We start from the raw sequence: 43,174 nt of genomic DNA on the forward strand, positions 1-43,174 counted from the left end.
GGGGGGCGGCCCCCCCCCCCGCCCCCCCCCGCCGCCGCGCCGCGGGGGGGGGCCGCGCGCGGGGGGGGGGGTGGGCCCGCCGCCGTCGGTTCAGTAGCCGATGGTGAAGCGGCGCTGGACGAAACGGGGCAGTTCCGCCTCGTCGACAAGGGCGACGGCGGCGTCCTCCATCGAGACGCGGCTGCGCCTGTCCGCGTCGAGTACGGGCTGATCGCCGCCGATCCGGAACCGGCCCGTACGCTCCCCCGGCGCTATGTCCTCCGCGGGGCTGAAGTAGGTCCACAGCCGATTGGAGGTGCGCAGAACATTCAGGGCGTCCCGGTGGCCGCGCACCGCGGCGGTGTACTCCCTCGGCAGGCCGATCGCGTCGAGGGTTTCGTGCAATAGCTCGTCGGAGTCGGCCCGCACGAGTCCGGGCTCGATCTCCAGACTGCCGGCGCCGCCGATGACGATGAGCCGGGTCCGGGGATGGCTCTCCAGCGCCTTCAGGAGTGCTCGCGCTGCGGTGGCGTACACCGTGGGATCGGCGATCGAGCGGGCCACCGTGTCGGCGATGTCCTTGGCGGCATTTCCGGGCTGGAACCCGCTGATCAAGACGTCGAGGCCGGGTATGACGGCGGCGATGGCCTCGGCATCGAGGACGTCGACGCTCTGCCAGACGACGTTCTTCCGGTCCTCTCCGATCCGCGTGGCGTCGCGGCTGAAGGCCGTCACGTGGTGCCCCCGGCCGAGTGCTTCGGTGACGACGCGGCTACCGATGCCGCCCGTGGCCCCGATGACTCCGATGTGCATGGCTCTCCCCTGGTTGCTCATGCGTCAGTTGCCCATGCCGTCGCCTAACCTTCACGGCACGCAGTGACTATACGGCGTGAAGTATCAATACGGCACTCAGTATTGTGACGCTGTAGAGTGAGTGATCGTGGGAAGCGTGGGAAGCATCAAAGGGCGCCGCGAGCGGTTGCGGGCCGAGACGACCGCCGAGATCAAGAAGGTCGCGCTGGAGCTGATGGCCTCGGGAGGACCCAACGCCATCACGCTGCGGGCCATCGCTCGCGAGATGGGCATGACGGCCAACGCCATCTACGGCTACTTCGCCACCCGTGACGACTTGGTCACCGTGCTGATCAACAACGTCTACACCTCGCTGGCCGACACGGTGGACGCCGCCTGGCACGCCGCCCCCGCCGAGAACCCGGCCGCCCGGATCCAGGCATGGGCCCTCGCCTTCAGGAACTGGGCGCTGGCCAACCCCGAGGGCTTCCGCCTCATCTACGGTGATCCCGTGCCCGGCTACCGGCCCCCCGAGGGCGGCGCCGCCCCAGACGCCGCCCACCGTGTCTGTACCGGCATCACCGCGCTGGCCGCCGCCGCCTGGCCGCACGCCGAACACCGCTACGCGGACGGCGACTTCGAGTGGTCCGACTTCGACGCCGGTCTCCTCGACAAGGTCCGCCCGGCCTTCCCTGACCTGCCTCCGGCCGCCGTGGCCCTCGCCCTGCGCATCTGGAGTCACCTGCACGGCCTGGTGTCACTTGAGATCTACGGCCACCTGCAGACCCAGGCCCTTAGCCCGGAAAAGCTCTTTCGTGAAGAACTGGCCCAGCTGATCCGGTCCTTGAGCATCACCCCGCAGGGGTAACGGCCCCGGCACAAGGGGCGCACCTGCGAGCTGAGCCGACTGTGGGGCCGCCACCTTGTCACCCCCAGCGCGCAACCAACGCTGGGGCAGCGATCCCGGCAACCTGCGCACCACACCGAGAGACGCCCTCCTGGCTGGATCGAGATCCCCATCCGGCGGCACACGCCGGCCAGATGCTCCGACACCTACACCTTGCTGCGGTCCACCACCAGGGTCTCCGGCACCAGCGGCGGCGAAGCCTCGACATCGGCGCCTGCCGCCGGTTCGCGGTGGCGGACGCGGGCGCAGAAGGCCGGGCTTCTCAACTGCTGGGAAACGAAACCTCCGTGAGGTCTTCGGAGACCTGCCAGATGCGCTGGGCGTCCTCGACGCCGCTCAGGCGCGAGTAGAGCTTCTGCTCTCCGGGAGGGCCGCCCAGGTGCCCGAGTCCGCGCGGCCCGTAGAACCCGCCACGCTGAGCGTCGGGGCAGGTGGCGGCGTAGAGCGCGGGAAGTTGCGCGGTGTGAACCGTCCCGACGAGGATGCCGCGGGCGGACAGAGCCCGGATCACACGCACGTTTCTGGTGTCCTGGTCGCGTCCGACCTCGGGGCGAGCGGCGAGCAGGCTCGTGGGAGCGACCCCGGGATGGGAGAGGTTGCTCGTGACGCCCCACCCGTTGGCCTGGCTGAGCCGGTCGAGTTCGAGACCGAAGAGCCCGAGCGCGATCTTCGACTGGCTGTAGGCTTTCATGCCGTCGTAGGAGCGTTCCCAGTTCAGGTCCTCCCAGTTGATGGCGCCCCGGTTCGCCGCGACGCTCACCTGTGAGGTCACGCGTGCGCGGCCGGCGCGCAGCAGCGGCAGCAGATGGGCCACCAGGGCGAAGTGGCCGAGGTGGTTGGTGCCCAACTGCAGCTCGAACCCTTCCGGCGTCGTCTGCCGGTCGGGCGGGGTCATGACGCCGGCGTTGTTGATGAGTATGTGGATCGGCCGACCCTCCTCTCGCAGGGTCTCGCCGAGGGCTGCGACGGAGGCGAGTGAGGACAGGTCGAGCTCGCGGAGCGAGACGTTCGCGTGAGGGATTGTCTGACGGATCGTGGTGACGGCGGCCTGGCCCTTGCGGGGATTGCGAACGGGCAGGATCACTTCGGCCCCGGCCGCGGCAAGCCTCGTGGCGAGGCCGAGCCCGATGCCGTCACTTGCTCCGGTGACGACGGCGCGCCTGCCGGACAGGGCGGGAACGGTGATGTCGATGGGTATACGCGGCATGTGCCCGCTCCTCGTGTGTTCGTTGCCGCCACCGTCGGGTAGGAGGTCGGCGTTGTTCAGGGCTGCTCGATCCACTGATCAGGAAGTTCGGGTTCCGGCCTGGTGCGCACCGTTGGGTGCGTGAGCCTGGCCAGTGCTGCGGGATCGCTTCGCCGACGGCGTCGGCCCTGCCGATCCAGCTCGTCGAGCCCGAGACCACCGCGGCCTTCCCGCTGATCAGTCATGCCCTTGTTCCCTTCGAACGTGGGCACGTCGCTGAGCCTGGGTTGCCGCCTGTACCGGCGGCAACCCGTGAAGGGGGGATTGACGATCCGTGGATGCCGAGATGTACAGGCGGTAGAAATGAGCATCCACGGAGAGGGATGCACGGTGACGCAGACGCGCACGTTGATCGACCGGGCCGGACTGGCGGAGTTCCTCCGGCGCCGCCGGGAGTCGCTGCAACCCGAGGACGTCGGTCTCCCGCGGGGGCGGCGCCGCAGGACCAGCGGGCTGCGGCGGGAAGAAGTGGCCTCGCTGTGCCACATGTCGACTGACTACTACGCGCGGCTTGAGCGGGAGCGCGGGCCTCAGCCCTCCGGGCAGATGCTCGCCTCCATCGCGCAAGGGCTTCACCTCTCCCTCGATGAGCGCGACCACCTGTTCCGGCTCGCCGGACAGGCCCCGCCCCCACGGGGCGCGGACAGCGAGCACATCAGTCCCGGTCTGCTGCGCATTCTGGACCGGCTGCATGACACTCCTGCGGAGATCGTCACCGAGCTCGCCGAGACGCTGCGGCAGACCCCTCTCGGCGTCGCGCTCACCGGCGACCTGACCGTCTACAGCGGCCCGGCCCGCAGCCTCGGCTACCGATGGTTCACCGACTCCGCCACGCGACAGCTGTACGCCCCCGAGGACCATCCGTTCCTCACTCGCATGTTCGTCTCGGGCCTGCGCGGGGTGGTCACGCTGCGAGGTCCCGGTTCCCGCGCGGCACACTACGCCGACCTGCTGCTCGCACAGAGCGAGGAGTTCCGTCAGGTCTGGAACGACCACGAGATCGGCGTCCGCCCCCAAGAAGTGAAACATTTCATCCACCCCGAGCTCGGCGCACTGGAGTTGACCTGCCAGACGCTCCTCGATCCGAACCAGTCACATCTCCTGATGGTTTACACGGCGGTTCCCGGCAGTGAGAGCTACGAGAAACTGCAGCTGCTGTCCGTCATAGGAGCGCAGGCGCTGCACTAGCCTGGAGGCCGTCCGCCGAGGTCTGCCTGACGGACGCCGGCGTCCTCTTCGCCTCCCTGGGCATACAGGTTCGGAAGGTTGACCCGATCGCCGCAAGTCCGCGGTGGGTGAGCTGCGCAGAGCCGAGGCTGGCCTGTTCGTCGTCAACGACCACGGGCTGAACGTCTGCACGGGCACCTTCGTCCGCCCAGGTGGCCCTGGCCGCCTGGCCGCTGTCGTACCTGAGTACCGGCCGCGACACCGACGCCAGACCCTCAAACTCCCACTCCCCCAACGCCAACTGCGGCACACGCGCCACCGCGCGCTCGCTGCCCGCCCCACACACGTCCCGGTTCGAGTTGCCGGAGGAGGCGTGGGAGGTGCTGGCGCAGGCGGGCGGCCTGCCGGGTCTCCCGCTCAGCCCGCGCCCGTTCCGGGCGACGTCGACCACCGCTTCGAGGTGACGGCGGCGGTGCCGGAATCCGGCGACGCGGTGTCGGTGCACGACACCGGTCGCCGCCTCGACAGGCTGACCGCTCGGCGCCATCACGCCGATCCGAGTCCTGCCCCATGAGCCGGGAGTATGCCGCTCTGTATGTCCTGGCAGGAGGATCAGCCGAACAGACGCCGCTGGATCTCCCGCCGGTAGTCCTCCAGGGTCCGGTCCAGGTGTGCGGCCGTGGCCTCGGCCGCCTCGTCGGGGTGGCCGTCGCGGATGGCTCGGTAGATGGCCTCATGCTCCTCGACCGCGGCCGGGGTGCCCTCGCCGAGGGTGCTGTGGATGCCGATCGCGCTGGACTGGCGCTGCAGCCGTCGGGCGTCGCGCACCGCGCTGCCGAGAAAGGTGTTGTGCGAGGCCGCGGCCACCGCGGCGTGGAAGTCGTCGTCGCCCTGGTTGAAGACCTCGACCTCACCATGGACGTACCCGTGCCGGCACTGCTGCATCGCGACCTCGATGCTGCGCAGTTCGGCCGGCGTGGCGCGGGTGGCCGCGAGTCTGGCGGCGGCCATTTCCTGGACCCGGCGGAACTCGAACAGCATGAGGACGTGGTCGAGGTCCACGGGCCTGAAGAAGCCTCCCCAGCGACTGGTGATCAGCATGCCTTCGTCGTCCGCGACGAACAGCCCGCGTCCCTTGTGTGCCCGCACCCGGCCGAGCGCCGAGAGGATCTTCACGGCTTCCCGGACCACGGCCCGGCTGGTGTCCAGCCGCTGGGCCAGGTCGTTCTCCGTGGGCATCCGATCGCCGGACACCAGGCGCTCTTCGGCGATGAACTCAAGGATCCGCTCCGCCACGATCTCGTATCCGGGCCGGTAGTCGCGCCGCTCGTCCGCGCCGTTCACCACTGCTGGCACGGCGGGCGTGTCGTTCATGTGTCCTGCCTCCGGGTGACTGCGGCGAAGGTGACCGATCTGGTTTGACGCCGCGCTCATCGTACCCCAGCCAAGCATAAGTCGTACTCATTTCCCCTGAACTTGATCATGTATTCCTGTGCAACTTGCCCCTGATCTACCTAATTGCAGGTTTATGACCCTCAGTAGAGCAGCCTCATGCACTCACTGGGCTCCGAAAAAGGCCGTACACACCCCTTGACGACTCCTTCGATATGGCGGCTAATTTCTTCCGCGGCGGTAATGACAGAGCCGTCAGCCACACGCAAACCGAGTGGAGTCGCACATGTCCGTCTACAAGCCTTCGCTCACCCAGGAGACAGGGACCAGCAGGAGACGAGCCGCGCTGCTGGCCGGCTGTGCCGCCACCGTGCTGCTCACCGTGACCGCCTGTGGCGGGGGTAGCGGTTCGACCGGCACGACCAAGGACGGATTCGCCCAGGCCGCCCAGGACAAGGGGGCGTTGACCGTCTGGGTGGACGCGACCCGCATGGCCGCCGCGAAGCAGTACCAGGCGTCACACCCGGGCGTGAAGCTGCACATCGTCAGCTACGACGGTGACGCCAACGGCTCCAACTACCTCCAGACGAAGGTCCAGTTGTTCAACCGGACCGGCAAGGGCTGGCCGGACGTCGTCTTCAGCTCCCAGAACAACGAGGCGAGCTGGGCCGTTCAGGCGGGCTTCGCGGCGCCGCTGAACAAAGGCCTGATCCCCAACGCGACCCTCGGCGGGTTCGCCAAGGGCGCCAACGACGTCTGCACCGTTGACGGGACGCTGTACTGCCTGCGCAACGACCTCTCCCAGGCGGTGCTGTGGTACAACGCGCCGCTGCTGAAGAAGTTCGGCTACACGGTGCCCACGACCTGGGAGGAGTACCAGGCGCTCGGCGAGAAGGTCGCCAAGGAGCACCCCGGCTACCTCGTGGGCGACGCGGGTGACACCTTCGCCCCCGAGATCTACCTGTGGGCGAGCAAGTGCGGCGCCAACCACATCACCGGCCCCAAGGCCGTCTCGGTCAACACCACCAGCGAGGCCTGCACCAAGATGGCCAAACTGATGGACGTACTGATCAAGAACAAGTCGATGTCGATCAGCGGCGTCTTCAGCACCGACTTCGGCAAGAACAAGGCCGGCAAGGTCCTGCTCATGCCTGGCCCGGCCTGGTACGGCGGCGCGGTCTTCGAGGGCACCTTCAAGACCCCGGCCAAGCAGATCGCGGCGGCGCCCATCCCGCAGTGGCAGGGCGACACCTCACCCTCCACCGGCAACGTCGGCGGCGGCACCTGGCTGCTGTCCAAGCACTCCGCCCACATCAAGGCGGCCACCGACTTCCTGAAGTGGGTCACCACCGACAACGCCTACCAGGGCGCGAAGGCCCCCGGCTTCCCGGCCTACGCGCCCGCCGCCGACAACTGGCTCAAGGCGCAGGCCGCCTCCGGTTACTTCGCCGGTGACCTCACCGCCCTCAAGGACGCCTCCTCCCAGGTGTGGTCCGACTGGGGCTCGGGCCAGTTCAGCCAGGAGGCGATCTGGGCCGCCACCGTCAAGCCCGGCCTGACCCAGGGCAAGACCATCGAGTCGCTGCTGCCCGCCTGGCAGGACTCGATCGTCAAGTACGCCCAGGCCGACGGATACAAGGTCTCCCAGTGACCCTCACGCACTCCTCGGCCGGCTCTGCCCGGGGGCGCCCTCGCGGCACCTCCCGGCAGAGCCGGGCCGGCGTGGCATTCGTCGCCGGCTACGTACTGCTGCTGATCGCCTTCGGCGTCCTTCCGACCTGCTACGCGATCTACTTCGCGTTCACCAACGCCTCAGGCTCCTTCACCGGCATCTCCAACTTCGTCACCACGGCACAGGACTTCCGCTTCGCCGACTCCCTGAGCCACGTGGCCCTCTACCTGGTCTTCTGGCTCCTGGCGCTCGTGGTGTTCGTGGTGGTCCTGGCACTGCTCCTGCACCGGCTGTCCTCCGGGCCGCTCAGCCAGGCGCTGCGCTTCCTCTACTACATCCCCGGGGCCCTGGCCGGTGCCGCGAGCGTCCTGGTGTGGCTGTTCATGCTGGACCCGACAGTCAGTCCGGTCAGCTCCCTGCTGGAGACACTGGGCTTCCACACCTTCGGCGAGGTCATCGCACCCGGCAACCTCGCACTGCTGTTCACGATCATCGCGTTCTGGACCGGCGCGGGCGGCTGGATCGTCGTCATGTACGGGGCACTGAACAACATCCCCAAGGACATCATGGAGGCCGCCCGTATCGACGGCGCGAACGGCTGGCAGACCGCCTGGCGGGTCCAGATCCCCATGCTCCGCAAGTGGATCGTGTACATGGTGATCCTGGCCTTCGCGGGCGGCGCCCAGCTCTTCGTCGAGCCGCAGCTGCTCTCCCTCGCCAGCAACGGCGTGGCCGGCCGCGACTACTCGCTCAACCAGCTGACGTACGACTTCGCCTTCCAGATGAACAACATCAACGGCGCCGCCGCGGTCTCGGTGGAACTCCTGGTCGTCAGCGTGTCGGTCGCCGGTGTCTTCGTCGCCCGATCGGGGTTCTTCGATGCCGACTGACACACGACCCACTCCCCTTGCCAACGCCCCACGCACGGAACGGGATGGGAGTGTCATGATCCGCACCCGACACGGAGAAGCACGGCGGCGCCGACGGGCACCGCAGCACATGACCTCCCGGCTGCTGGCGGGCGCCGTGCTCACCGTGTTCGTAGTGTTCTTCGTGCTGCCGGTGCTCTGGCTGCTGCTCGCGGCGACCAAGACCGACCAGCAACTGGTCAACGACAACCCGTTGTCCTTCGGATCCTGGCACGCGCTGACGGCCAACTGGCACGCGCTGACCGCCTTCCAGGACGACGCCATCCTGCAGTGGCTGCGCAACTCCGCCGTGTACGCCGCCATCTCGCTGGTCATCACCCTCTGCCTGGCCATTCCGGCCGGATACGCCCTGGCGATGACCGAGTTCCGCGGTCGGCACACGTTGCTGATCGCGACCCTCGTCGTGATGCTGATGCCGAACGCCACGCTGGTGGTACCGCTGTTCCTGGAGATCAACGCGGTACACCTGATCGGCACCATGTGGTCGATCATCCTGCCGTACTCGTTCTACCCCTTCGGTGTGTACCTGACGTACATCTACTTCACCACCGCCGTGCCCAAGGACCTCCTGGCCGCGGCGCGGATGGACGGCTGCTCCGAATTCGGTGTGTTCCGCCATGTGGCCCTGCCGCTGGCGACGCCCGTCATCGCGCTGGTCGGGTTCTTCAGCTTCGTCGCCAACTGGACGAACTACTTCCTGCCGTACGTGATGCTCCCCGAGAGCAACCAGATGCCGATCCAGGTGGGTGTCGGCAGTCTCCTCAGCAATGTGCCCTCGTTCAACCCGACCGTCGGCGACCTCGCGATCCAACGCCCGCAACTGGCACTGGCGACGCTGGTCGCCATCACCCCCGTCCTCGTCGTGTTCCTGTTCGCCCAGCGCTTCCTGGTCAGCGGAATGCTCGCCGGCGCCACCAAGGAGTGACCGCTTTCATGCCCTTGAGCCAACACCCCGACGCCTCCGGCGACTCGATACCCGACGTCCAAGCCACCGTCCCCTTGCTCGAAGCCCCCGGCTGGGCCGTCGCACAGCGCGCCCTGTTCGACCTGCTCGACCACGCCTGGCGCCACTTCGAGGACGCCTTCACCGGCCCCGACGGACGACTGAACTACAACAACCAGCTGACCACCCGCGACGGCGTGGACGACTTCTACGAGGTCTTCTTCAACTGGCCCCAGCTGTACCTCCTCGGCGGCGCCGACGACCTGCTGCCCGCCAGTGAGAAGCACTGGGAGGGCGTGACCCGTCAGCTGACCGAACTGAACATGCTGCGCGACGAGTACGAACGCGGCTACGACTGGTTCCACCAGGGCGAGAGCCTCCTCCTGCTCTACTTCCTGTGCATGGCCGCCCCTGACCGCTGGCGTGAGCGCGCCCTGCGCTTCGCCGAGTTGTACGTCGACCCCGCCAAGGGCAACTACGACCCCGAACACCGCATCATCACCCGCCCCCACAACGGCAGCGACCCCGACCGCACCGGCCTCTTCGACGGCGACGTCTACCCCTGGCTGCTCAAGGAAGCGGAGACCTACGGCTACCCGCTCGAATGGCTCCCCGAGGCCCAGGACGGCCCGTACCCGCTCTCGGCGGACCCGCGCCTCGGCGACCAGATGCGCGACCGTATGGGCGTCGGCGACACCGCGCTCAACCTCGCCGCGGCCGGACTGGTCCTCAACGCCTGGATCCTGTCCGGCGAGGAGCGCTACCGGGACTGGATCGTCGAGTACGTGGGCGCCTGGCGCGAGCGCACCCAGGAGAACGGCGGCCTGATCCCGGACAACGTCGGCCCCGACGGAGTCGTAGGCAGCCTCCTGGAGGGCCGCTGGTACGGCGGCCACTACGGCTGGTCCTGGCCGCACGGCTGGCACAGCCTCGGTCACGCGGCCTGTGTGGCAGCGCTCGCGGCGGCGACCGTCAGCGGGGACGACGACTACCTCTCCATGATCGCGACCTCGCTCGACACCCTCATCGACCACGCCAAGGTCATGCCCCACACGGAGGCCGACTCCAGCCTGCCCTCGAAGTGGGCGGTCGAACTCGGTCCGGCCCGTGACACGCCCACCCTCCATCTGCCCTTCCGCCACAACGACTCCGGCTGGTTCGACTACAACCCGGCCACACACCCCGTGCCAGTGGCCCTGTGGCACCACACCTTCTCCGAGTCCGACCGCGCCCGGCTGGAACGGCTGCGCGAGGCCGACGGCATCGACTGGCGTACCGTGCGGCCCTTCCGCGCGAAGGAGGAGTCCGGGCACGAGAAGGCGTGGTTCGCATTCCTCGCCGGCGACGACCCCGACTACCCGGAGCGGATCCTCGCCACCGCCCAGGCCCAGATCAGGCACCGACTGCGGCGCATCGACCGCTACCGCGACCTGGACGTGCCCGAGGCCGACATCCACGTCTGGCAGCAGTGCAACCCGGTGGCCACCGAGGCTCTGGTGCAGCTGACCTGGGGCGGCCCGCAGGTGGTGTACCAAGGCGGTCTGCAACAGGCCCGGCTGCGCTACCACGACGCCGACGCCCGCCGCGCGGGTCTGCCCGCCGATGTCGCCGCCCTCGTCACCTCCATCGACCCCGAGGCCACCACGGTCGAGCTGGTCAACCTCTCCCCCGGCACCGACCACACGGTCATCGTCCAGGCGGGCGCGTTCGCCGAGCACACCATCACCGGCGTCCGCCACACGACCTGCACGGACGACAGCTGGATCGGGGACATGTACGACTACGGCCACACCGAGCCGGTGGTCTCGGAGACCGAAGCGCCGTGCGAGAGTCCGTACCTGACGGTCCGTCTTCCGGCCTCCACACGCATCCAGCTCACCCTGCGGCTCGGACTGCGCACTCGCACACCCAGCTACCGCACGCCGTTCGACACAGCGGCCGACGGGTCCAACTCCACTGACACATCAGGGGAATCGGCATGAAGCGCATCGCCCAGACCATCAGACTCCGCCCCGAACACCGCGAGGAGTACCTCCGGCTCCACTCCGCCGTCTGGCCGGGCGTCGAAGCCGCCCTGCTGCGGGCGAACATCCGCAACTACAGCATCTACCTCCACGGTGACGTGCTGTTCGCCTACATGGAGTACCACGGCGACGACTTCGAGGCGGACATGGCGTCCATCGAGGCGGACCCCGAGACCCAGCGCTGGTGGAAGCTCACCGACCCGTGCCAGGAACCCTTCCCCGACCGGGGCGAGGGCCGCCAGTGGAGCGAGCTCCCCGAGATCTGGCACCTGAGTCCGCCCGGCGAGGACACCACCGTCTGACCCGGCCCGCATCAGCCCGACCCGACTTGGATCACCCCGTGAACACATCCGTGCTCGTCGACGCCCACCACCACCTGTGGGACCTCGCCCAGCGCCCGCAACCCTGGCTCGACGACCCCGACGTGGCATCGATCCGCCGCACCTTCACCCCTGACGACCTGCGCTCCACCGCCACCCACCCCATCGCGGGCCGGCGGCTGGGCGGCTCGGTGGTCGTCCAGTGCGTCGCGGAGGTCGCCGAGACCGCGGACCTGCTCGCGCTCGCCGAACAGGAGCCGCTGATCCAGGCCGTGGTCGGCTGGGCCGACCTGACGTCACCGGCCATCGGTGACGTACTCGACCAGCTGCAAACCGGTCCGGGCGGCGGGTACCTGCGCTCCCTGCGCCACCTCGTCCAGAGCGAGACGGACCCGAACTGGCTCCAATGCCCCGACGTGGAACGCGGGTTGCGGGCGGGCCAGGACCGCGGACTGCGCTACGACGTACTTGTGCGCGCCCACCAGCTCGACCAGGCGATTCGGCTCGCGGAACACTTCCCCGACCTGCCTCAGGTACTCGACCACGCGGGCAAGCCGGACCTCGCCCGACAGGACATCGCGGACTGGGAACGCGGGATCCGACAGCTGGCCACACACCCGCACGTGGTCTGCAAGGTCTCCGGGCTGATCACCGAGGCCGACCACACGCACTGGACCACCGCCGACATCCGCCCCGCCTGGGACGTACTGGTCTCCGCCTTCGGCCCCCAGCGGCTCATGTTCGGCTCCGACTGGCCCGTCGCCAACCTCGCCGGCGGCTGGAACCGGTGGGCCGCCACCGTGGACGAGCTGCTCACCGGCTGGAGCGAGAGCGACGTCGACGCGCTCCTGGCCGGTGTCGCCACCACGTTCTACGGCCTTGCGCCCGTCGCCGGAGAGGGAGACGCCACGGCCCGAACGAGCTGAACACCCCCCACCGAACATCGCGCCGAACCCGCGCAGAACACGTCACCACGGATGCCGAGCTCCTGGCATCCACCTCCGGTCTGCGCCGAAGGGACCCTGCCCCGTGACACTCGCAACCCGTTACCTGTCCGCCCGCACCCTCGACACCGCACCGGTCCCCAGCACACCCCCCGGCCCCGGCGAGGTGGAACTGGCCCCCGCCTACGTCGGCATCTGCGGCACCGACCTGCACATCTTCCACGGCGACATGGACGCCCGGGTCGCCGTGCCCGCCGTCCTCGGACACGAGATGGCAGGCCGTGTCGTCCGAGTGGGTCCCGGCGTCGAGGACTGGGCACCCGGTAACGCGGTCACCGTGATGCCGCTGCGCTGGGACGACACCTGCCCGGCCTGCCGCGCCGGCCACCAGCACATCTGCCAGCACCTGGACTTCATCGGCATCGACTCCCCCGGCGCCATGCAGCAGCGCTGGACCGTGCCCGCCTCCACGCTCATACGGCTGCCCGCCACCCTCCCGCTGGACCGGGCCGCCCTCGTCGAACCGACCGCGGTCGCGGTGCACGACGTCGGCCGGGCCGCGATACGCGAGGGCGAGCGGGTCGTCGTGGTCGGCGGTGGTCCGGTCGGCGTCCTGATCGCGCTGGTCGCCCAGGCCGCAGGCGCGGACGTCCGAGTGGTGGAGCTGAACGCCCATCGGCGGCTGCTCGCCGAGGAGTTGCGGCTGACCGTGTGGGACCCGGCCGCCGAGGACCTGGCCGAGCTGGTCCGGCAGTGGACCGGCGACGCGGGAGCGGACGTCGCCTTCGAGGTCTCCGGAGCCGCGGGCGGTGTGGACACCGCCGTCGACGTCCTCGGCGTGCGCGGCCGGCTGTGCCTGGTCGCCATCCACCCACAGCCCCGCCAGATCAACCTGCACCGCTTCTTCTGGCGCGAACTCACCCTCATCGGTGCCCGGTTGTACGACCGCTCCGACTTCGAGAAGGCCGTCACCCTGGTCGCCGACGGCACCATTCCCGCCGACCGGCTGATCAGCAAGGTCGTCCCGCTCACCCAGGCACCGGCCGCCTTCGAGGCGCTGGAGAGCGGCGGAAACGTGATGAAGATCCTGGTGGACTGCACCGACGACACCCCGGGAGCCGCGGTATGAACGCCTTCGACCTCACCGGACGGCTCGCTGTCGTCACCGGGGCCCGGCGAGGCATCGGGCGGGCCATGGCCCGCGCGCTCGCTGCGGCCGGCGCGGACGTCATCGGGGTGAGCGCCTCGCTGGAGGAGTCCGGCAGCGCGGTGGAGAAGGACGTGACCGCCACCGGGCGCAGCTTCGAGGCGAAACGCGCCGACTTCGCCGATCCCGAGGCGGTCCGGGCGCTGGGCGCGGATCTCGCGAGCCGGGAACGTCCGGTGGACATCCTGGTCAACAACGCGGGCACGATCCGCCGGGCTCCCGCAGCCGAACACACCGATGCGGACTGGGATCTGGTTCTCCAGGTGAATCTGAGTGCCCAGTTCGCGCTGGCCCGGGCGGTCGGCGCGTCGATGGTGGCACGCGGCCGAGGGAAGGTCATCTTCACAGCCTCCCTCCTGAGCTTCCAGGGCGGCATCACCGTCCCCGGCTACACCGCCGCCAAGCACGGCATCGCCGGTCTCACCAAGGCGCTGGCCAATGAATGGGCGCCGCACGGTGTCAATGTCAATGCCATCGCGCCGGGGTACATCGCCACCGACAACACCCAGGCCCTCCAGGACGACCCGGCCCGCAGCAAGGCGATCCTGGACCGGATTCCGGCCGCCCGCTGGGGCAGCGCGGACGACCTGGCGGGTGCCACCGTCTTCCTCGCCTCGGACGCGGCCGCGTATGTCCATGGCACCGTCCTTCCGGTCGACGGCGGATGGCTGGGCAGATGACCACCGACCTCACCGACCTGCTCGCCGAGGCGCGGCTCGTGCCGGTCCTTACCGTGCCCAACCCCGCCACGGCCGCCCCGCTGGCCCGTGCCCTGGCCGCGGGAGGTGCGCGCTGCGCGGAGGTCACCTTCCGCACCCCCGACGCCGAACAGGTCGTGAAGGCGATGGCCGCCCAGGGCGATCTGGTCGTCGGCGCCGGAACGGTGCTGACCGCCGAGCAGGCCGAGCGGGCCGTGGCGGCGGGGGCCCGCTTCGTCGTCTCGCCCGGCGTGGACCACGAAGTCATCTCCCGGTGCCGGGAGTTGGGGGTTCCTGTGCTCCCCGGCGTGGCCACCGCGACCGAGGTGATGAGCGCCCTGCGGGCCGGCCTCGACACGGTCAAGCTGTTTCCCGCCGAGCCGCTCGGCGGTACGGCGATGCTCCGGGCACTCGCGGCACCCTTCCCCGGGACTCGGTTCGTGCCGACCGGCGGGATCGACGCCGCCGCCCTGCGCGGCTACCTCGCCGAACCCGCCGTACTGGCCGTCGGCGGAAGCTGGATGGCCACCCCCGCCCTCCTGGCGAACGGCGACTACGCGGAGATCCGCCGACTGACCGCCGAAGCGGTGGAACGGAGCACGCCATGGCCGACGTGATCGCCCTCGGCGAGGTCATGCTGCGCTTCGACCCCGGAGAGGGCCGCATCCGCACAGCGCGCAGCTTCCAGGTGTGGGAGGGCGGCGGCGAGTACAACGTCGTACGCGGACTGCGCCGCTGCTTCGGACTGCGCACCGCCGTCGTCACCGCCCTGGCGGACAACGCGGTCGGACGCCTGGTGGAGGACCTGATCCTCCAGGGCGGCGTCGACACCTCACACATCCGCTGGGCCGCGGCGGACGGCATGGGCCGCACCGCCCGCAACGGTCTCAACTTCGTCGAACGGGGCTTCGGCATCCGCGGCGCCCTCGGCGTCAGCGACCGCGCCCACACCGCCGTCTCCCAGCTGCGCACGGGGGACGTCGACTGGGACACGGTGTTCTCTGCCGGAGTGCGCTGGTTCCACACCGGCGGCATCTTCGCCGGCCTGTCCGACACCACCGCCGACGTCGCCGACGAGGCCATGGCCGCCGCCCGCCGACACGGCGTCACCGTCTCCTACGACCCCAACTACCGCCCCAGCCTCTGGGCCGACCGGGGCGGACCGGAACGCGCCCGGGAGACCGACTTGCGCCTGGCCCGGCACGCCGACGTCGTCGTGGGCGCCCTGGGCCTGGCGGGCGAGCATCCGGGCGCCGTGCGGTTCGGGGCGACCGAGGTGCCGGACGCCCTCGCCGCCGTGGCCGACCTGCTGCCGGACGCGAGAGTCCTCGCGACGACCCTGCGCGAGGTGCCCTCGGCGGGAGTCAACGACTGGACCTCGGCAGCCTGGTCCGCCGACACCGGCTACGTCACCGGCCCCGTCATGCCCGGTCTGCACGTCCTGGACCGCATCGGCTCCGGCGACGGCTTCGCCGCCGGACTCATCCACGGCCTGCTCACCGGCCACTCCCTGGAACGCGCCCTCGCCTACGGCACCGCGCACGGCGCCCTGGTCATGACGACTCCCGGCGACGTCTCCATGGCCACCCTCACCGAGGTCGAAGCCCTCATCGCAGGCGCCACGCCACACGTCCGACGCTGAACCACCCTCTCAGGAGCACATCTTGCACCGCCGGAAGATCCCTCACACCCCCGTCCAGGTCACCGAGCTCGGCTTCGGGGCCTCCGGCATCGGCAACCTCTACCGCACCACCAGCGCCGAGGACGCGGCGGCCGCCGTCGACGCCGCCTGGGACGCGGGCATCCGCTACTACGACACCGCCCCGCACTACGGCCTCGGCCTCTCCGAACACCGCCTCGGCGCCGCCCTGCACGACCGGCCCCGCGACCAGTACGTCATCTCCTCCAAGGCAGGCCGCCTCCTCGTCCCCAACAACCACCCGACAGGCGTCGACACCGAAGGGTTCGTCGTCCGCGACGATCTGCGCCGGCAGTGGGACTTCAGCCGCGACGGCGTGCTGCGCTCCCTCGAGGACACGCTGGAGCGCACCGGCCTGGACCGCCTCGACATCGTCTACCTCCACGACCCCGACGACCACTGGCAACAAGCCGCCGACCACGCCATGCCCGCCCTCGCCGAACTGCGCGCGCAGGGCGTGATCGGGGCGATCGGCGCGGGCATGAACCAGTCCGCCCTGCTCACCCGCTTCCTGCGCGAAACCGCCGCCGACCTGGTCATGCTCGCCGGCCGCTACACCCTCCTCGACCAGTCCGCCCTCGACGACGTCCTGCCCACCGCACAAGAACACGGCAAAACCGTCGTCGCCGCCGGCGTCTTCAACTCCGGCCTCCTCTCCCAGAACCGGCCCACCGAAGGCATGAAATACGACTACCAATCCGCCCCACCCGAACTCGTCGACCGCGCCCGCGCCATCGCCGATGTCTGCGAGCGGTACGGCACCACCCTGCCCGCCGCCGCCATCGCCTTCCCCCGCACACACCCCGCCGTCATCAACGTCACCCTCGGCATGCGCACCGCAGAACAAGTCAGGCGCAACGTCGAACTGCACGCCCGGCACGTCCCCAACGGGCTCTGGGACGAACTACGCGCGCAGGACCTCATCAGGGCCGACGTGCCCATCGCAGACGAGGAGCGGCGCCCCCGCCGTTCCTGACCGGCACGGCGGCACCGCAGCCGTCGTCCGGACACACCTTCTGGAACCGCCCATGTTCACGTTCCCGAATGCCCGCACCCCGAAGAGGGGCAGACACCCAGCCGCACGCGGCCTGCGCCTCATCCCGGCAGCGGAACGCGCTGCCGTCGAAGCTGTAGGAGAACCTGCTGACGCCGTTGACGTCCCACGTGGTAAGCAACCACACGGCGTGCTGTGTGACGGCCGGCTGTCGGTGAGGGTGCCGCCGACGTTGTGCGCGATCGTCGTGGTGGTCCTGGTGCGCCGCACGCCCAGGCCTGCCGTAACGCTGTAGGTCCCGTAGCATCCGGCCGAGTTGATCGTCTTCGACGCCATCTGGGCACGCTTGCCGTTGACGCAGAGCGCGCGGAGCTTGTCGTCCCGGTTGAGGGTGGCCTTCCAGATGTTCCCGCTGTGCTGTGTCCAGCCGGTCACCGGCACGCCGCCGTCCAGCACCGGCTTCTCGTTCTGGTAGGCGGCGTACACGACATGGTGGCCGTTCGTTCCGGAATCGGCCGACGTGAAGTCGATGGTGCTGCCCACCGGGTATGTATCGCCCCGGAGAAAGACGTTGATGTCCCCGGTCATGTCGCTGTCGACCGTGCGCACGACGTCCCGCGCGTGTTGCAGGGTCTTGAACGGCGCTGTGATCGTGCCCGCTCGGCCGCGACCCAGGCCACCTACTACGTCTCCCCCAGCGGTGACAACTCGGACGCGAGGCGGGTGTCGATGTGGTGATGGAGGCCAGCCCGGTGGCCAAGAGCGCCATGTGTTTGGCAGGACGTACCAGCTCACCTGGGGCGGCTGCCGCGGCGACCGGATCGGCATGTAGACCCACAACCCGAACAACACCGGCTACGTCGATGTGGGCTCCGTGCCTTACACGATCGCGCCCACCCACTCGTGCCTACCGGGGCGTCAGCGTGCGCAGCGGCAAGGTCGCCGGGCGTCTCCGGAGCCTCCGCTGCTGACGGTGCCGCGCTGATCCAGTACACCGACCGGGGCAGCACCAACCAGCAGTGGACGTTCTCCCGCGTCACCAGCCGGCTCGTGGCGGCGGGGCCGGAAAGCCATGGCTTTCCGCCCCCGCCGTCTTCTGACCCTTAACGCGTCATGCCGTCACTGGATCGTCCAGGCCTGGTTCGACTGGTTCAGTGCCATCCACTGGTCGATGGCGGCACCGTTGGCCGTCGAGGCGGCGCTGACCTCCAGGACCTGTTTGGTCTCGAAGTTGCGGATGAGGTATCCGCCGCTGGTCGGCTCGAAGTACCAGAGCTGGTTGTTGCCGCCGTTGTAGGTGTACTGCTCCAGATTGGTCCCTCTGTAGTGAGTTGAGCCGCTGATGTCGAGGGCCTTGCCGCTGTTCCTGTTGACGATCTTGTAGAGCTGGCCGCTGACCTGCACGATGTTCCACTGCTGGTTGGTGCCGCTGTTGGCCGGCCACTGGACGACGCTCCCGCCGTCGGCGGTGGAGGCCTGGTAGACGTCCGCCAGCTGGCCGCTGTTGACGTTCTTGATGGTGTAGTACGTCGACGGGTTGACGTTCGGTGTGCCGGTCGCGTCCTCCAGCGCGCCGCCGGCCTGCTGCACGCTGAAGTCGGAGAAGAAGAAGTAGGCGCCGTCGGTCTTGGCGACCCGCACGTAGCGGAACTTCTGGCGGACGTCGATGTTCCCCGTCAGCGTGGATGCCATCGGCAGCGTCGTGGCGCCCTGGCGTCCCAGCACGGTGTAGGTGGCGAACGACGGGTCGTTCGAGGCACGGATCTCGAAGTTGCCGCGCGTCTCGGGCTGGTCGATGTCCTGGCGCATCGTCAGGGAGTACTGGCCGAGCTGGTGGGCCTGGCCGAGGTCGACCTGCCACCAGGCCGAGGTGTCGGTCCCGGTCGGCGACCACCCGGTGGAGCTGTCGTTGTCGTTGCCCTTGGACGCCACGTTGCCGGCGCCGTACACCGAGGAGGCAGAGGTCGGCTTGTTGTAGGCGAGGTTGATCCTCGCCGCCAGGGACTGGTATGCGGGCTCCAGCCCAGAGGCCTGGATCACGGAGGTGCCTGAGGTCGCGTTGCCGGACAGCGTCACGTTGCTGCCGTTGACGTTCTGGTTGATGAAACCGTCCGTGTGCGACAGCACGTTGTTGGAGACGGTCATGTTGTTGGAGCCCTCGTCCAGGTAGACGCCCGCCACCGCGGAACCGCAGGCGGCCGGACTCCGGACCACGTCGTGCACGTAGTTACCGTTGATGACGGTGCCCGGGTCGTTGGAGAGGTGGTAGATGCCGGCGGTGTCGCACAGCCGGTTCAGCACATTGCCGATCCGGTTGTAGCTGATGCTGTTGTTGCCCTCCGCGTTGGCCGCGGACTGCCAGCCCCAGCCCAGCGAGATGCCGGCCCACGGGGCGTCGCTGATGTCGTTGTGGTTGATGGTGGTGCTGTTGACGAAGCCCGCGTTGATGCCGGCGGTGCCCAGGTAGTCCTCGCCGATCCGTGTGATCAGGTTGTCGTTGACGGTGACGTTCTTGACGACTTCGCGGGCGTCCTCACCCGCCGGGGACGTAGGTGGGTTGTAGATGGTGTGGTACTCGACCGTGGGGTCGGAGAACTTGCCCACCATGATGCCGTTGCCCGCGATGTCGTAGACGACGTTGCCGGTCACGCTGCTGTCGTGGACGCCGTGGTGCAGATCGAGGGCGGTGGCCCCCATCTGCGTGAAGGTGTTCCCGGTGAAGGAGACGCGGTCGGCGTCCGCGACGTGCACCCCGGCCGGCGGACGGTCGGCGTACTGGTGGTTCGAGGAGTCGGCCGACACGTTGAAGAGGCCGCCCTGGCCGTTGAGCAGACCGTTGTTGGTCGCTTCCATCCAGGTGGTCTGGGCGAAGGTGATGCCGGAGAAGCGCAGGTCGTGGACAGGGGCGTCGAGGCTGGTGCCCTTGACCTCCACGAGCGTGGGCAGGGTGGGTGCCTGCACAGTGGCGGTGGACATGTCCTCGCCGGAGCGCGGCTTGTAGTAGACCGTCTGCGCGGCCGTGTCGACGTAGAACTCACCCGGCTCGTTGAGGAACTCGTGGGCGTTCTCGAAGTGCAGCGGGGAGCCGTTGGACAGGACCGGGAAGGGCCGCTGGAAGAGGATGCCGGCCTCGTGGTCCTGGATGGAGACGTTGGCGGTGCCGCCCGCGGTGGTGAACGACTTCAGCCGTAGGTAGTTCTCCGCCCACTGCAACTCCAGGACCATCTCGGTCTGGCTGAGGTTGCTCCAGTTGGAGATCTGCGAACTGAGCACCTGCAGCAGCTTGTTGGTCTTGTCGCTGCCCTGGAGCTGGAAGTCCGAGCCCAGGTCGGGGTACCGGGAGCGGGTGGCGCGCACTCCGTTGACGTACAGCTGACGGAAGTTGAGGCTGCCCACCGACGCCTTGTACTCGCCGTTCGAGGCGGTGGTCCATCCGGTGATCGACCGGCCGCTGCTGATCACGGGGGTCTCGCCGTTGTAGGCCTGGTAGACGACCGTGTGGCCGTTCGTGCCGGAGTCGCTCGTACCCAGGGTGATCGGGCTGGTGAGGTTGTAGGTGCCGCCGCGCAGGTTCACGACGATGTCGTCCGACATGTTGGTGTTCACGGCGCGGACGGCGGCCTGGGCCGCCTGGATGGTCTTGAAGGCAGCGGTGGTGCTGGTTCCGGAGTTGCTGTCGTTACCGCCGGTGGGGTCGACGTAGAAGTTCGTCGTGGCCGCTTGCGCCGACTGGACCGGCACCAGGGTTGCGAAGACTACGACTCCGGCCGCGAGTGCCTTGGCCAGTCCGGAGCCTATGCGTAGGGGTCTCATGCGGGTGTCCTCTCCGAGCAACGCTGCTCATAAGTTGCATTTATCGGGGCGGCTCATAGCTCGCGTCAAGACGATAGGCAGGCACATTTTCCGCTGACATGGCACCAGTCCCTGCAACACACCAGGCAGACGCGATTGACATCCCGATCAACCCGACGAGACCGCTAGCATTTGTCAGCACGTATAGGGCATCTATAAGTAGTACTCATTTTGTCTGGCGTGGGCATCGGTTGAGCCGGACGCGCCAGGGCGAGATGCTGGACGCACCGCTCGTGACGTGTGGTAACGGCGGGTCCGGCGTCATGGCAGGAAACGAGAGTGGGTCGTCCCATGGACAACCAGTCCGCCGTCTCCGGTGCGGTACAGGGCACCGGAGTACCCGAGGACTTCGCGGTGGTCATCGATGCCGAACTGAACGTCATGGCGTGGAGCGCCGGCGCCCGGGCACTGCTGGGGCACACGCCGGACGACGTCGTGGGCCGTCCGGCCGCCGACCTGCTCGCCACGGACCTGCCCCACTCCGCCGGCCGGCACCTGTCCGCAGGAGAGCCCTGGACGAGCGACGTGGCACTGCGCCACCGCGACGGCGACCGGGTCGTCGCACGGCTGCGCGGCACCCCGCTGCCGACCGGTGCGAACCGCCCGCTCTGGCTTGTCACAGGCGCCGCGGTGACGTACGCCTCCGGCCCGAGCACGGCCGACGCCGCCGAACTGTGGGACCTGACGCTCGCGCAGCTCCCGCTGTCCGTCGCCGTCTACGACCGTGAGGCCCGGTTCGTGGCATGCAACCAGGTGATGAGCCAGGCCATGGGCCTGACCAGCGACGAGATGAAAGGCCTGACCCTCACCGAGATCCAGGCGAGCCACGAGCCGATGGACCTTCTCCAGCGGCAGGTCATGCGCACCGGGGACGCGATCCACAGCGAGCAGGAGCCCAGCCGGGCCCCCGGCGAGGTCCAGGACCACGCCTGGTCCGTCTATCTCACCCCGCTCAAGGACCCGGGCGGCTCGGTGCGGGGTCTGTCGGCGCTCGTGATCGACACCACCGAGCAGTACTGGGCCAGACGCCGCCTGGAGGTGCTCAACGAAGCAAGTGCGCGCATCGGCAGCACCCTCGACGTGAAGCGGACCGCGGAGGAGCTCGCCGAGGTTGCCGTCTCGGGATTCGCCGACTTCGTCGTCGTCGACCTTCTGGAGTCGGTCGTCCGCGGAGACGAGCCGGAGCCGGTCCCGCCCACCGGACCGGTCGTCCTGTCCCGCTGCGCCCACGCCTCGGTGCTCCCCGGGTGCCCCGAGGCCGCGGTACAGGTGGGCGAGACGGCCACCCGCCCCTCGCACTCCCCGACGGCCCGGGCGCTGCGCACCGGCCGCGGCACCCGGCACCGCATGAGGGACCCGGTGCTCCGCGAGTGGCTGGCGGAGTCCCCGGCTCGCGGGGTGTCGGTCCGCCGGTACGGGATGCACTCGGTACTCCTGGTGCCGCTGCGCGCCCGTGGCGTCACCCTGGGCCTGGTGTACCTGGTGCGGCACCGCACGCCGGAACCCTTCGGTGACGACGACCTGCTGCTGGCCGAGGAGATCGCCGCCAGGGCGGCCGTGAGCATCGACAACGCCCGGCGCTACACCCAGGAACGCCGCACCGCGCTCGCCCTTCAGCGCAGCCTGCTGCCCGAGCGGCTGCCCTCCCCGACGGCCGTGGAGCTGGCCTACCGGTATCTGCCGGCGGGTTCCGCGAGCGGAGTGGGCGGCGACTGGTTCGACGTCATCCCCCTGTCCGGAGGAAGAGTCGCCCTCGTGGTGGGTGATGTGGTCGGCCACGGCATCCACGCCTCCGCGACGATGGGTCGCCTGCGCACCGCGGTCCGTACGCTCGCCGACGTCGACCTTGCCCCCGACGAACTGCTCACCCAGCTCGACGACCTGGTCGTCCGGCTCGACCGGGAGGAGGGACCCGACGCCCGGGGATCGACGAGCGGTGCATCGGGCGAGGTGGGCGCCACGTGCCTGTACGCCGTCTACGACCCGGTCTCCCGTACCTGCCGTCTGGCCCGCGCCGGTCATCCGCCGCCCGCTCTGGTGTCCCCCGACGGGACCGTGCGGTTCCTCGACCTGCCCACTGGCCCGCCGCTCGGCGTCGGCGGGCTGCCGTTCGAAGCCGTCGAGGTCGACCTGGCGGAGGGCAGCGTGCTCGCCCTGTACACGGACGGACTGATCGAGGCCGCCGACCGGGACATCGACAGGGGGCTCGACCTGCTGCGGGACGCGCTCAGCCATCCACCGTCCGGCCTGGAGGACACCTGCGACCAAGTGGTACGCAAGGTGATACCCGCCGCTCCCGCCGACGACATCGTGCTGCTCCTGGCCCGGACGTACGCGATGGAGCCCGACCGGGTGCGCACCTGGCCGCTGTCCACGGATCCCGCCCTCGTCGCCGGGGCCCGCCGGATGGCGAGCAACCAGCTGAACGTCTGGGGACTGGGCGAGCTGGCCTTCGCCACCGAGCTCATCGTCAGCGAACTGGTCACCAACGCCATCCGCTACGGCAGGTCGCCCATCGAACTGCGCCTACTGCGCGGTGACACACTCGTCTGCGAGGTCTCCGACGGCAGCAGCACCGCCCCGCACCTGCGGCGGGCCCGCTCCTTCGACGAGGGCGGACGCGGGCTCCTGCTCGTCGCCCAGCTCGCGGACCGCTGGGGCAGCCGGCAGACGCCCGCCGGAAAGACCATCTGGGCGGAGCTGCCGCTGCCGACGTGAACGTCCTCGTTGCGTCGGCACTGCCGGGCTGGAGATCCCTGTGACGGGCAGCGGCGTCAGGGCGAGCGCGGCGAGGGGCGGACTCCTGGTCGCCGAAAAGGTCATCAGCGTCCCGGCCCCCGACGGAAGGCCTCCTGTGACTGCGCGGACACGTCGCCCCTCCTCGCGGCGAAGGAGGTGGCTCAGGCGTCTGGTCACGAAGAGGGGCAGCTGCGGGTCGCCCTTGTGCCAGTGGTGCAAGAAGCCGTACAGGCAAGTGGTGAACACGAGCACTGAAGCGGCTGCCTGCCGCGGCTTCCCGCCGGCGTGGGCGGTCAGGGGCTGGATGGATCGGTTCGTCGGCGGGGTCGGCCTGCATCGCGGCCGGCGTGATGCCGAGCGCCTTCGGGTCGGCGACTCGCTGGACTTCTGGCGGGTCGAGGAGATCGAGCGCGGACGGCTCCTACGGCTGCGGGCGGAGATGCGGCTGCCTGGCCTGGCTGGAGATGTACTGCGAGACGGATACCGAGGTCCGCACCCGTTACCTTGGGGTGGGCCCTCGTCCAAGGCCGGGGTATTCACCCGGTGACGGGCGACGGCGGCGACCGGGGCGGAGTAGTCCTGTACCGCGAGGTCCTCCCCGAGGAGTTCTTCCTGTCGGTCGAGGAGCCGGTGGGTGTCGACGTGTAGTTCCAAGGTCAGGCCGCCCGGCGGGCAGCCGGGGCGGCAAGCCCGCCGAAGTCACGGTCGAAGGTCTCAGCGAAGCCCGGGCGTCGGACAGCGGCGCGGGCGGCGTCTGTGGCCGTGGACAGCTTGCCCTGGTTCTCCTCCGCGACTGCCAGTTCCGCCAGTGCTGGGTGCCGTCGCCGTCGCCGTGTCCCGGGGAAGCGGGAGCGGAGCCGGATCGGAGTCGGATCGGATTCACCCGGCCAGGGGATCGGGGCCCGCCTGCCACGGACGGCACAGCGCCAGGAAGCACCGACTCGCGGCCACGGCGAGGCTGAGTACCGCCATGGCCATGGGGAGGGCGATGGTCTGGCCGCCGAGACCGGCGAGGGCCGGGGGAAGGGCTCCCACGAGGAACTGGGGGGTGCCCAGCACCGCGGACCCGCCCCCGCTCCACCATGTCGTACAGATCCACCAACCGGAGTTCCAGGCCCTGGGAGCAGCCGGCCGACGCCTGCCCTGGCTGGGCGCCGGCGAGACGACGAAGGAGATCGCCTGCTTCCAGCCGCCGCCGGACGCCGTGGCCCCTGGCAGGTGTCGTGGTCACCGGCAACGCGATGCACTCCCGACACGAGCATGCGGATCAACTCCTCGGCCGGGGCGCCCACCACATCGTGGATCTGGTTGCCTCCGAGGTATCTCCACCCTCGGCGCCGATGACGACCGTTCAACCGAACGGTTGAATCCGGTAGCAGCCTTTGGCCGACGCGGAACAACGCAGTTCATCGGCAGGATGGGCGCGCCGCCGCCTACAGAATGTGGCGGTGGATCCAGCAGGAGGACCCCCACGATGCCCAGGAACTTCAGCAGGCGCCGGCTGCTCACCACCGGAGCCGGTGTCGCCCTCGGCGGCGCCGCCGCTGCCGTCTCGACCAATGCGCAGGCGGCTGCGCCCGTCAGTGCCTCGCTCACCGGTGTTCGCGAGGAGACCCGCTCCCTCGACGAGCTCTACGAGGCGGCCATCGCCGAAGGCGGCAAGCTCGTCCTCTACCAGGGCGGGGACGTCGACGCCCAGGCAGCGGGTGTACGGGCCGCCTGGGCCGCCCGGTTCCCGAAGGTCCCGCTGACGGTGTCCGTGGACTACAGCAAGTACCACGACGTCCGTGTGGACAACCAGCTGGCGACCGACACCCTGGTTCCCGACGTCGTCCAGTTGCAGACGCTGCAGGACTTCACCCGCTGGAAGCAGGAGGGCAAGCTGCTGCGCTACAAGCCCGCCGGCTTCTCCAAGGTCCACAAGGGCTTCAAGGACCCGGACGGCGCCTGGACGGCGCTGTTCGTCATCGCGTTCAGCTTCATGTACGACATCCAGGCCGCCGGGGCGAACGCTCCCAGGACACCGCTGGACCTGCTCGACGAACGGTGGAAGGGCGCCATCGCGTCCTCGTACCCGAACGACGACGACGCGGTGCTGTACCTCTACTCCCTCTACCAGCAGAAGTACGGCTGGGACTGGATGGCGAGGTTCGCCGCGCAGCAGCCCCAGTTCGCCCGCGGCACGAACACCCCGGGCGCCGCGGTCAACAGCAAGACGAAGACCATCGGAGTGGGCGCAGGGGGCAGCGCGGTCTCCACGTCGACCACGGTGAAGTGGGTCCTACCGGCCGGCGACCACCCCTTCATGGCCTGGGGACAGCGGGCCGCGATCCTGAAGAAGGCGGCGCACCCGGCCGCCGCCAAACTGTACGTGAACTGGCAGCTCTCCGAGGAGCGCCAGGCGGCCAGCTTCAACGGCTGGTCGGTGCGTACGGACATCACGCCGAACGCCGGCCTGAAGCCGGTGTGGGAGTTCCCGAACGCCCATGTCGACGGCTTCCCCCGGTTCATGGAGGACCGCGCCGCGGCCGAGCGGCTGCGGCAGACGTTCTCCCTCTACTTCGGCGAGGTCAAGGGCGATCCGTCGCCGGGCTGGCTCGGTCTGCACCCGGGGAGCTGACATCAGCGCGGGCACGGCCCCATCTGGGCGTTTACAGCGTTCGAACAGGTCACGGCTTACACTTCTGGCCCTGTTGTCGCCTCCGCCCGGCCCGCCCCAGGGAGCCGCAGCCGTGCCCGTCGCCACTCTCGCCGTACGCCGACCCTCCGCCTCCGCACGGTATCTCCCGCACCTGGTGTTCCTGGTCGCCGTCGTCGGCACCCTGGTGCGGCTCTTCGAGCTGAACCACGAGCTGTGCTGGCGCATCGCGCCGCCCATGGCCGCGCTGGCCCTGCTGTACGCGGCCGGACTGGCCCGGTGGGACAACCTGGGCTCCTGGGCCCGGCCCGCCTGGCTCGGCCTTCTCCTGCTGCTGTGGTCCTGGGTGGCCTGGAACCTCCCGGCCCGACTCACCTTCGGGTACACGTGGCTGGCCGTGCCACTCGCCGTACTGGCACTGCGCATGCCCACGCGCGCGGCACGGACCACGGCGCTCGGCATCCTCACCGCGCTGCTTGTAGCGGCTCTGCTGCGGGCCGCCGGCGGATTCGATCCCGATGTGCTGGCACCACCGGTCGCCGCTCTGTGGGCGACCGTGTTCCTCTACCGCGCCCAGCAGCGACTTACCCGCGAACTCGCCGCCACAAGGGGCGAGTTGGCCCGGCAACAGCAAGAAGCCGGGCGACTCGCCGAGCGAGCCCGCATCGCACGGGACCTGCATGACACCCTCGCCCAGGAACTCTCGGGCAGCCGCATGCTGCTCCAGGCCGCCGAACGGGCCTGGGACCGCCGACCGGACGTCGCCCGACGGCAGGTGCGGGCGGTGACCGGAGCTCTCGGCGAGCATCTCGCGCAGACCCGCGGCATCATCGACGACCTCACCCCACCCCTGCTCGCGCGGGACGGCCTCGAGGCGGCACTGCGCGACCTGTGCGCCCGAACCGGCTCTGCCGCCGGGGCGCCCAGGATCACCTTCCATACCGAGCACGAGCCCTGCTCGCTGCGCACGGACCAGGCCGTGGCCCTGCTGCGGGTCACCCAGGGAGCCCTGGCCAACGCCTGCGAACACGCGCGAGCCCGGCACGTACACGTCACCCTGGCCTACGGCGGCAGGGCGACGGCCGCCGTCGAGGTCCTGGACGACGGAGTGGGATTCGACACGACGGCCCCACTACTGACCGTCAGCGGTCGCGGCTTCGGACTGGCCGCAGCGCGTGACCGGCTGGCCGTGCTCGGAGGCACCCTCAGCATCGACAGCGAGCCCGGACACGGTACCCGCGTGCACGCGGCTCTTCGGGCCGAGGACCGCGTTCCCGTGGGCACCCGATGAGCGAGAGTCCCGGTCCCGCGCTGCGGATTCTGATCGTGGACGACCACACGGTCGTACGGGCCGGTCTGCGTGCCCTGCTTGAGAGCGAACCCGGCTTTGCCGTCGTCGGCGAGACCGGCGACGGCATCGACGCGGTGAATCAGGTGGTTGATCTGAGTCCCGATGTGGTGCTGATGGACCTCCGGCTGTCGGACACCGGCGCGACGGGAAGCGTCATCGACGGCATCGAGGCGACCCGCCGGATCCTGGCCACCTCCACCGCTGCCCGGGTCGTCGTACTCACCAGCCACGGCCACCAGATCGATGTCCTACGAGCCGTGGAGGCCGGCGCGCGTGGCTACGTACTCAAGGCAGGCCCTCCCGAGGAACTGTTCCGCGCCGTACGCGCCGCGGCGGCCGGCGGCATGACGCTGGCACCGGAAGCCGCAGCACAGTTCGCCGGGTCTGCCTCCGAGCCGGGTCCGGTACTGAGCGAGCGCGAGATCGAGGTCGTCCGGCTCCTGGCTCTCGGCCACACCAACCGGACGATCGCCGGCACGCTCCACCTGGCGGAGGCAACGATCAAGACCCACCTCGTCCGCATCTACCGCAAGCTCGGTACCGAGAACCGCGCCGGCACCGTCACAGAAGCCGTCCGACTCGGCCTGATCGAACTCAACTGAGCCCGCCCCGGGCACGAGCGCCCGGCGGATCCCGGCAGTCGCCAGGACTTCACGGAAGAACCCACGGCCATGGTCGCCAAGTCGGCGCAGGCAGCCCAAGCGGTGTCCTGCACGGAGCTCTCCAGGTCCGGTCCGGACCGTCGCTGTCATCATCGCCCACTGCTGTCGGATGCGGCGCGGGACCGTTCGTCGCGCTGTCGGTCGCCTCTCCGACGCAGGCCGACGCCATACGGCCGCCCAGTCGGCCTGAGCAGGACATCTAGGAGCCGAGTGGAGCAGTACCCAGCGATGGTGCGATCACATGGGCTGCCGATGTCGGGCCTGGTGGCTGACGGCATCGGCGTCGGCGGATGACCAGAACCGGGGCCTCGTCAGTGACGCCGCCGGGCACGACTCTCCTCGCCGTGGACAACCGTGTCGCTACCAGACCGCCTCGCCCACGAGGTCGCGGACCAGCTCGATGGCCCGGCCCAGGGTCGCGAATCGGGCGTCGAGGATCACGCCAGCGGAATAGAAACGTACGGGGCCGACCCCGACGTCGCGCCACACGCACAGCCGCTCACGCACCATCTCCTCGGTGCCGACCAGCGTGGTCGCCAGCACCACCTCGTCGGTGACCAGGCCTGCCGCGCCGGTCTCCGGCCTGCCGGCGGGTCCGGACCTCGGCCACCGCCCGTCCGCTCCGTCCTGGTCGGCGCCCTGCGCGCGCTCACCCCCGCGCACCGCGAAGCGGTGGTCCGCGTCCACGTCGGGGGCCAGGCGGGCGACGACGTCGCCGCACAGCTGGGTGTTCCGCGCGGGACGGTCGAGTCCCGTATCCATCGCGGCGGCCGTGCACTGCTGGCAGGGTCGGCGCGCCTCGGCATCGGCGGCTCGGCGGCCTGAGCGCGCGCTCCCCCGGCAGAAGGGCGCACTGACACCTTACGGGGGCAACGGCCGCACCCCGTGGCGCCGTTGAGACATGTCGCAGGTGTGACACCAAGGGCCAGTGACATGCTCACCGCCACAGCGGATTCTGTCGGACAGCGCGTGACTCCCAGCTGTACGAGAGGTGCTTGGCTGATGGCATGGATCCGCCTGACAGCGGCGATATCGACAGGATTGCTGCTGGCCTCCGGAGGCGTACCGGCCGCCTCCGCCCGGACGCCCCAGGACGCCGCGGCGCGACCCGCCGAGGGCCAGGGCGCGCCGCCCGTGACCGTACGCCTGGTGACCGGCGACCGCGTGACGGTGACGCCGGGGACCGACGGCCGCCAAGCCGCCTCGGTCCGGCCGGGACCCGGCCGTCAGGGCATCGTCTTCCGCACGTACCAGGAGGACGGCGGCGACCTGACGGTGCTGCCGTCGGACGCCGCGGACCTGGTCTCCGCCGGGACGCTGGACCGGCGTCTGTTCGACGTCTCCACCCTGATCGCCCAGGGCTACGACGAGGCCGACACCTCCGCGCTGCCGCTGATCGTCTCCGCCTCCCCGCGCGGCGGTGTGGCCCGGACGACCCCGAAGAGCGAGAAGGCCGCGGCCGCCGTCGCGGACCGGGTCGCCGCGTTCAACGAGGCATCGGCCCCGGCGCGGAACCTCGCCAGTATCGGCGCGCGGTCGCTGCGCGTCACGGACGACGACCTCGGCGCCTTCTGGAAGGCCTTGAACCCGGGCGACGCCGAGGGCACCGCCCGCGCCGCCGCGACCCCGCGGGTGTGGCTGGACGGCCGGGTCGCACCGGTGCTGGACCGCAGCACGGCGCAGATCAACGCGCCTGCGGCGTGGAAGGCCGGGTACGAGGGCCAGGGCGTGAAGGTGGCCGTGCTGGACACCGGCGTGGACGCCGCCCACCCCGATCTGGCGGGCCGGATCGCGGAGTCGAGGGACTTCTCGGGCAGCGGGAACACCGTGGACCACTTCGGGCACGGCACGCACGTGGCGTCGATCGTCGGCGGCACGGGCGCGGCGTCCTCCGGTACCCGCAAGGGTGTGGCGCCGAAGGCAGAGCTGCTGATCGGCAAGGTGCTCGGCGACGACGGCTACGGCTCGGAGTCGCAGGTCATCGACGGCATGGAGTGGGCGGCCGCCGAGCACGCCAAGGTCGTCAACATGAGCCTCGGCTCCGACGAGCCGACCGACGGCGCCGACCCGATGAGCCAGGCCCTCAACACGCTGTCCGCCTCCAGCGACACCCTCTTCGTCGTCGCGGCGGGCAACGCGGGCGAGAACGGGGACTCCACAATCGGTTCGCCCGGTGCGGCCGACGCCGCGCTGACAGTGGGCGCCGTGGACCGCGACGACTCCCTCGCCTCCTTCTCCAGCCGCGGTCCGCGCCTCGGCGACAAGGCCGTCAAGCCCGACGTGACCGCCCCCGGCGTCGGCATCGTCGCCGCGCGCGCCTCCGGCACCACCATGGGCGACCCGGTCGACGCGAACTACACGGCGGCGTCCGGCACCTCGATGGCGACCCCGCACGTCGCGGGTGCCGTCGCGCTGATCGCCCAGCAGCACCCCGGCTGGACCGGCCGGCAGTTGAAGGACGCGCTGATCAGCACCGCGCACACCGTGCCGGGCACGAAGGCGACCGAGCAGGGCGGCGGCCGGATCGACGTCGCCGCGGCCATGGGCGCGGTCACAGCCACCGGCAGCGTGCTGCTGCCCGCCGTCCAGCTGGGCGGCGAAAAACGGCAGTCGGCGACCCTGCACTACACCAACACCGGTGACAAGGCGGTGGACCTGAAGCTGAGCGTGGCCCTGGCCAACTCCGACGGCGTGGCCCTGACCGCCGGTGTCGTCGCGCCCGGCGCGAGCACCGTCCACCTCGCCCCCGGCGCCTCCGCCGACGTGCCGCTGAGCACCGACCCGAAGAACGCCGAGCGCGGCGCCTACTACGGCTACGCCACCGCGACCGGCGCGGACGGCACCGTGCTCGCCCACACCACGCTCTCCCTGGTCGTGCACGCGCCGCAGCACCGGCTCGCCGTGATCGCCCGCGACCGCGCGGGCAAGGTGCTGCCGGGCTGGCTGCCGACGATCTGGGGCCAGGACGGCTTCGTCTCGTACACCAGCGCCGACCCCGCGGTCGCCGTCGTCGAGGAGGGCACCTACCAGGTCGACTTCAGCACTCTGGACAACGCCCCGGACGGCCAGGAACTGGTCGAGGTGATCAACCCGCAGGTGAAGGTCTCCAAGGACACCACGGTGACGCTGGACGCCTCCAAGGTCACCCAGGTGCAGATCCGCACGCCCGAGCCCGCCGAGCAACGGGGGATCCTCAGCTACCAGACGTACCGGCGCATCGAGGGCCACGGCCTGATCCAGGGCGTGATGTTCTTCGACGTCGCCAAGCGCATCTACGTCAGCCCGACCGCGCAGGTCACCGACGGCACCTTCGAGTTCGCCTCGCGCTGGCAGATGACGGCCCCGCAGTTGCGGGCCAAGGTGTCCGGCACCTCGGCGACCTTCGTCCCGTACTACCTGCCGACCTCTCCGGTCTTCGACGACAAGGGCGCCCGGCTCACCGCGGTGGACGCCGGAGCGGGCACCGCCGCGGACCTGAAGGCCGCTCATGTGCGCGGGAAGCTCGCTGTCGTCCGCTACGACTTCGGCAACGACACCGAGCTGGCGAAGGCCGCCGCGGACGCCGGGGCCAAGGCGCTGATGCTCGTCATGCCCGAGGGCTTCTTCCCCTGGACGCGCTGGCAGCCGGAGGGCGACCGCCTCGCACTGCCGATCATGCGCGCCGGCGCGACGGAGGGCACCGACCTGCTGAAGCGCGCCGGTGGGCGCACCACCACGGTGGACTTCTCCGGCACGGTGAAGAGCCCCTATCTGTACGACGTGATGCAGGTGTCCCAGCAGCGTGTTCCCGAGAAGCTGGTGTACACCGTCAGCGAACGCAACAGCGCGGTGGTGAAGGCCGCCTACACCCGCACCGGCGCCTCGGCCTGGGCAAGCGAGCAGCGTTTCGGCTGGCGCCCCTACCAGGAGTTCGCCTGGAACCAGTACACCCGTGACGTGCCCGTGGGACAGCAGCGCACCGAGTACGTGACGGCCGGTGACACCTTGTGGAGCCACACCGTGCACCACGACACCGTCATGGACCGCGACCTCGAGCTGGGCGTCGGCATGAAGGACGCCGCCCGCACCTACCGGCCCGGACAGCACGTCGCGGAGAAGTGGTTCGCGGGGCCGGTGCGCCCGTCGATCCCCCACGGTGTTACCGGCTGGCCCGGCTCGGTGCGCAACGGCGACACCCTGTCCCTGTACATCCCGGAGTTCACCGACTCCCAGTCCGGCCACTGGTCGTTCGCGGAGGCCAGCTCGCTGGGTGGCGGTGTGGGCACCGGCGCCGCGGCGTCCGCGGTGGACGACCCGAGCGACATGGCCCACGCCGAGGTGTACCGCGACGGCCGGCTCGTGGCGCAGTCCGGCACCGGGGCCTGGGGCGGATTCGAGGTGCCCGCGGGCAAGGCCGGCTACCGGCTGGACCTCACCACCGCCCGCACCTCCGCCGACTGGCAGTTCGGCACCGGCACCAGGACGTCCTGGACGTTCACCTCGGACACCGCGGCGACGGCCACGCTGCTGCCGCTGCTCCAGGTCGACTACAGCGCGCCGGTGGACCTCCGCAACGCGGTGGGTCCGCACCGGTCGCACACGCTGGGTCTGAACGTACGGATGCCGGACGGCCTGGCCGCCCCCCGCGGGGTCACGCTCAAGGTCGAGGCGTCGTACGACGACGGCCGTACCTGGCACACCGCCCGCACCGCGCGGCACGGCGACACGCGGTTCACCGCCGCGGTCGAACGGCCGTCGGGAGTACGCGGGGACGCGTACGTCAGCCTGCGGGTGACCGCGGTGGACGCCGCGGGCAACACCGTCCGGCAGACGGTCGACCGCGCCTACCTGCACCGCGGCCCCTCCTCAGGGCGGTGACGGCGGCCCCAAGGAACGGCTGAACGGCGGCGGGTGCCCGGGCGGAAGCCCGGTTACCCGCCGTTTGCTTGCCCGGTGGTGGCTCGCGGTGCAAACTTCAACGGGCCGTTCCGCCTCTCGGGGCCGGCCGCGGCGAGGGAGGGGCACGGCATGCTGGAGGCCGCAGGTCTCACGGCGATCGAGGAGACCGTCTACCGGCTCCTGGTCGGGACCGCGACCGCGTCGGCCCAGGAGGTCGCCGACCGGACCGGTCTCCCGCGCGACTCCGTCGAGGCCGTGCTCACGACCCTGCGCGGCAAGGGCCTGGCCAGTCCCACCGACCGCGATCCGCTGCACTACGCCGCCGTACCGCCCGACGTGGCGCTGCTGCCGCGGTTGCAGCGCAACGCCGACGCGCTCGACAAGGCCCGTACCGCCGTCACCGACCTCCTCGACAGCTACCGCAGTACGCGCCGCAGGCACGACCCCGGCCAGCTCATCGAGGTCATCACCGGAGCGGAGGCGCTGCGCCAGCACCTGCGGCAGATGCAGGACAACGCGCGCCACGAGATGCTCTGGTTCTGCAAGGCGCAGTATGTGGCGATGCCCTCGGGCAGCAACCGCGCCGAGTACGACGCCCTCGCCCGCGGGGTGCGCTACCGCGTCCTGTACGAGCAGGCCTTCTTCGACGACGAGGGCGCCGTGGACAACGTCGTGGAAGGTGTGCGCGCCGGCGAGGTGGCCCGATCGGTGCCGCACCTGCCGCTGCGCCTGGCCGTGGCCGACCGTGCCATCGCCATCTGTCCGCTGGTCCCCGGTGGGCCCCAGGGCAGTCCCCAGGTGGCGACGGCCGCGCTGGTGCGAGGCAGCAGCCTGCTGGAGGCGCTCATCTCGCTCTTCGAGCGCTACTGGGAGACCGCGGTCCCGCTGAAGGTCAGTGCGTCCGGCGGGGTGGAGGGCAGCGACGGGGTCGTCGACGCCGACCCGCTGACCGAGACCGACCGCCGGCTGCTCTCGCTGCTCGTGGCGGGTGTCGCCGACAAGGCCATCGCGAGTCAGATGGGTCTGAGCAGGCGCACCGTGCAGCGCCACATCCAGCACATGATGACGCTCGCCGGTGCCGATACGCGGATGCAGCTCGCCTGGCAGGCCGCTCGCCGCGGCTGGCTCTGAATCCCGCCGCTCCCAGGCGAACTAACTGTCCGTCAGCCCTGGTGGGTCGACGTCCGGTGAGGGCTGGCCGATCGCGGGCGAGCCCGCACGGACCGGTCGCGGCGGCGGCCGGTCGGCGGGCCCGGGATCCCTGGTATCGGCCGGAGCCTTCCGCCCTCGTCGCCGACTCGGCCGGTCGGCGGGGCGTTTGAGCCATGAGCCGTCCGTCGCGCACTCTCGCTGGCCGAGTCCGCTCGCGGCCCCGGCCGTGCGGGCACGAGCGGGAGCGGTCCGCATGGCAGCAGTTCGCCGTCGCGAGCGAAGGCCCTCACGGGTGCCCGCCGAGTCCCGAGCCCACGGACTGACGGGGTCGCAGCCACGCATCGGCGCGGCCACCGAGCGACCCAGGCGCAAGAGACATCCCATCACAGGTTCACAACATTGATGGGATGGATCTGCCATCGACATCCCATGACGCGGACTTTCGGTCGCGCGTTCTGGCGGAATTCTCCAGCTTCTCCTTCCGAACTCTAGACAACCCCTTCGAGCCCACCCTATAAACATCCCATCTCTCCAGTTGCGACACCCAACCGTCGCATCGGTGTAACAACCCCGCTCCGGGACCAGCGCGAGGAAGTACCCATGAGAATCAGAACCGCACTCGGCTCCACCACGTCCGTCGTCTGCGCGCTGACGCTGCTCAGCGCGTGCAGCAGCGGCTCCGGCACCTCCGCCTCGTCGAGCGACAAACCGCTCGTGGGCGTCGACTACCCACGGTCGGACACGGACTTCTGGAACTCCTACATCAAGTACACGCCCGACTTCGCGAAGCAGCTCGGCCTGTCCCTGAAGACCACTAACTCCCAGAACGACGTCGCCAAGCTCACCGCCAACGCGCAGACGTTCATCAGCCAGGGCGTCAAGGGCATCGCGATGGCGCCGCAGGACACCGCCGCCATCGCGCCGACCCTGGCCCAGCTGGAGGCGAAGAAGATCCCCGTCGTCACCGTCGACACCCGCCCCGACACCGGCAAGGTGTTCATGGTGGTGCGGGCCGACAACCGCGCCTACGGCGAGAAGGCGTGCCAGTTCCTGGGCACGAAGCTCGGCGGCAAGGGCAAGGTCGTCATGCTGGAGGGCGGCCTCGACTCGATCAACGGCCGCGACCGCACCGAGGCGTTCAACGACTGCGTGAAGAAGAACTACCCCGGCATCAAGGTGTTCGGCGAGGCCACGAACTGGGACGGCGCGGTCGCCGCGCAGAAGTTGCAGACGGACCTGACCGCCAACCCGGACATCAGGGGCGTCTACATGGAGTCCAGCTTCGCCCTGTCCGGCACCCTCCAAGTCCTCAAGCAGAAGGGCCTGCTGGTGGATCCGAAGGACAAGAAGCACGTCTTCATCGTGTCCAACGACGGCATCCCCGAGGAGCTCAAGGACATCGCCGGCGGCAAGATCGACGCCACCGTCTCCCAGCCCGCCGACCTGTACGCCAAGTACGCCCTGTACTACCTCAAGGCCGCGATCGACGGGAAGACGTTCAAGCCCGGCAAGACGGACCACGACAGCACGATCATCCAGGTCCGTGACGGTCTGCTGGAGGACCAGCTCTCCGCTCCCCTGGTCACCGCCGACGGCGGGACCTACGGCGGCGTTGCCAGCGTCAAGAGCGACGACACGTCGCTGTGGGGCAACCACCTCGGCTGACCTGCCCGGTCAGGTACCCAACGGCTATCCAGAACAAGGCGGTTGAGATGAGCGACGGGGAGCGTACTGTCACCCCCGCGCCCGCCCCGGCGGACGACGGGCGGGCCCCCGCGGCCCCGCCCGTGGTCGAGGCGACGGGCATAGTCAAACGATTCGGCCCGACGGTGGCCCTGAACGGCGCCCGGATCACCATCCGGTCCGGCGAGACCCACGCACTCGTCGGCCGCAACGGGGCCGGCAAGTCGACCCTCGTGTCCGTCCTGACGGGCCTGCATGCCCCCGACGAGGGGACGGTCACCTTCGGCGGCGACCCCGCACCGCGGCTCAGTGATCGCGACGCCTGGCGCCGGCGCGTCGCCTGCGTCTACCAGAAGTCGACGATCATCCCCACGCTGACCGTCGCCGAGAACCTCTTCCTTAACCGGCACCACCACGGCCCCCACCGGCTCATCAGCTGGACCGGTGTACGCCGCCGGGCCCAGGAGCTGCTGTCGGCCTGGTCGGTGGACGTCGACCCGCAGTCCCCGGCCGGTGACCTCAGCGTCGAGCAGCGGCAGTTCGTCGAGATCGCCCGGGCACTGTCCTTCGGGGCCCGGTTCATCATCCTCGACGAGCCCACGGCGCAGCTCGACGCGGCGGCGATCAGCCGGCTCTTCGACCGCATCCGCGACCTGCAACGCCAGGGCGTGACCTTCCTGTTCATCAGTCATCACCTTCAGGAGGTCTACGAGATCTGCGACATGGTGACGGTGTTCCGCGACGCGGCGCACATCGTGAGCGCGCCGGTCGCGGAACTGCCCCGCACCGAGCTGGTCGCCGCGATGACCGGTGAGGCCGCGGCAGACCGGCGCCAGGAGCGCGCCGCCAGCCTGGACGAGAGCGCCGCACCCGCGCTGTCCGTACACGCTCTGGGCAGCGACGACACCTACACCGACGTCACCTTCCAGGTGGGCGCCGGAGAGATCGTCGGCCTGGCGGGCGCCGCCGCCAGCGGACGTACGGAGGTCGCCGAGACCGTCGTAGGCCTGCGGGCCGCGGCGACCGGGGAGCTGGAGATCGCCGGGCGCCGGCCCCGGCCGGGCAGCGTGCCCGCCGCGCTCGCGGCCGGCGCCGGGTTCGTGCCGCAGGACCGGCACCACCAGGGCCTCGTACCGGACATGTCGATCGCCGACAACGCCACCCTGTCCGTGCCCAGGCGGCTCGGGAAGAACGGCTTCCTCAGCCGCGGACGGCGCGACCGGCTCGCCGAGGGCCTGATCGAGAACCTGGCCATCAAGACCCCCGGACCGGAGCTGCCCGTCTCCGCCCTGTCCGGCGGCAACCAGCAGAAGGTCGTCATGGCGCGCGCCCTGGCGGACGACCCCCGGCTGCTGGTCCTCATCAACCCGACCGCCGGCGTGGACGTGCGCTCCAAGGAGTTCCTCCTCGGCAAGGTCGAGGAGACCGCGCAGGCCGGCACCGGCGTGCTCATCGCCTCCGACGAACTCGACGACCTGCGCATGTGCGACCGGATCCTGGTGATGTTCCAGGGCCGGGTCACGACCGAGATACCCCGCGGCTGGCACGACCACGACCTCGTGGCCGCGATGGAAGGAGTGGACCTCGATGCCTGAAACCGTCCTCGCGGACGCCGCCACCCAGTCCGTCGACCCCGGCAGGAAGCGCACCGCTCTGCTCGGCGGCCGGATCCCCCTGGCCCGGCTGCGCGATCTGGCGCTCGTTCCGGCGATCGTCGTCATCGCGATCGTGGGCCAGATCGTCAACCCGGTCTTCCTGCAGACCGACAACCTCATCAACGTCCTGCAGACCATGTCCGAGATGGCCCTGCTGGTCCTCGCCCAGGCGATGATCCTGATCGTCAAGAAGATGGACCTGTCCCTTGAGTCCACGATGGGCCTGGCGCCGGGCGTCGCAGCCTGGCTGGTCGTCCCGGCCGGGGCAGGACACGGACTCGGTCTGCTCCCGGGCGGCTGGGCGGTCCCCCTCACCCTCGCCGTGGGCGCGCTCGTGGGTGTGATCAACTCTCTGCTGATCATCCGCTTCGGCCTCAACGGCTTCATCGTCACGCTGGGCATGCTGATCGTGCTGCGCGGCATCCTCACCGGCATCTCCGGCGGTCAGACCTTCTTCCAGCTGCCTCAGTCGATGCTCTACGCCGGCACCGCCGAATGGTTCGGCATGCCTGCCTCGATCTGGATCTGCCTGGCCCTGTTCGCCGTCGCGATCGTGGTACTCGGCTGGACCAGCTTCGGCCGCTCCCTGTACGCCATCGGCGGCAACGTCGACGCGGCGAAGGCGGCCGGCATCCGCACCGACCGGGTGCTGTGGATCGTCATCGTCACCGGAAGCGTGCTCGCCGCCCTCGCCGGGCTGATGCTCTCCGGACGCCTGGCGTCGGTCGCCTCCGCGCAGGGCAACGGCTACATCTTCACCGTCTTCGCCGCCGCCGTCATCGGAGGCATCAGCCTCAACGGCGGCAGGGGCACCATGTTCGGCGCGTTCTGCGGCATCCTGCTGCTCTTCATGATCCAGAACGTGCTGACGCTGGCCGGTGTCCCCGCCCAGTGGATCGGCGCCCTCAACGGCCTGATCATCCTGATCGCCCTCGCCATCTCCCGTATCACCGGCGGCAAGGTCCAGGAGTGACCCGGGCGGCCCACGGCCGCCCCACCTCCACCGCGTTCACGTCTCGTCGCAGGGGGAACCGTCTCCCCTGCCGCTCACAGGAGTTGCCGCCATGTCCTCCCCCGTGCCCCCCTCAGCCCGCATCATCGCCCTGGACGTCCTGGACGTGCGGTTCCCGACCTCCGAACACCTCGACGGCTCTGACGCCATGAACCCCGAGCCCGACTACTCCGCCGCCTACGTGGTCCTGCGCACCGACGCGGGCGACGGGCTGGAGGGCCACGCCCTGGCCTTCACCACCGGGCGCGGCAACGACGCCCAGGCCGCCGCCATCACCACCCTCGCCCCACACGTGGTCGGCCTGTCCGTGGAGCAGGTCTGCTCCGACCTCGGCGCCTTCGCCCGCTCCCTGGTCCACGACCCCCAACTGCGCTGGCTGGGGCCAGAGAAGGGCGCCATCCACATGGCGACCGGCGCGGTCGTCAACGCCGCCTGGGACCTGGCCGCCAAGCGGGCGGGCAAACCGGTGTGGCGTTTCCTGGGCGACATGTCGCCGGAGGATCTCGTCGCCCAGGTGGACTTCCGCTGGCTGTCCGACGCCCTCACGCCCGAGGAGGCGCTCGACATCCTGCGCCGGGCCGAACCCGGCCGTGAGCAGCGCATCGCCCGCCTCCTCGACCAGGGCTACCCCGCCTACACCACCACCCCCGGCTGGCTCGGCTACTCCGACGAGAAGCTGGCCCGCCTCGCCCGCGAGGCCGTCGCGGACGGCTTCACCCACCTCCCGCAGAAGGACGGCGCCCCCCTGCAGGACGACATACGGCGCCTGCGCACCGCCCGCGAGACCGTCGGCCCGGACATCCGCATCGCCGTCGACGCCAACCAGAGATGGGACATCCAGCCCGCCATCGACTGGATGCGCGCCCTGGCTCCCTACGACCCTTACTGGATCGAGGAGCCCACCTCCCCCGACGACATCCTCGGCCACGCCGCCGTCCGCAGGGCGGTGAGCCCCATCAAGGTCGCCACCGGCGAACACATCGCCAACCGTGTCGTGTTCAAGCAGTTGCTGCAGGCCGGCGCGGTCGACATCGTCCAGATCGACTCAGCCCGCGTCGGCGGCGTCAACGAGAACATCGCCATCCTGCTGCTGGCAGCGAAGTTCGGCGTGCCGGTCTGCCCGCACGCCGGCGGCGTCGGCCTGTGCGAGATGGTGCAGCACCTGTCCATGTTCGACTACATCGCCGTCACCGGCACCACCGAGGACCGGGTCATCGAGTACGTCGACCACCTGCACGAGCACTTCGTGGACCCGGTCCGCATCGTCGACGGCCACTACCTCGCGCCGACGCTGCCCGGACTGAGCGCACAGATGCATCCCGCCTCCCTCAAGGAGTACAGCTACCCCGACGGCCCCGTCTGGTCCGCCCGTGTCTGAACCGCTGCCCCTGCTCGACGCCCACCACCACGTGTGGGGCCTGGACCGCCGGCCCCAGGCCTGGCTCGACGAACCGGGCCGCGAGCCGATCCGCCGCAGCCATGGCATCGAGGACCTGCGCCGGGCCACCGACCGGCCCCTCGCGGGGCGCCGGCTGACCAGCACGGTGGTCGTGCAGTGCATGACCTCCACGGAGGAGACGGCGGACCTGCTCGACCTCGCCCGCAGGGAACCCCTGGTCGGCGCCGTGGTCGGCTGGGCGGACCTGACGTCCCCAGCGATGGGCGACGTACTCGCCCTGCACCAGGTGGCGCAGGGCCCGCAGATACCCGCCCCCCGGCTGGGACCCGGAGAGGCTGCAGCAGCCGTCCGTCGAACGGGGCCTGCGCGCCGTACAGGACCGGGACCTCGGCTACGACGTGCTCATTCGCAGTCACCAGTTCCCCCAGGCCATCCGCCTCGCCCAGCGCTTCCCCGGCCTCCCCCTCGTTCTGGACCACGCGGGCAAACGACCCATCGGACAGCCTCGATGTCCGACTGGGCGCGCGATGTGCACGCGCTGGCCCGCCACACTCAGGTGCGGTGCAAGGTCTCGGGGCTGATCACCGAGGCCGACCACCACACGTGGACGATCGACGACATCCGCCCCGTGTGGGACACCCTCCTGGCCGCCTTCGGCCCGAACGGCTGATGTTCGGCTCCGACTGGCCCGTCTGCGTGCTCGCCGGAGGCTGGACCCGCTGGGCGGCCACCGTCGAGCGCCTGCTGGACGACTGCTCACCGCACGAGAGGCACGCGGTGCTCTGTGAGACAGCGACCGCCTTCTACCGCCTGTCCGACCACGAGAACCAGACATAAGGAGAGGACTGCGTGCTGCTCACCGAACTGCTGCACCCCGGCATCCTCGAAGCACTGGCCGGAGCGGGGCACGGTGCCCTTGTCCTGCTCGCCGACGGCCACTACCCCGCCAGCACCGCCGTCGGCGAACGAGCCAGAACCGTCCACCTCAACCTGGCACCCGGCACTCTCGACGTCACCACCGTCCTGGACGTACTGCTGCGCGCCCTGCCCGTGGAGTCGGCGCAGGTGATGGTGCCGCCCGAGGGCGAGCCGGAGCCGGCGGCCATCGCCGAGTACCGCTCCAGGCTGGCACCGGTCCCCGTCGATCCCCTCGGCCGCTTCGCCTTCTACGAGGCTGCCCACTCCCCCGACCTGGCCCTCGCCGTCGTCACCGGCGACACCCGTACCTACGCCAACCTGCTGCTGACCATCGGCGTCCGCGCGGAAGGGACCCTGACCCCACGATGACCCTAGCCGTCCGATACATCTCGGCCCGCACCCTGGACACCGCGCCGGCCACCGCCTCCGAGCCCGGCCCCGGCGAGGTGGAACTGGCCCCCGCCTACGTCGGTATCTGCGGCACCGACCTGCACATCTTCCACGGTGACATGGATGCCCGGGTCGCCGCGCCCGCCGTACTGGGACACGAGATGGCGGGCAGGATCGTCCGCGTAGGACCCGGCGTCGAGGGCTGGCGGCCCGGGGCCGCCGTCACCGTGATGCCCCTGCGCTGGGACGACACCTGCCCGGCCTGCCGCGCCGGCCACCAGCACATCTGCCAGCACCTGGACTTCATCGGCATCGACTCCCCCGGCGCCATGCAGCAGCGCTGGACCGTGCCCGCCTCCACCCTCATCCGTCTGCCCGACACCCTTCCCCTGGACCGGGCCGCACTCGTCGAACCGACCGCGGTCGCGGTGCACGACGTCGGCCGGGCCGGGATACGCGAGGGCGAGCGGGTCGTCGTGGTCGGCGGCGGCCCCGTCGGCATCCTCATCGCCCTGGTCGCGCGCGCCGCCGGCGCCGAGGTGCGCGTGGTCGAACTCAACGCCCACCGCAGGCTGCTCGCCGAGGAGTTGGGCCTGAGCACCTGGGACCCGGCCACCACCGACATCACCGAACTCGTCCAGCGGTGGACGGGCGAGGCGGGTGCGGACGTCGCCTTCGAGGTGTCCGGCGCGGCGGGCGGTGTGGACACGGCCGTCGACGTGCTGGGTGTGCGCGGCCGGCTGTGCCTGGTCGCCATTCACCCCCGGCCCCGGGAGGTCAATCTGCACCGCTTCTTCTGGCGTGAACTCACCCTCGTCGGGGCCCGGTTGTACGACCGCGGCGACTTCGAGAAAGCGGTCGCCCTGGTCGCCGACGGCACCATCCCCGCCCAGCGCCTGATCACCAAGATCGTGCCGCTGACCGAGGCGCCGGCCGCCTTCGAGGCGCTGGAGAGCGGCGGTGACGTGATGAAGATCCTCGTGGACTGCACCGACGACACCCGGGGAGTGGCCGTATGAGCGCCTTCGACCTCACCGGGAAGCTCGCCGTCGTCACCGGCGCCCGGCGCGGCATCGGTCAGGCGATGGCCCGCGCCCTCGCCCAGGCCGGCGCGGACATCATCGGGGTGAGCGCCCACCTGGAGGAGTCCGGCAGCCAGGTGGAGAAGGAGGTGCTGGCCGCCGGGCGCTCGTTCGAGGCGATCCGCACCGACTTCGCCGACCCCGCCGCCGTACGCGCCCTGGGCGAGAACCTCGCCGGACGCGAGCGCCCGGTGGACATCCTCATCAACAACGCGGGCACCATCCGCCGCACGCCGGCCGCCCAGCACAGCGACGCGGACTGGGAGTTGGTGCTGCAGGTCAACCTCACCGCGCAGTTCGCGCTCACCCGGGCCGTGGGCGCCACCATGGTGGCCCGGGGACACGGCAAGGTCGTCTTCACCGCCTCCCTCCTGAGCTTCCAGGGCGGCATCACCGTTCCCGGCTACACCGCCGCCAAGCACGGCATCGCCGGACTGACCAAGGCACTGGCCAATGAATGGGCGCCGCACGGCGTCAACGTCAACGCCATCGCCCCCGGCTACATCGCCACCGACAACACCCAGGCCCTCCAGGACGACCCGGCCCGCAGCAGGGCCATCCTGGAGCGCATCCCCGCCGGACGCTGGGGCACCCCCGACGACCTCGGCGGCGCCGCCGTCTTCCTCGCCTCCCCCGCTTCCGACTACGTCCACGGCACCACCCTGCCCGTCGACGGCGGATGGCTCGGCCGATGACCACCGGCCTGGCCTCCGTACTGGCGGGGTCGCGGCTCCTGCCCGTGCTCACCGTGGCGTCCGCCGCGCGGGGGCGCCGCGCGCCCCTCCCCCCACACACGCCACGCGCGCGCCCCCGGCCCCCCCGCTCTCCCGGCGCCCCCCCCGCCCCGCTC

The 43,174-nt window shown here is 70.3% G+C and carries 33 protein-coding genes and 3 pseudogenes; 29 read left to right on the plus strand and 7 right to left on the minus strand.

What is annotated here, in order from left to right:
- Nucleotides 1-90: 90 nt before the first annotated feature.
- Nucleotides 91-792: an NAD(P)-dependent oxidoreductase gene (locus tag ACFXC1_RS45850; RefSeq protein WP_381254949.1), complete on the minus strand. Its 702-nt coding sequence runs from the start codon at nucleotides 790-792 to the stop codon at nucleotides 91-93.
- Nucleotides 793-928: 136 nt separating this feature from the next.
- Here ACFXC1_RS45850 and ACFXC1_RS45855 point away from each other — a divergent pair, with 136 nt between their 5' ends.
- Nucleotides 929-1,639, plus strand: a complete 711-nt coding sequence (locus ACFXC1_RS45855; protein WP_381254951.1) for a TetR/AcrR family transcriptional regulator — start codon at nucleotides 929-931, stop codon at nucleotides 1,637-1,639.
- A gap of 301 nt (nucleotides 1,640-1,940) precedes the next feature.
- Here ACFXC1_RS45855 and ACFXC1_RS45860 read toward each other — a convergent pair whose 3' ends face one another.
- Nucleotides 1,941-2,885 (minus strand): SDR family oxidoreductase, encoded by a 945-nt coding sequence (locus ACFXC1_RS45860; RefSeq protein WP_381254954.1) that lies wholly within the window; start codon nucleotides 2,883-2,885, stop codon nucleotides 1,941-1,943.
- Nucleotides 2,886-3,272: 387 nt separating this feature from the next.
- On the opposite strand from ACFXC1_RS45860, the gene ACFXC1_RS45865 reads away from it, so the two are divergent.
- Nucleotides 3,273-4,112, plus strand: coding sequence for a helix-turn-helix transcriptional regulator (locus tag ACFXC1_RS45865; RefSeq protein ID WP_381255048.1), 840 nt, complete (start codon nucleotides 3,273-3,275; stop codon nucleotides 4,110-4,112).
- A 591-nt stretch (nucleotides 4,113-4,703) separates the two neighbouring features.
- Here the strand turns inward: ACFXC1_RS45865 and ACFXC1_RS45870 are convergent.
- A complete protein-coding gene (locus ACFXC1_RS45870) occupies nucleotides 4,704-5,465 on the minus strand; it encodes a FadR/GntR family transcriptional regulator (protein WP_381254955.1) in 762 nt (253 codons plus the stop codon).
- A gap of 304 nt (nucleotides 5,466-5,769) precedes the next feature.
- Between ACFXC1_RS45870 and ACFXC1_RS45875 the strand changes: the two genes are divergently transcribed.
- From ACFXC1_RS45875 to ACFXC1_RS45925, 11 genes are all read left to right on the plus strand, one after another.
- Entirely contained in the window at nucleotides 5,770-7,134 is a 1,365-nt protein-coding gene (locus ACFXC1_RS45875; RefSeq protein WP_381254958.1) for an ABC transporter substrate-binding protein, read from the plus strand.
- On the plus strand, nucleotides 7,131-8,045 hold the full coding sequence (locus ACFXC1_RS45880) for a carbohydrate ABC transporter permease (protein ID WP_381254960.1): 915 nt from the start codon (nucleotides 7,131-7,133) through the stop codon (nucleotides 8,043-8,045). The genes ACFXC1_RS45875 and ACFXC1_RS45880 overlap by 4 nt, the downstream gene beginning before the upstream one ends.
- A gap of 109 nt (nucleotides 8,046-8,154) precedes the next feature.
- Complete coding sequence (locus tag ACFXC1_RS45885) at nucleotides 8,155-9,009, plus strand: carbohydrate ABC transporter permease (protein ID WP_381255049.1); 855 nt, start codon at nucleotides 8,155-8,157, stop codon at nucleotides 9,007-9,009.
- An 8-nt stretch (nucleotides 9,010-9,017) separates the two neighbouring features.
- On the plus strand, nucleotides 9,018-11,009 hold the full coding sequence (locus tag ACFXC1_RS45890) for a hypothetical protein (RefSeq protein WP_381254962.1): 1,992 nt from the start codon (nucleotides 9,018-9,020) through the stop codon (nucleotides 11,007-11,009).
- A complete protein-coding gene (locus ACFXC1_RS45895; RefSeq protein WP_381254963.1) occupies nucleotides 11,006-11,353 on the plus strand; it encodes an L-rhamnose mutarotase in 348 nt (115 codons plus the stop codon). The genes ACFXC1_RS45890 and ACFXC1_RS45895 overlap by 4 nt, the downstream gene beginning before the upstream one ends.
- Before the next feature lie 38 nt (nucleotides 11,354-11,391).
- Nucleotides 11,392-12,297, plus strand: a complete 906-nt coding sequence (locus ACFXC1_RS45900) for an amidohydrolase family protein (RefSeq protein WP_381254966.1) — start codon at nucleotides 11,392-11,394, stop codon at nucleotides 12,295-12,297.
- 103 nt (nucleotides 12,298-12,400) lie between these two features.
- Nucleotides 12,401-13,444 carry a zinc-dependent alcohol dehydrogenase gene (locus ACFXC1_RS45905; RefSeq protein ID WP_381254968.1) on the plus strand — a complete coding sequence of 348 codons (1,044 nt, stop codon included), beginning with the start codon at nucleotides 12,401-12,403 and terminating at the stop codon, nucleotides 13,442-13,444.
- The gene (locus tag ACFXC1_RS45910) at nucleotides 13,441-14,202 is read left to right on the plus strand and encodes an SDR family oxidoreductase (protein WP_381254971.1); all 762 of its coding nucleotides are present in this window, start codon (nucleotides 13,441-13,443) and stop codon (nucleotides 14,200-14,202) included. Before ACFXC1_RS45905 ends, ACFXC1_RS45910 begins: the two co-directional genes overlap by 4 nt.
- Nucleotides 14,199-14,837, plus strand: coding sequence for a bifunctional 4-hydroxy-2-oxoglutarate aldolase/2-dehydro-3-deoxy-phosphogluconate aldolase (locus ACFXC1_RS45915; RefSeq protein WP_381254973.1), 639 nt, complete (start codon nucleotides 14,199-14,201; stop codon nucleotides 14,835-14,837). The genes ACFXC1_RS45910 and ACFXC1_RS45915 overlap by 4 nt, the downstream gene beginning before the upstream one ends.
- Nucleotides 14,825-15,862: a sugar kinase gene (locus ACFXC1_RS45920; protein WP_381254976.1), complete on the plus strand. Its 1,038-nt coding sequence runs from the start codon at nucleotides 14,825-14,827 to the stop codon at nucleotides 15,860-15,862. Before ACFXC1_RS45915 ends, ACFXC1_RS45920 begins: the two co-directional genes overlap by 13 nt.
- A 22-nt stretch (nucleotides 15,863-15,884) precedes the next feature.
- On the plus strand, nucleotides 15,885-16,895 hold the full coding sequence (locus tag ACFXC1_RS45925; RefSeq protein ID WP_381254978.1) for an aldo/keto reductase: 1,011 nt from the start codon (nucleotides 15,885-15,887) through the stop codon (nucleotides 16,893-16,895).
- Nucleotides 16,896-17,189: 294 nt separating this feature from the next.
- Here ACFXC1_RS45925 and ACFXC1_RS45930 read toward each other — a convergent pair.
- Nucleotides 17,190-17,682: pseudogene (locus ACFXC1_RS45930) on the minus strand (right-handed parallel beta-helix repeat-containing protein); the annotation flags it as partial.
- 350 nt (nucleotides 17,683-18,032) lie between these two features.
- On the minus strand, nucleotides 18,033-20,726 hold the full coding sequence (locus ACFXC1_RS45935; protein ID WP_381254981.1) for an RICIN domain-containing protein: 2,694 nt from the start codon (nucleotides 20,724-20,726) through the stop codon (nucleotides 18,033-18,035).
- A gap of 330 nt (nucleotides 20,727-21,056) precedes the next feature.
- On the opposite strand from ACFXC1_RS45935, the gene ACFXC1_RS45940 reads away from it, so the two are divergent.
- Together ACFXC1_RS45940 and ACFXC1_RS45945 are read left to right on the plus strand one after the other, a co-directional pair.
- Nucleotides 21,057-23,483: a SpoIIE family protein phosphatase gene (locus tag ACFXC1_RS45940; RefSeq protein ID WP_381254982.1), complete on the plus strand. Its 2,427-nt coding sequence runs from the start codon at nucleotides 21,057-21,059 to the stop codon at nucleotides 23,481-23,483.
- Between the two features lie 295 nt (nucleotides 23,484-23,778).
- Nucleotides 23,779-24,007: pseudogene (locus tag ACFXC1_RS45945) on the plus strand (DUF2867 domain-containing protein); the annotation flags it as partial.
- Nucleotides 24,008-24,383: 376 nt separating this feature from the next.
- On the opposite strand, the gene ACFXC1_RS45950 reads toward ACFXC1_RS45945, so the two are convergent.
- On the minus strand, nucleotides 24,384-24,563 hold the full coding sequence (locus ACFXC1_RS45950; protein WP_381255054.1) for a hypothetical protein: 180 nt from the start codon (nucleotides 24,561-24,563) through the stop codon (nucleotides 24,384-24,386).
- Nucleotides 24,564-24,978: 415 nt separating this feature from the next.
- Between ACFXC1_RS45950 and ACFXC1_RS45955 the strand changes: the two genes are divergently transcribed.
- From ACFXC1_RS45955 to ACFXC1_RS45965, 3 genes are all read left to right on the plus strand, one after another.
- Nucleotides 24,979-26,124 carry an ABC transporter substrate-binding protein gene (locus ACFXC1_RS45955; protein WP_381254985.1) on the plus strand — a complete coding sequence of 382 codons (1,146 nt, stop codon included), beginning with the start codon at nucleotides 24,979-24,981 and terminating at the stop codon, nucleotides 26,122-26,124.
- A gap of 112 nt (nucleotides 26,125-26,236) precedes the next feature.
- The gene (locus ACFXC1_RS45960) at nucleotides 26,237-27,433 is read left to right on the plus strand and encodes a sensor histidine kinase (RefSeq protein WP_381254987.1); all 1,197 of its coding nucleotides are present in this window, start codon (nucleotides 26,237-26,239) and stop codon (nucleotides 27,431-27,433) included.
- Nucleotides 27,430-28,095: a response regulator transcription factor gene (locus ACFXC1_RS45965; protein WP_381254988.1), complete on the plus strand. Its 666-nt coding sequence runs from the start codon at nucleotides 27,430-27,432 to the stop codon at nucleotides 28,093-28,095. The genes ACFXC1_RS45960 and ACFXC1_RS45965 overlap by 4 nt, the downstream gene beginning before the upstream one ends.
- Nucleotides 28,096-28,515: 420 nt before the next feature.
- Here the strand turns inward: ACFXC1_RS45965 and ACFXC1_RS45970 are convergent, their stop codons facing one another.
- On the minus strand, nucleotides 28,516-28,842 hold the full coding sequence (locus tag ACFXC1_RS45970; RefSeq protein ID WP_381254990.1) for a hypothetical protein: 327 nt from the start codon (nucleotides 28,840-28,842) through the stop codon (nucleotides 28,516-28,518).
- On the opposite strand from ACFXC1_RS45970, the gene ACFXC1_RS45975 reads away from it, so the two are divergent.
- The 11 genes and pseudogenes from ACFXC1_RS45975 (at nucleotide 28,828) to kduD (ending at nucleotide 43,019) form a co-directional block, all read left to right on the plus strand.
- Nucleotides 28,828-28,980, plus strand: a complete 153-nt coding sequence (locus ACFXC1_RS45975; RefSeq protein WP_381254992.1) for a hypothetical protein — start codon at nucleotides 28,828-28,830, stop codon at nucleotides 28,978-28,980. The genes ACFXC1_RS45970 and ACFXC1_RS45975 overlap by 15 nt on opposite strands.
- Nucleotides 28,981-29,157: 177 nt before the next feature.
- Entirely contained in the window at nucleotides 29,158-33,012 is a 3,855-nt protein-coding gene (locus ACFXC1_RS45980) for a S8 family serine peptidase (RefSeq protein ID WP_381254994.1), read from the plus strand.
- A gap of 150 nt (nucleotides 33,013-33,162) precedes the next feature.
- Nucleotides 33,163-34,164 carry a helix-turn-helix domain-containing protein gene (locus ACFXC1_RS45985; RefSeq protein ID WP_381254996.1) on the plus strand — a complete coding sequence of 334 codons (1,002 nt, stop codon included), beginning with the start codon at nucleotides 33,163-33,165 and terminating at the stop codon, nucleotides 34,162-34,164.
- A 621-nt stretch (nucleotides 34,165-34,785) separates the two neighbouring features.
- Nucleotides 34,786-35,850: a sugar ABC transporter substrate-binding protein gene (locus ACFXC1_RS45990; RefSeq protein WP_381254998.1), complete on the plus strand. Its 1,065-nt coding sequence runs from the start codon at nucleotides 34,786-34,788 to the stop codon at nucleotides 35,848-35,850.
- 47 nt (nucleotides 35,851-35,897) lie between these two features.
- Complete coding sequence (locus ACFXC1_RS45995; protein ID WP_381254999.1) at nucleotides 35,898-37,463, plus strand: sugar ABC transporter ATP-binding protein; 1,566 nt, start codon at nucleotides 35,898-35,900, stop codon at nucleotides 37,461-37,463.
- Nucleotides 37,456-38,496 carry an ABC transporter permease gene (locus ACFXC1_RS46000; protein WP_381255001.1) on the plus strand — a complete coding sequence of 347 codons (1,041 nt, stop codon included), beginning with the start codon at nucleotides 37,456-37,458 and terminating at the stop codon, nucleotides 38,494-38,496. The genes ACFXC1_RS45995 and ACFXC1_RS46000 overlap by 8 nt, the downstream gene beginning before the upstream one ends.
- Nucleotides 38,497-38,587: 91 nt before the next feature.
- The gene (locus tag ACFXC1_RS46005) at nucleotides 38,588-39,913 is read left to right on the plus strand and encodes an L-fuconate dehydratase (RefSeq protein ID WP_381255003.1); all 1,326 of its coding nucleotides are present in this window, start codon (nucleotides 38,588-38,590) and stop codon (nucleotides 39,911-39,913) included.
- A gap of 529 nt (nucleotides 39,914-40,442) precedes the next feature.
- Nucleotides 40,443-40,771, plus strand: a pseudogene (locus tag ACFXC1_RS46015) (amidohydrolase family protein).
- 12 nt (nucleotides 40,772-40,783) lie between these two features.
- Nucleotides 40,784-41,221 carry an RbsD/FucU family protein gene (locus ACFXC1_RS46020; protein ID WP_381255005.1) on the plus strand — a complete coding sequence of 146 codons (438 nt, stop codon included), beginning with the start codon at nucleotides 40,784-40,786 and terminating at the stop codon, nucleotides 41,219-41,221.
- Complete coding sequence (locus tag ACFXC1_RS46025) at nucleotides 41,218-42,261, plus strand: zinc-dependent alcohol dehydrogenase (RefSeq protein ID WP_381255007.1); 1,044 nt, start codon at nucleotides 41,218-41,220, stop codon at nucleotides 42,259-42,261. Before ACFXC1_RS46020 ends, ACFXC1_RS46025 begins: the two co-directional genes overlap by 4 nt.
- A complete protein-coding gene (kduD, locus tag ACFXC1_RS46030; RefSeq protein ID WP_381255009.1) occupies nucleotides 42,258-43,019 on the plus strand; it encodes a 2-dehydro-3-deoxy-D-gluconate 5-dehydrogenase KduD in 762 nt (253 codons plus the stop codon). The genes ACFXC1_RS46025 and kduD overlap by 4 nt, the downstream gene beginning before the upstream one ends.
- Nucleotides 43,020-43,174: the final 155 nt, after the last annotated feature.

The organism is Streptomyces hokutonensis (assembly GCF_042751305.1).
GTDB lineage: Bacteria > Actinomycetota > Actinomycetes > Streptomycetales > Streptomycetaceae > Streptomyces > Streptomyces hokutonensis_A.

Bases quoted from the DNA above. Each gene is read 5' to 3' on its own strand.
- ACFXC1_RS45850 (WP_381254949.1), bottom strand. From the start codon at position 792: ATGCACATCGGAGTCATCGGGGCCACGGGCGGCATCGGTAGCCGCGTC.
- ACFXC1_RS45875 (WP_381254958.1), top strand. From the start codon at position 5,770: ATGTCCGTCTACAAGCCTTCGCTCACCCAGGAGACAGGGACCAGCAGG.
- ACFXC1_RS45955 (WP_381254985.1), top strand. From the start codon at position 24,979: ATGCCCAGGAACTTCAGCAGGCGCCGGCTGCTCACCACCGGAGCCGGT.
- ACFXC1_RS45895 (WP_381254963.1), top strand. From the start codon at position 11,006: ATGAAGCGCATCGCCCAGACCATCAGACTCCGCCCCGAACACCGCGAG.
- kduD (WP_381255009.1), top strand. From the start codon at position 42,258: ATGAGCGCCTTCGACCTCACCGGGAAGCTCGCCGTCGTCACCGGCGCC.
- ACFXC1_RS46025 (WP_381255007.1), top strand. From the start codon at position 41,218: ATGACCCTAGCCGTCCGATACATCTCGGCCCGCACCCTGGACACCGCG.
- ACFXC1_RS45940 (WP_381254982.1), top strand. From the start codon at position 21,057: ATGGACAACCAGTCCGCCGTCTCCGGTGCGGTACAGGGCACCGGAGTA.
- ACFXC1_RS45915 (WP_381254973.1), top strand. From the start codon at position 14,199: ATGACCACCGACCTCACCGACCTGCTCGCCGAGGCGCGGCTCGTGCCG.
- ACFXC1_RS45910 (WP_381254971.1), top strand. From the start codon at position 13,441: ATGAACGCCTTCGACCTCACCGGACGGCTCGCTGTCGTCACCGGGGCC.
- ACFXC1_RS46005 (WP_381255003.1), top strand. From the start codon at position 38,588: ATGTCCTCCCCCGTGCCCCCCTCAGCCCGCATCATCGCCCTGGACGTC.
- ACFXC1_RS45965 (WP_381254988.1), top strand. From the start codon at position 27,430: ATGAGCGAGAGTCCCGGTCCCGCGCTGCGGATTCTGATCGTGGACGAC.
- ACFXC1_RS45885 (WP_381255049.1), top strand. From the start codon at position 8,155: ATGACCTCCCGGCTGCTGGCGGGCGCCGTGCTCACCGTGTTCGTAGTG.
- ACFXC1_RS45995 (WP_381254999.1), top strand. From the start codon at position 35,898: ATGAGCGACGGGGAGCGTACTGTCACCCCCGCGCCCGCCCCGGCGGAC.
- ACFXC1_RS46000 (WP_381255001.1), top strand. From the start codon at position 37,456: ATGCCTGAAACCGTCCTCGCGGACGCCGCCACCCAGTCCGTCGACCCC.
- ACFXC1_RS45990 (WP_381254998.1), top strand. From the start codon at position 34,786: ATGAGAATCAGAACCGCACTCGGCTCCACCACGTCCGTCGTCTGCGCG.
- ACFXC1_RS45870 (WP_381254955.1), bottom strand. From the start codon at position 5,465: ATGAACGACACGCCCGCCGTGCCAGCAGTGGTGAACGGCGCGGACGAG.
- ACFXC1_RS45985 (WP_381254996.1), top strand. From the start codon at position 33,163: ATGCTGGAGGCCGCAGGTCTCACGGCGATCGAGGAGACCGTCTACCGG.
- ACFXC1_RS45980 (WP_381254994.1), top strand. From the start codon at position 29,158: ATGGCATGGATCCGCCTGACAGCGGCGATATCGACAGGATTGCTGCTG.
- ACFXC1_RS45890 (WP_381254962.1), top strand. From the start codon at position 9,018: ATGCCCTTGAGCCAACACCCCGACGCCTCCGGCGACTCGATACCCGAC.
- ACFXC1_RS45935 (WP_381254981.1), bottom strand. From the start codon at position 20,726: ATGAGACCCCTACGCATAGGCTCCGGACTGGCCAAGGCACTCGCGGCC.
- ACFXC1_RS45860 (WP_381254954.1), bottom strand. From the start codon at position 2,885: ATGCCGCGTATACCCATCGACATCACCGTTCCCGCCCTGTCCGGCAGG.
- ACFXC1_RS45920 (WP_381254976.1), top strand. From the start codon at position 14,825: ATGGCCGACGTGATCGCCCTCGGCGAGGTCATGCTGCGCTTCGACCCC.